Consider the following 54,333-nt stretch of genomic DNA (forward strand, 5'->3'; position numbering starts at 1 on the left):
TCCGGCCCCCGCGCCGTGGGCCCCCCCCCCGGGGGTTTTTTTTTACAACCCCCCGGCGGCGGCCCCCGGGCCCGGGGGGGGGGGGGGGGGGGGGGGCCCCGGGGGCCCCCCCCCCCCCCCCCGACGCGCCCCTCCCGACCCGCTCACGGGCCGGGAGGGAGCCGACCTCAGGAGGTCAGCGAGGTCTTGCGGGTGGAGATGATCTGGTCGACCAGGCCGTACTCGACGGCCTCCTCGGCGGTGAGGATCTTGTCGCGCTCGATGTCGTCGCGCACCTGCTCCGCCGACCGGTTGGAGTGCTTGGAGAGCATCTCCTCCAGCTGCTCGCGCATCCGGAAGATCTCCTTGGCCTGGATCTCCAGGTCGGACACCTGGCCGCGGCCGGTCTCGGTGTACGGCTGGTGGATCAGGATGCGGGCGTTCGGCAGCGCCATCCGCTTGCCGGGGGTGCCGGCGGCGAGCAGCACGGCCGCGGCGGAGGCCGCCTGGCCCATGCAGACCGTGGTGATGTCCGGCTTCACGTACTGCATGGTGTCGTAGATGGCCGTCAGGGCCGTGAACGAGCCGCCGGGCGAGTTGATGTACATCTGGATCTCGCGGTCCGGGTCCATCGACTCCAGGCACAGCAGCTGCGCCATGATGTCGTTCGCCGAGACGTCGTCGACCTGCGAGCCGAGGAAGATGATGCGCTCCTCGAACAGCTTGGCGTACGGGTCGTACTCGCGGATGCCCTGCGTGGTGCGCTCGACGAAGCGCGGGACGATGTAGCGGCCCTCGGCGCGCATGTCCTCGACGCGGGCCTGGGCGGCCGACAGGCTGGGGATGTTCATGGGGGTCCTTGTCCTCCGGGGCGTTGGGGCTGTGGTGTCGCGGGCCGGGCCGAGGCTCAGGCAGCGCCCGTGCCGCCGCCACCGGGGACGTCCGCGGCGCTGTGCATGATCGCGTCGATGAGGCCGTACTCCAGGGCCTCCTCCGGGGTGAACCAGCGGTCGCGGTCGGAGTCGGCGGTGATCTGGTCGAAGGACTGGCCGCTGTGGTGCGCGATCAGCTCGGACATCCGCTTCTTGGTGCGGAGCAGCTGCTCGGCCTGGATGCGGATGTCGGTGGCGGAGCCGCCGAGGCCGGCGGAGGGCTGGTGCATCAGGATGGTCGAGTTGGGCAGCGAGAAGCGCTTGCCCGGGGCGCCCGCGGTCAGCAGGAACTGGCCCATCGAGGCCGCCATGCCCATCGCGATGGTGACGACGTCGTTCTTGATGTACTGCATGGTGTCGTAGATCGCCATGCCGGCCGAGATCGAGCCGCCCGGGGAGTTGATGTAGAGGAAGATGTCCTTGTCCGGGTCCGCGGCCAGCAGCAGCAGCTGCGCGGTGATCTTGTTGGCGATGTCGTCGTCGACCGCCTGGCCGAGGAAGATGATCCGCTCGTTGAGCAGCCGGTTGTAGACCTGGTCGCCAAGGCCGCCGAGCACGTCACCAGCGGCGGCGTGCGGCGCCATCGGGCCAGGCATCTGCATCTGCGGGAACGTCACTTAGCCACCTGCTCAGTCGGTTTGGACGGTCGCTCCACGGCCGTCACGGTGTCGCACAGCTTCCGGGTATCACGTCGTGATTGTTGCTGTCCAAGGACCCTAACGCGCAGGCCGGGCCGCAGAATCCCTCACGCAGAACTGTTCGCTGTGAGCGCAGGGTCGTGGCGGCCGCGGGGTGGGACGACAGCGGGCCCGGACACCGTACGGCGTCCGGGCCCGCTGCAGCCTGGAGGGGCTACCGGGGCGCTCAGGCCTCGGTCTTCTCCTCGGCGGCGGTCTCCTCGGCGGCGGCCTCGACGGCCTCGGCCGACTCGTCCTCGTCGTCGAAGTTGATCTCGTTGCCCTCGGTGTCGACGACCTTGGCGGCCTCGACCACGGTGGCCAGCGCCTTGCCGCGGGCGACCTCGCCGACCAGCAGCGGAACCTGGCCGCCCTGGACGACCTGCTGGGCGAACTGGTCCGGGGTGAGGCCCGAGCCGGCGGCGCGGCGGATGAGGTGCTCGGTCAGCTCCTCCTGGTTAACACCCAGCTCCTCGTTGGCGACGATCTGGTCCAGGACGAACTGGGTCTTGATGCCCTTCTTCGCCTGCTCCTCGATCTCCGCGTCCCACTCCTCGCGGGTCTTGCCCTGGGTCTCCAGGAAGGCGTCGAGGGTGAGGCCCATCGGCTGGAGCTGGTGGTGCTCCACGTTGTGCTTGCGGGTCTCGACCTCGTCCTTGAGGAGCTTCTCGGGGTACTCGATCTCAACCAGGGCGAGCAGCGCGTCCAGGACCTTCTCCTGGGCCTGGGTGGCCTGGTCGTACTCCTTCATGCGCTCGAGGCGCTTGCGGGAGTCGGCGCGCAGGTCCTCCAGGGTGTCGAACTCGCTGGCCAGCTGGGCGAACTCGTCGTCCAGCTCGGGCAGCTCCTTCTCCTGGACGGCGGTGACGGTGACGGTGACCTCGGAGGTCTTGCCCGCCTGGGTGCCACCCTTGAGCTCGGTCTCGAAGGTCTTCTCGTCGCCGGCCGACAGGCCGATGACGGCCTCGTCGATGCCGTCGATCAGGCGGCCCGAGCCGATCTCGTAGCTGACGCCGTTGGCGGTGCCGTCCTCCGGCACCTCGCCGTCGACCTTGGCGACGAGGTCCACGACCACGATGTCGTCGGCCGTGGCGGCGCGCTCGACGTCCTTGACCGAGGAGAAGCGCTCGCGCAGCTGCTCCAGCGACTTCTCGATGTCCTCGTCGGAGACGGCGATCGGGTCGACGGTCACCTCGATGGAGGAGAACTCCGGCAGGGTGATCTCCGGACGGACGTCCACCTCGGCGGTGAACTTGAGGTCACCGCCATCGGCGATCGTCTCGACACCCTCGATGTTGGTGATGTCGGGCTGGCCGAGGACCTCGATCTTGCCCTCGTCGACGGCCTGCGTGTAGAAGCGCGGCAGGGCGTCGTTGACGGCCTCCTCCAGCACGGCACCACGGCCGAAGCGCTGGTCGATGACCCGGTTCGGGATCTTGCCCTTGCGGAAGCCCGGGACCGAGACCTGCTGGTTGATCTTCTTGTACGCCGCGTCGAGGCTGGGCTTGAGCTCCTCGAAGGGCACCTCGACGGTGAGTCGAACCCGGGTCGGGTTCAGAGTCTCGACGGCGCTCTTCACGGTTAGGTCTCCTATGGGCTTGCGGTCAGGTTGTCTCCGCCCGTCCCCGTCACCCGGCCGGAGCCGGAAGGGGTCGGACGAGACGGGCGATGGGCGGTTGGAGCTGCATCTCCCGTGGGGTGGACGGTGAGCTTGACTCCTCGCCCTCGTGCGGTTGACCTGGGTGGACGCCACAGGGACTACCGCCAGCGCCCCATCCTACCGGTACCACGAAAGGCGGACGCCAGACGCCACCGTACCGTCGTCGTGCAGCTCCGATACAGAACAGGGCCCCGCCCCGGTGGGCGAGACCCTGCCGCACTGTCGGGGTGACCGGATTCGAACCGACGGCCTTCCGCTCCCAAAGCGGACGCGCTACCAAACTGCGCCACACCCCGTGGTGCCGAGAGGAAGCGTACACGCCGGGCCTGCACGGCTCGCCGAGTTGTTCAGCTTGTTCCGCACGGGCGCGACGCGCCCGAACCGCGCGGGCGCGCAGGGGAGGCGTGCGCGATGGGGTGTGCACTCGGGCGCCCGGACCAGGTAGGCTGTCCCCCGAACTTCCGGCCGGTGACGGCTGGGAGCGTCGTGCGGGCGTAGCTCAATGGTAGAGCCCTAGTCTTCCAAACTAGTCACGCGAGTTCGATTCTCGTCGCCCGCTCTCCGGTCCGGCCCCGGTGTGCCCAGCACACCGGGGCCGTCGGCGTTTCCGGGCCGGGCGGGCGCCCGAAGCCCGGATCGCGTTCAGAGCCCGAGCCGGGCGGCCCGGGCGGCGGCCCGGTCCAGCAGCTGGTGGACGTCGCCCTCCCGGGTGGTGGGGCGGTCGTTGTACTCGTCCGGGGAACGCGCCGGGCGGCCGGTGGCGTGCAGCACCTCCATCAGCTGGACCCGGGCGGTGCGCACGGTGACCGGGGTGCCGTAGCCGTGCGCCAGGACGGCGGCCTGCGCGCCCAGCAGGCAGACCCGGCCGGCCTCGTCCCACATCGCGCCCTGGAGCCAGCCATGCGCCCCGATGTAGCGGGAGGCGAGCCTGAGGTGGTCGGCCGCGCTGACCGGGACGGGGCGGGCGGGCCGGCCCAGCGCCCGGTCGAGCAGGGTGGCCCTGGGCTCGGGGTGGCCGGCCTGCCAGGGCCGCGGGGTGCTGCCGTACGGGCAGACGTACGGCACCGGGGTGCGCGCGGGGGCGGGCAGCGAGGCGAGGTAGGCCTCGATCTCGGCGACCAGCCCGGAGCCCGCGGGGCCGGACGGCGCCGGCCCGGGGGCGAGGAGGACGGGTGGCGGCGGGGCGGTGGTGCGGGGCATGCGGGTCCTCCGGGCGGACGGCCTTCAGGTTCCGCTGCCCAAAGTGGGGCATACAGGAAATTTCCGCGACCGGAGGACCGCGGGGTCCGCGCGGTTTCCCGGTGGGCGGTCGGGCCGATAGCCTCGGCGCGTTCGAGCGCAGTTCGAGCGCGACCCCAACCGCCGCGCTCCCCGAGGTGGAGGAGTCCCGGTGCATCCGCAGGAGCGACTGGCCGTCATTCAGCGCTGTGTGGTCCGGGAGATGGCGCGACTGGGCCAGGTGTTCCGCCCGGACGGCGAAGTGGTCCGCGGCCCCGGCACCACGGCGGTGGCGGTCCGCGAGCACCCCGGGGACGACGGCGCCGGGCACGTGGACCTCGGCTTCGTGCTGCACCTGGGCCGGGCGGACGCCCCGGTGGTGTGGGACTGCGCGGCCGGCCTCGGCCAGACCGAGGAGGAGAAGCTCGCCAACGCGGTGAAGATGTGGGCGACCACCACCGCCTCGGTGCTGGTCGGGTTCGCGGACGGCCGCGGGGGGCACGCCGACCGTCCGGACCTGCCCGGACTCCCGGGCTGGCGCGCGGTGCAGGGGCCGGCCGCGGTGTTCGGCTTCGGCAACGAGCACCTGGCGGGCTGGCTGGCCGAGCACCGGGTGCTGCCCGCGCTGGCGCCCGCGCTGCGCGCGGAGTTGACCGGCCCGGGGCCGGTGGGCGTCAAGCTCTTCCTGGGCGGGAAGGCGGGGGACGACGTCGCCGAGGTCCGGGTGGGCGGCGAGGTGTCGGAGGCGGCGTCGGCGGCACTGCGCGCGCTGGACTGGCCGCGGGGTGAACGGCTGTGCTGGGCGCGGCTGTTCGTCCTGCTGGCGGCCGAGCCCACAGCAGCGGGGCAGCACACGTCGGCGGGTGCCCTGACACCCGCACCGATGCGTGTCCCGGCCCCGGCGGCGGCACGCCCCCGGGGACTGTTCGCTCGCTGGCGGGAAGCCAGACGGGCCGGCCGGTGACGGTGGCTCGCCCGATCGCCTCCGGGCGTGCCGACGCCGGTGGTCGGCCCGGCCGGATCAGCCGCCGGTGATGCCGGAGATGCTGTGCGCCAGGTTGGCCAGCAGCGAGTTGATGGAGCCCGCGACCGTGGTCTCGTGCAGCATGAAGCCGAACAGGGCGGCGACGATCGCGTGCGGGATCTTCATCTGCTTGTTGCGGATGAAGATGATGCACAGGATCGCGAACAGGACCAGTGCGGAGACGGAGAGTGCCACCCGGACTCACTTCCTCGTTTTCATAGCGGGGTGCCACCGCCCGGCGGCACCTGCGAAAGCCGGACCCCGGCCTGTCCGACGGTCCCGAGGCGGAATCGCGGACCGTCCGGCACGCCGCCGGCGAGGGAGCCCACAGTCGACCGCTGTCTGTCGTGCCGCACGTGACGCCCCCCATCCCCCGAATCCTGAACAGTCCCGCCCGGACTCAGTGTGGTCGACCGTGCCGATTGCGTAAAGGTCTGAAAGTCAGTCCAACGCCGATATCCTGCGGCGCGAGACGACTTTCCGCCGACCGGGACGATAGCGGAGCCATCCTGACGAATCGTCGGCGGGGCCGGGCTGAGCGGCCGGAAAACGGTCTGGGGCGGGTAGCGGAAGCCACTGGTCCGGTCAGTCGACGGGCCGTCCGATTTGGCTGAAGATCAGCTGCCAGGCTTGACAGCGGCGGGCGCCCTCGGCATGTGCCCCGGGACGGGTGTCAGTCCCGCCAGAGCAGCAGCACGGCGCGGTCGTCGTTGATGTCCCGGGCGACCGTCTCGATCAGCGCGGCCGCGGCGCCGGTGCCCGTGCCGGGTCCGCCGCCGGGCACCAGCCGGTCCGCCTCCCCCATCAGCCGGTCCATGCCCTCCGTGAGGTCCCGGCCCGGCGCCTCGACCATGCCGTCGGTGCACAGCATCAGCACGTCGCCGCGGTTCAGCCGGCCGCGCACGCCGTCGAACTTGGCGCCGTCGTAGATCCCGAGCAGCGGGCCCTCGGCCTGCTTGACCTCCCAGCGGCCCTCCCCGGCCAGCCGCTGCATGCCCGGCAGGTGCCCGGCCGAGAGCAGTTCGTACTCGCCGGTGTCCAGGTCCAGCACCAGGTGGACGGCGGTGGCGAAACCCTCCTCCCAGGACTGGCGCAGCAGGTAGCCGTTGGCGGCGGGCAGGAAGTCGTGCGCGGGCAGCGAACCGACCAGGCCGCCGAAGGCGCCGGAGAGCAGCAGCGCCCGGGAGCCGGCGTCCATGCCCTTGCCGGAGACGTCCGCGAGGACCACCTCCAGCAGCCGCTGGCCGGGGCCGGTGCGCGCGGCGACCACGAAGTCCCCGGAGAAGGACTGGCCGCCGGCCGGGCGCAGCGCCATGTCCGCGTGCCAGCCGTCCGGCAGCTCGGGCACCCGGCTCTGCACCCGCAGCCGCTCGCGCAGGTCGAACAGCATGGTGGAGCCGCCCCACCAGGGCACGCCGACCCGGGCCCGGAACTGGGCGAGCAGCAGGCCGCCCACCCCGGCGGCGCCGACCACCAGGGCCGCGCCCGGGGTCACGCCGTAGAGGTAGGCCTCGGGGTTGTCGCTGGCGACCCGCTGGCCGGTGTGGATCACGGACTCGGAGGAGAGGCCGAGCGCGGCCAGCGCGTAGAGCACGACCAGGCTGCCGGGGCGCAGCAGCAGGGCGCCGGCCAGGATCGGCAGGACCAGGGAGGTGGGCGGGGCCCAGTCGGGCATCCAGATGTTGAGCAGGATCAGCAGCGGCACGAGCAGGGCGAGCGCGCAGAGCACCGGCCAGTCGGCGGCGCCGCCGCGGAAGTAGTCCACACCGGCCGTGCGCAGCCTTCGGCGGACCCGGCGGACCCTCTTGCGCAACCGGGCCGTCACGGACTCGGACGCCGGGGCGGCGCCGGGCCTCGTCGCAGTCGTCTGGGGCGGTGTGCCCGGCGCTCTGCCAGCCATGGGGTCCGACCCTATCCACGGGCACCGCCCGGCGTCGACGGGCCGGGGGCGGGCACGGGTGCCGGAGCGCGGGGCGCCCAGTGGGTTTCGGCCGATCGGCGGGGTTGCGGGCGCGTCGTCAGGAGGCGTACGCGGGTTGGGCGTACGAACCGCGCGGGCGGCGCGTGCGCCCCGCGTGCGGGGGTGCCGGCGAGCGGTGGCCTGTGGCCGATCCCACAGGCGGTGCGGGGTCGTCCCGGGCGCGTCCCGCGGCTTCCGGAGCCCCCGTCCCGCGGTTTCCGGTGCCCGTCCCGCGGTTTCCGGGGCGGCCGGAGACGGCGGCGGCCGGTCGCACGGGAGCGTGCGGCCGGCCGTCCGGGGAGGGTGGGTGGTGGGATCAGCCCTGGGGGTGGTGGGCCGGGATCGGCGGGAGCTCGCCGGTGGTCTCGTACTCGCTCAGCATCTCGATCCGGCGGGTGTGCCGGGGCTCGCCGCTGTACGGGGTCTTGAGGAAGACCTCGACGAACTCGGTGGCCTCCTCCAGGGTGTGCATGCGGCCGCCGATGGAGATCACGTTGGCGTTGTTGTGCTGACGGCCGAGCTCGGCGGTCTGCACGCTCCAGGCCAGCGCGGCCCGGACGCCCTTGACCTTGTTGGCGGCGATCGCCTCGCCGTTGCCCGAGCCGCCGATCACGATGCCCAGGGCGTCCTCGTCGGCGGCGGTGCGCTCGGCGGCACGCAGGCAGAACGGCGGGTAGTCGTCCTCGGCGTCGTAGATGTGCGGCCCGCAGTCGACCGGCTCGTGGCCGGCCCCCTTGAGCCACTCCACGAGGTGGTTCTTCAGTTCGTATCCGGCATGGTCGGAGCCCAGGTACACGCGCATGCCATGAGTGTGGCATGCGCGTGCGCCCGGGCCCGACAACGGGTGCGCCGACCGGGGTGGCCGGTGGGGCCGGCCGGTGGAGCCGCCCGGTGGGTCGGCGCCGGCCGGGCGGGTCAGCGCCGGCCGACCAGCTTCCAGGCCAGCGGCAGGGCACCGGCGGCGAGGGCGGCCTTGAGGGCGTCGCCGACCAGGTACGGGTAGAGGCCGAGCTCGGCGGCCCGGGCGAGCGACACGTGCAGCGACAGGGCGAGGTACGGGACGCCGACCGCGTAGATGGCGAGGCTGCCGAGGACCATGGTGACGGCGGTGTTGACCGGGGTGCGGTCGGCGCCGCGGCGGGCCAGCGCGCCGGTCAGGGCGGCGGCCAGGACGAAGCCGAGCACGTAGCCGAAGGAGGCCATCGCCCAGCCGGAGGTGCCCTCGGCGAACCAGGGCAGGCCCGCCATGCCGGCCAGCATGTACAGCACGAGCGAGGCGACGCCGCGGCGGGCGCCGAGCGCGGTGCCGACCAGCAGGGCGGCGAAGGTCTGGCCGGTGACCGGCACCGGCGAGCCGGGGACGTTCACCGACAGCTGGGCGGCCACGCCGGTCAGCGCGGCGCCGCCGGCCACCAGGGCCAGGTCGCGGGCCTGGGCGCCGAGCCGGGTGGAGGCGGCGGGCAGCAGGTCGGCGAGGACGGCGCGGCGCGGTATCGGGGTGGTGGCAGTGGCCATCGGGGCTCCTCCGTGAGGTCCAGGTGAGTGAACACCTGTGAACCTACGCGGTGATCCACTGCGCGAACGGCACGGTTTCGGACAAACCCGGGCCGTCGGGTGTTGTCGGAACCGGTCCCGGACGACTCCTGGTCACAACATGATCACGTTAGGTTTCGACGTGGTCCGCATCGTGAGCCCGAAGCGATCATCTTTGGCATGGACAGGGGCGCCCCCGGATATTGGACAGCTCATGTCGCATACCGCACAGTCTGGAACCGCCTCTATGGCCCCCACCCCCGCCCCTACGGCGACCGGGACCCCCGCCGGTCCCCGCCCGGCCGCCGACCCGGCGTCGGGTGGCCAGCAGCTCACCCACGGGCTGAAGCAGCGCCACCTGTCCATGATCGCCCTCGGCGGCGTGATCGGCGCCGGCCTCTTCGTCGGCTCCGGCGCCGGCATCGCGGCCGCCGGCCCGGCGATCATCCTGGCGTTCGTGCTCTCCGGCCTCCTGGTCATGCTGATCATGAGAATGCTCGGTGAGATGTCCGCCGCCCGTCCGGCCTCCGGATCGTTCTCGGTGCACGCCGAGAAGGAGATCGGCCCCTGGGCCGGGATCACGGCCGGCTGGATGTACTGGGTGATGCTCTGCTGCGGCGTGGCCGCCGAGGCCACCGCCGCCGGGAAGATCGTCAACGGCTGGATACCCGGCGTCTCCGCCTGGGTCTGGGTCGCCCTGTTCATGGTCTTCTTCTGCGCCAGCAACCTCACCGCGGTGAAGAACTTCGGCGAGTTCGAGTTCTGGTTCGCCGCGATCAAGGTCGCCGCCATCGTCACCTTCCTGGTCCTCGGCGGGCTCGGCATCGCCGGCGTGATCGGCCCCGGCGCCCCCGGCACCGCGAACCTCACCGGCCACGGCGGCTTCCTGCCCAACGGCATCGACGGGCTGATCATCGGCCTGCTCGCCTCGGTCTTCGCGTACGGCGGTCTGGAGACCGTCACCATCGCCGCCGCCGAGTCCGACGACCCCAAGAAGAACGTCGCCAACGCCGTGCGCACCGCGGTGTGGCGGATCGGGATCTTCTACATCGGCTCGATGGCCCTGGTCGTCACCCTGGTCTCCTGGAAGGACCCGAAGGTCGTCACCGACGGCCCGTACGTCACCGTGCTGAGCCACCTCGGGGTGCCCGCCGCCGGGACGATCATGCAGGTGGTGGTGCTGGTCGCGCTGCTGTCCGCGATGAACGCCAACATCTACGGCGCGTCCCGGATGGCGTACTCGCTGGTCGGCCGCGGCCAGGGCCCCAAGGCGCTGGCCAAGGTCAGCGGCGGGGTGCCGCGCAGAGCCGTGCTGGTCTCCTGCCTGTTCGGCTTCGGCGCCGTGCTGGCCGCCAAGTTCTGGCCGGACACCGTGTTCACCTGGCTGATGAACACCACCGGTGTGGCGATCCTGGTGGTCTGGCTGTTCATCTGCGTGGTCCAGCTGCGGATGCGCCGCCGGCTGCAGCGCGAGGCGCCCGAGCTGCTCACCGTGAAGATGTGGGGCTACCCGTACCTGACCTGGGTCGCGATGGCCGCGGTGGTCGGCATCCTCGCCCTGATGACCACCACCGAGGGCAACCGCGACCAGCTGTACGCGGCCGGCGTGCTGGTCGCCGGACTCACCGTCGCCGGGCTGCTCAAGCAGCGCCGGGACGCCGCCGCCCTGCGCTGACCCACCCGGACGCGCGGACGGCGAGGGCCCGGTACCGATGGGTACCGGGCCCTGCCGCGTTCCACGCCGCGCTCACGCGTTCCGCGCGGTGCTCATGCGTTCCGCGCCGTGCTCACTCGAAGGAGGGGCCGGCCGTCCGGCTGCGCTTGATCTCGTAGAAGCCCGGGGTGGAGGCCACCAGCAGGGTGCCGTCCCACAGCCGGGCCGCGGCCTCGCCCTTCGGGGCGGGGGTGACCACCGGGCCGAAGAAGGCCACCCGCTCGCCGTCCACGCCCTCGACCGCGATCACCGGGGTGCCGACGTCCTCGCCGACCAGGCCGATGCCCTCCTTGTGCGAGGCGCGCAGGGCCTCGTCGTACGCGTCCGTGTCGGCCGCGTCGGCCAGCTCGACCGGCAGGCCCGCTGCCACCAGGGCGGCCTCGACGGTCTCCCGGTTCTGCGGCAGGCCCTGGTTGTGGAAGCGCAGGCCCAGCTCGGTGTAGAGCCGGCCGAGGACCTCCGGCCCGTGCTGCTGCTCGGCGGCGATGCAGACCCGCACCGCGCCCCAGGCGTTGTCCAGCAGCTCCCGGTAGCTCTCCGGGAGGTCCCGGTGCTCGTTGAGCACCGACAGGCTCATCACGTGCCAGTGCACGTCGACCGGACGCAGCTGCTGGACCTCGGTCAGCCAGCGGGAGGTCATCCACGCCCACGGGCAGGCCGGGTCGAACCAGAAGTCGGCGGTCTTGCGCTCAGCGGCAGTCGTCACTGCGTGTCGTCCTTCGTGAGGTGGTCCGAGGCAGGGAGGAGTTCCGTCCCCGGAACGCCAACACCCGCCCGGCGCCGGTGATTCCGGTGCGAACGCGGCGGCCTGTGCAATGGTACTGACGGCGCGGAGCGTGAAAGGATGGCCCCGCGCGCGGAGCACACCCCGCGCCGAGACCGCACCACCCACAGGCGCACCACCGTGCGAGCCGGACAAAGGAGTACCGCCGTGCCGGGCAAGAACCTCAGCCGCGACGAGGCGCAGCAGCGGGCCAGCATCCTGGCCGTGGACGGCTACCAGGTCCGGCTGGACGTGACCTCGGCCCCGGACCAGGCGGCCGGCACCTTCCGGTCCACCACCACCGTCACCTTCCGCTGCTCCCAGCCCGGTGCGGACACCTTCCTCGACCTGCTCGCCCCCGCCGTCCGCTCGGTCACCCTCAACGGCCGCGCCCTCGACCCGGCCACCGCCTACGACGGCGCCCGGGTGCACGTCGGCGGCCTGGCCGCCGAGAACGTGCTGACCGTCGAGGCGGACTGCGCCTACAGCCGCACCGGCGAGGGCCTGCACCGCTTCGTCGACCCGGTGGACGGCGAGACCTACCTCTACACCCACTACGAGCCGGCCGACGCCCGCCGGGTGTTCGCGAACTTCGAGCAGCCCGACCTGAAGGCCCCGTTCACCTTCACCGTGACCGCCCCCGCGGCCTGGGACGTGTGGTCCAACGCCCCGCACGAGAACGTCACCGCCGAAGGCGACGCCCGCACCTGGGAGTTCACGCCGACCAAGCCGATCTCCACCTACCTCACCGCCGTCGTCGCCGGCCCGTACCACGTCGCCCGCGACCACTACCGCCGCGAGCTGGCCGACGGCACCGCGCTGGAGATCCCGCTCTCCGCGATGTGCCGCAAGTCGCTGGCCCCGTACTTCGACGCGGACGAGATCCTCGGCGTCACCAAGCTCGGACTCGACTTCTTCCACGAGGAGTTCGACTACCCGTACCCCTTCGGCAAGTACGACCAGGCCTTCGTCCCCGAGTACAACATCGGCGCGATGGAGAACCCCGGCTGCGTCACCTTCCGCGAGGAGTTCATCTTCCGCTCGAAGGTCACCGACGCCGCGTACGAGGGCCGGGCCAACGTCATCCTGCACGAGATGGCGCACATGTGGTTCGGCGACCTGGTCACCATGCGCTGGTGGGACGACCTGTGGCTGAAGGAGTCCTTCGCCGACTTCATGGGCTCCTACGGCCTGATCGGCGCCCGCACCCGCTACTCCTCGGCCTGGGTCACCTTCGCCAACCAGCGCAAGGCCTGGGCCTACCGGCAGGACCAGTTCCCCACCACCCACCCGATCACCGCGGACATCCGGGACCTCGAGGACGCCAAGCTCAACTTCGACGGCATCACCTACGCCAAGGGCGCCTCCGTCCTCAAGCAGCTGGTGGCGTACGTCGGTTCGGAGGCCTTCTTCGAGGGCGCCCGCCGCTACTTCAAGCGCCACGCCTTCGGCAACACCGAGCTGGGCGACCTGCTGGAGGTGCTGGAGGAGACCAGCGGCCGCGACCTCAAGGCCTGGGCCGCCGCCTGGCTCCAGACCTCCGGGGTCAACGCGCTCACCCCGCAGGTCACCACCGACGCCGAGGGCCGGATCACCGAGCTGGCCGTGCTCCAGGACGGCGCTGCGGACGATTCCGCGACTCCGTCGCGTGGCCTGCGCCCGCACCGGATCGCGGTCGGCCTGTACGACCGGGACGCCGACGGCGCCCTGGTGCGCACCGGCCGGATCGAGCTGGACGTCACCGGCGCCCGGACCGTCGTCGCCGAGGCCGTCGGGCTGGCCCGCCCGGCGCTGGTGCTGCTCAACGACGACGACCTGACCTACTGCAAGATCCGCTTCGACGAGGAGTCGCTGGAGGGCCTGCGCACCGGCCTCGGCGACATCCGCGACGAGCTGGCCCGCGCGCTGACCTGGTCCGCGGTGTGGAACCTCACCCGGGACGGCCTGATGCCGGCCCGCGACTACGTCGCCCTGGTACTGCGGTTCGCCGGCCAGGAGGGCAACATCGGCGTGCTCCAGTCGCTGCACGCCCAGGCCAAGACCGCCGTCGACCTGTACGCCGACCCGGCCTGGCGCGGCGAGGGCGGCCGGCTGCTCGCCGACGGCGCCCTGCGCGAGCTGCGCGACGCCGTCCCCGGCAGCGACCACCAGCTGGCCTGGGCCCGCTTCCTCGCCCAGACCGCGGGCGGCGCCGAGCACCTCGGCCTGGTCCGCGGCCTGCTGTCCGGCAGCGCCCGGATCGACGGCCTGGAGGTCGACCAGGACCTGCGCTGGTCGCTGTGGCTGGCGCTGGCCGCGTCCGGCCAGGCCACCGACGAGGAGCTGGCCGCCGAGCTGGCCGCCGACAACACCGCGAGCGGCAAGCGGCACCACACCCAGTGCCTGGCCGCCCGGCCCACCGCGGAGGCCAAGGCCGCCGCCTGGTCGGCCGTGATCGACTCGGACGAGCTGCCGAGCGCCCTGGTCGAGGCCAACACCGCCGGCTTCTCGATCCCCTCCCAGCGCGACCTGAGCGCCCTCTACGCGGCGCCGTACTTCAAGCTGCTGGAGCGGATCTGGGCCGAGCGGAGCATCGAGATCGCGATGCGGATCGTCGGCGGCTTCTTCCCGATCGCCCAGACCGACGAGCAGACCCTGGCCGAGGCCGACGCCTGGCTGGCCGGGCACCCGCAGGCCGCGCCGGCGCTGCGCCGCCTGGTGCTGGAGCGCCGGGACGACCTGGCCCGCGCGCTGCGGGCGCAGGCCTGCGACCGGGTCTGACGGGCAGCGCGCACCGCGACGGCCGCGGGCCGCGCCGGCCGTACGCCGCCGTGACCGGGCCGCCATGACCGGGCCGCCGTGAAAGAGGGCCCCGGCCGCTCCCTGGATTCAGGGAGCGGCCGGGGCCCTCTGCCGTGGGAGGCCGGTCAGTCGCGGCGCAGGCCGCGGTCCAGCGCGGCGATCGCGCTGCCCTGGGCGTCGTCGCCGTCCAGCGACCAGACCATCACCCCCGCCAGGTCGTTCCAGCGCGTGTACCGCGCCTTCTGGGTGAGCACCTCGGCGGTGTCGTAGCTGTAGAAGGTGGTGCCGTCGTACTTCCAGGACGCGCCGTGGTCGCGGTCCAGGTGGACCTTGCCCGGCAGCTCGTTGATCTCCCGGTAGGAGCGGTCGGGCGCGGACGCGGTGGCGCTCTGGAAGAGGCCGCCGCGCTTGCCGGGGGCGACGCCGGTCCAGCCGTGGCCGTACAGCGGGGCGCCGAGGACGAGCTGCTCGGAGGGCATCCCGCGCTCCTGGTAGTGGGTCACGGCGGTGTCGGCGCTGCGCTGCCGGGGGTCCGGGTCGGTCGGGTCGGAGTACAGGTTGGCCTGGTGGTTGGCCGGGCCCTTGCCCTCCCAGGGGCCGTGCAGGTCGTAGGTCATCACGTTCAGCCAGTCCATCGACTCGCTCAGCTGCGGCAGTTCGAGCCGGTCGGCGACGGTCTCGTTGGCGGCCACGGCGGCGGTCAGCAGGTAGTGCTTGCCCTTCCTGCCGCTCAGCGCGTCCAGCTGGTCGCGGAACTCCCGCATCAGCAGGGTGAAGTTGTGCCCGTCCTCGGGGCGGACCACGTTGCCCGCGTCCCCGCCGCCGCCCGGGTACTCCCAGTCGATGTCGATGCCGTCGAAGACGCCCGCGGCCGCGCCCCGGCCGCCCTCCGGTGAGTCGGCCAGGACCGGCAGGTCGCCCTTGAGGTAGAGGTCGATGCAGGAGGAGACGAACTTCCTGCGGGACTCGTCGGTGGCGGCCGCGTCGGAGAAGTACTTGGACCAGGTCCAGCCGCCCAGCGAGATGACCGTGCGCAGCTGGGGGTTCTTCGCCTTGAGCTTGCGCAGCTGGTTGAAGTGGCCCTTCAGCGGCTGGCCCGGGGCGTCGGCCACGCCGTCCACCGACTCGGCGGCGGAGAAGGAGCGCTGGTAGTCGTCGCGGGCGTCGCCCTGGCCGGGCTCGTTGCTCTCGAAGCAGGTGCCGTCGGCGGAGACGTTGCCGAAGGCGTAGTTGATGACGGTGAGCCTGGCCGCCTGGCCGGACTCCTGGACCCGCTTGGCGGAGCTGTCGGCGCCCCACTGGGTGAAGTAGCCGACCCGCTGGCCCTTCAGCTTCGGGCCGTGCCGTCCGTCGGCGGCGTTGGCGGTGGCGGGGGCGGCGAGCAGCGCGGCGACGGTGGCGGCGGCGAGCAGGGCTGAGGCGCGAGTGGGCATACCGGACCTGTTCTCTGAAGCGACGTCAAATGGTCTGGACCAGATGGCACAGAGGTTTAGTCCATCCGCCGTTCACCGCACAAGGGGTCGGCGGCAACCGGCGCGGTATGCAAAAGCCCGGCGCAGTATGCAAAAAGGAGAGGGGCCGGACCGCGAAGTGCGGTCCGGCCCCTCTCAGGCCTGTGCCGGGACTCAGCCGATCAGCGAGCGCAGCACGTACTGCAGGATGCCGCCGTTGCGGTAGTAGTCCGCCTCACCGGGGGTGTCGATGCGGACGACCGCGTCGAACTCCTTGTCACCGGCCTTGACCTTGACGGTCTTCGGGGTGCGGCCCTCGTTGAGCTCGGTCACGCCGGTGATGGAGAAGGTCTCCTCGCCGGTCAGGCCGAGGGACTCGGCGTTCTCGCCCTCCGGGAACTGCAGCGGCAGGACGCCCATGCCGATCAGGTTCGAGCGGTGGATGCGCTCGTACGACTCGGCGATGACGGCCTTGACGCCCAGCAGCGCGGTGCCCTTGGCGGCCCAGTCGCGGGACGAGCCGGAGCCGTACTCCTTGCCGGCCAGGACGACCAGCGGGATGCCGGCGGCCTGGTAGTTCTGCGAGGCGTCGTAGATGAACGACACCGGCGCGTCGGCCTGGGTGAAGTCGCGGGTGTAGCCACCCTCGGTGCCCGGCGCGATCTGGTTGCGCAGGCGGATGTTGGCGAAGGTGCCGCGGATCATCACCTCGTGGTTGCCACGACGGGAACCGTAGGAGTTGAAGTCGCGCTTCTCGACACCGTTGGCGGTCAGGTACTGCGCCGCCGGGGTGCCCGGCTTGATGTTGCCGGCCGGGGAGATGTGGTCGGTGGTGACCGAGTCGCCCAGCTTGGCCAGGACGCGGGCGCCGGCGATGTCGGTCACCGGGCTCGGGGTCTTGGCCATGCCCTCGAAGTACGGGGGCTTGCGGACGTAGGTGGACTCGGCGTCCCACTCGAAGGTGTTGCCGGTCGGGACCGGGAGCGACTGCCAGCGGTGGTCACCGGCGAAGACGTCCTGGTAGCCCTTGTCGAACATGGCCTCGTCGATGGAGCCGGCGACGACGTCGGCGACCTCCTGCTCCGACGGCCAGATGTCGGCGAGGAAGACGTCGTTGCCGTCGGCGTCCTGGCCCAGGGCGTCCTTGGTGATGTCGACGTTCATGTTGCCGGCGAGGGCGTAGGCGACCACCAGCGGCGGGGAGGCCAGGTAGTTCATCTTGACGTCGGGGTTGATCCGGCCCTCGAAGTTGCGGTTGCCGGAGAGCACCGAGACGACCGCGAGGTCGGACTCGTTGACGGCGGCCGAGACCTCCTCGGGCAGCGGGCCCGAGTTGCCGATGCAGGTGACGCAGCCGTAGCCGACCAGGTTGAAGCCCAGCTTCTCCATGTACGGGAGCAGGCCGGCCTTCTCGTAGTAGTCCATGACGACCTTGGAGCCGGGCGCCAGGGTGGTCTTGACCCAGGGCTTGACGTGCAGGCCCTTCTCCACGGCCTTCTTCGCCAGCAGGGCGGCGCCCAGCATGACGGAGGGGTTGGAGGTGTTGGTGCAGGAGGTGATCGAGGCGATCACGACCGCGCCGTTGTCGATCTCGTAGGACGAGCCGTCGGGGGCGGTGACGGCGGTCGGCTTCGAGGCCTCGGCGGAGTAGGTCGGCAGCGCCTCGGCGAACTTCTCGGCGGCCTCGGCCAGGATCACGCGGTCCTGCGGGCGCTTCGGGCCGGAGATCGACGGGACGACGGTGGAGACGTCCAGCTCCAGGTACTCGGAGTAGACCGGCTCGTGCGACGGGTTGTGCCAGAGACCCTGCTCCTTGGCGTACGCCTCGACCAGGGCGAGCTGCTGCGCGTCACGGCCGGTGAGCTTCAGGTAGTTGATGGTCTCGGCGTCGATCGGGAAGATCGCGCAGGTCGAGCCGAACTCCGGCGACATGTTGCCGATGGTGGCGCGGTTGGCCAGCGGGATGGAGCCGATGCCGTCGCCGTAGAACTCGACGAACTTGCCGACCACACCGTGCTTGCGCAGCATCTCGGTGATGGTGAGCACCAGGTCGGTGGCGGTGGTGCCGGCCGGCAGCTCGCCGGTCAGCTTGAAGCCGACGACGCGCGGGATCAGCATGGAGACCGGCTGGCCGAGCATGGCGGCCTCGGCCTCGATGCCGCCGACGCCCCAGCCCAGCACGCCCAGGCCGTTGACCATGGTGGTGTGCGAGTCGGTGCCGACGCAGGTGTCCGGGTAGGCCTGGCCACCACGGACCATGACGGTGCGGGCCAGGTGCTCGATGTTCACCTGGTGGACGATGCCGGTGCCCGGCGGGACGACCTTGAACTCGTCGAAGGCGGTCTGGCCCCAGCGCAGGAACTGGTAGCGCTCCTTGTTGCGGCCGTACTCGATCTCGACGTTCTGGGTGAACGCGTCCTTGGTGCCGAACTTGTCGGCGATGACCGAGTGGTCGATGACCAACTCGGCCGGGGCCAGCGGGTTGATCTTCGCCGGGTCGCCGCCCAGCTCCTTGACGGCCTCGCGCATGGTGGCGAGGTCGACCACGCACGGCACACCGGTGAAGTCCTGCATGATCACGCGGGCCGGGGTGAACTGGATCTCCTGGCTCGGCTGGGCGTTCTCGTCCCAGTTGCCGAGGGCGCGGATGTGGTCGGCGGTGATGTTCGCGCCGTCCTCCGTGCGGAGCAGGTTCTCCAGCAGCACCTTGAGGCTGTACGGCAGCCGCTCGGAACCCTCGACGGCGGAGAGCTTGAAGATCTCGTACGACTCGTCGCCCACCTGCAGCGAGCTGCGGGCGTCGAAGCTGTTCGCGGACACGACTGACTCCTTCTGGGTGCTTCGTGCGATATCCGGCCGTCACGCGGTGGTAAGGTCAGCCTTACTTAGGCTCACCTTGCCCGCATCGCCGGCGAGCGCCTCTCGGCAAGTATCTTGATGTCGAGATATATCCTAAGGGGCAGTTATCTCGATGTCGAGATAAACCATAGTGCATGCCGTGACTCACCGGTCGTCCGGGCCGCGCCGCTTGCGCTCCAGCCTGATCAGCCAGACCGCACCCGCCACGACAGCGGCCGCCATCAGCAGCACCACCACAAGCTCACCACCGGATCCGCCGGTCGGCGAGGGGGCGATGTCGGCCAGCAGGGTCGTCGTCACTCTTCTTCCTCCGTTCGCGCCCGGTTCGCTCCCAGGCCCAGAACCAGCATCAACAGCACCGGGAACTCCAGATACGCGTGGTAACTCGCCAACGCCGCGTACACCGACCGGCCCTGGGCGTAATCCACGGCGAACAACAGGGCCAGCAGCACACCCGCGCCCGCGCCCAGCCCCCAGGCCCGCACCCCGCGCAGCCCCGGCACCCGGGCGTCGAAACGCTCCGCCGCCTCCGGCGCGTAGCGGGGCAGGAACCAGACCCAGACCACGTAGTGCATCGTCTGCAGGAACGCGAACACCGCCAGGAAACGCAGCCCCACCTGCGGCGTCAGCCAGCCGGGCGGGGTGTAGGCGGCGGCCAGCCGGTCCGTCCAACCGCCCGGGCGCCGCGCCAACAGGCCGTCCAGCAGACCGCTCAGCAACAGCGCCGGAACCAGCAGCACCCAGGCCGACTGCAGCGTCAGGAACGCCGCACGGCCCCGCGCCAGCCGGCGCGACCACTCGGCCAGGAACAGCAGCGGCACCACGTTGTGCAGGTGCGCCAGCACCACGAAGTGGTACGCGGGGAAGGCCAGCGAGACCGCCCCCGCCGCCACCAACAGCACCGCGCCCACCACCGACAGCCGCCGGCGTCCGCGCAACCCGTACCGGCAGGCCGCCGCCAGCAGGCCGTACGCGAGCAGGATCTCCGCCGACTGGGCGACCCGGGAGGGCGGCAGCAGGCGGCACAGCACGATGCCGGTCACCAGGACCAGCAGCAGCCGCAGCAGCGGGCCGGCCAGGACCGCGGCGAAACGGCCGGCCACGTAGCGCAGCTCCAGCACGTTGTGCAGCAGGCCGAAGGCGGCCAGGCCCAGCACCGCCAGGCCGGTCGGCGCCCGCAGGGCCAGCGCCAGGGCGAGGACGGCCGACAGGGCGAAGCCCGCGAACGGCGCGGCGCCCAGCCGGGCGGCCGGGCCGGGCGCGGGCCAGGCGGTGGCCGCGGGGGCGGGTGCCGTCGTGGGTGAGGTCATGGGGGCGGGTGCCGTCGTGGGTGCGCCCGCGCTCGTCGTCGCCATGTCCCCCCTTTCCATGGCACGATCCCCGCCGTGCGCTACCCGGTGGCCCTCGCCCTCACCCTGCTGACCGAGACGCCCGTCTACACCGCCGCCCTGGTACGGGTGGGGCGGGTCCGCCCCGGCCGGGCGGCCGCGGCCGCCGTCCTGGTCAACCTGGTGACGCACCCACTGCTCTGGTGGCCCCTGCGGCACTGGACCGACGGACCGGCGGCAGCGTACTGGACGGGCTTCGCGCTCGGCGAGGGGGCGGTCTGCGCGATCGAGGCGCTGCTGCTGTGCCCGCTCGCCGGGCTGCGCCCGCGCGACCCGCTGCCCTGGCTCGCCGCCGGCACCGCCAACGCCGCCTCCCTGCTGGCCGGGCTGCTGATCGGGTCCTGAGCACCGCCCTCCCCCGGCCGCAACCCGGCCCCCCGGGCTCGGGCGTCCGACCATGCGCAGCGGGCGGAGCCCGCCACGAGGGGCGCGACCGGGAACATCCCGTCCGCCCTGGGCGCCCCGAGCCCGGCTCCGCCGGATGAGGGCCGCCCCGGTACCGTGGCCGGTGAGTTGACGTGCGGGAACGGGCAGGGGCCGACTGATGATCGTGGTGGACGCATCCGCGCTGGTACTGGCACTCGCCGACCAGGGCCCGCGCGGGGTCAGGGCCCGCGCGGAACTCGCCTCCGGCGGCGAGTGGGTGGCGCCCGAGCACGTCGTCGTCGAGGTGATGCAGTCGCTGCGCGGGCTCTACCTGGCCAAGGAGCTGACCGCCGAGCGGGTCGCCGAACTCACCGAGGAGCTCGCGGCGGTGACGATCCGCAAGATCGAGGTGGCGCCGCTGCTCGGCCGGATCTGGGAACTCAAGGACAACCTGACCCCGGACGACGCCGCGTACGTCGCGGTCGCCGAGCGGTACGGGGTACCGCTGGTCACCGCCGACCTGCGACTGATGCGGGCCAGCGGGCCGCGCTGCGAGATCCGGGGGATCCGGCGGGACGCGGACTGAGGGCGTCGCCGGCGCGGGGAGGACCGGGGGTGTCCTGGGAGCCCCGGCCGCGTTAGCAGGGCGACCGTCGCCCCGCCCCCGGAAGGCCCCGTCCCGATGACCGCTCCGCTCGCCGCCGCCCTGCTGCCGCTGGCCCTGCTCGCCCCCGCCACCTCGCCGGTCTCCGTCACCGAGGCCGCCTTCGACCCGGCCACCGCCTTCGTCCCGCCCACCGCGATCAGCTACGCGAGCGACCTGGTGCCGTACGGCTCGCACGCCCGGATCGTCACCGACCGCTCGCTGCCCGGGCGGACGGTGCTCACCCTGACGGTCTCGGGGCTCGCCCCCGACCACGAGTTCCCGGCGCACCTCCACACCGGCGACTGCGGGGTCGACCCGGCCTCCTCCGGCCCGCACTACCAGAACGTGGTCGACCCGGTGCAGCCGTCCACCGACCCGGCGTACGCCAACGAGGGCAACGAGCTGCGGCTGGCGCTGCGGACCGACCGGCAGGGCGTGGGCAGCGCCGCCACCGCGGTGGCCTGGCAGCTGCGGCCGGGCGAGGCGCGCTCGCTGGTGTTGCACGCGGGCACCCCGGCCGGCCGGCACGCGGCGGGTGACCGGGTGGCCTGCGTCAGGCTGGACGGCTGAGGCCGGCGCCGCCGCGGGGAGCCGCCCGCGGCCCGGGGAGCCGTTCGGGCCAGGAGTCGTTCGGGCCCAGGAGCCGTTCGGATCGGAAGGGTCCTCGCCCCTCACCCCTCGGTCAGGAATCGGGAGTCAGGAGCCGAGGGTGGCGACCAGCACCGCCTTGATGGTGTGCAGCCGGTTCTCGGCCTGGTCGAACACGACGGAGTGCGCCGACTCGAACAGTTCGTCGGTGCACTCCAGCTCGCTCATGCCGGTCGCCTCGTGCATCTGCCGCCCGACCACCGTGCCGAGGTCGTGGAAGGCGGGCAGGCAGTGCAGGAACTTCACGTCCGGGTTGCCGGTGGCCCGGACGGTGTCCATGGAGACCTGGTACGGCTTGAGCAACTCGATCCGCTCGGCCCAGACCTCCTTGGGCTCGCCCATCGAGACCCAGACGTCGGTGTAGAGGAAGTCGGCGCCGGCCACGCCCTCGGCCACGTCCTCGGTGAGGGTGATCCGGGCCCCGGTCGTCTCGGCCAGGTCCCGCGCCGACTTCTGCACCTCCTCGGTCGGCCAGAGCGCGCGCGGGGCGACGATCCGGATGTCCATGCCGAGCATGGCGCCGGTGACCAGCAGCGAGTTGCCCATGTTGGAACGGGCGTCGCCGAGGTAGGCGAGGGCGACCTCGGGGAGCGGCTTGGGCGTGTGCTCGGTGACGGTGAGCACGTCGGCCAGCATCTGGGTGGGGTGCCACTCGTCGGTCAGGCCGTTCCAGACCGGGACGCCGGCGTACTCGGCCAGTTCCTCGACGATCTCCTGGCCGTGGCCGCGGTACTCGATGCCGTCGAACATCCGGCCGAGCACCCGGGCGGTGTCCCTGATGGACTCCTTGTGGCCGATCTGGGAGCCCGTGGGGTCCAGGTAGGTGGTGGTGGCGCCCTGATCGTGGGCGGCGACCTCGAAGGCGCAGCGGGTGCGGGTGGAGGTCTTCTCGAAGATCAGCGCGATGTTCCTGCCGCGCAGTCTGGGCTGCTCGGTGCCCGCGTACTTCGCCGCCTTGAGCGTGGCGGCGAGGTCCACCAGGAAGCGGAACTCCTGGGGCGTGAAGTCGAGCTCCTTGAGGAAGTGCCTGTTCCGGAGGTTGAAGGCCATGCCGGGCTCCTGGGGTGACGGGACTGGAGGAAGCGGCAAGTCTATACGATACTCGGAATTTCTATACAGAGGCGGGGCCGGGACGGTCCCACAGGAGGGGGTTCCGGGGAAGCCCACGGGGAGCCCGCGGGGAGCCCGCGAAGGGCTCCCCGCCTTCCGGCACCGCGCTCACAGTCGCGGATCGACCGGCTCCGACTCCAGCGCGAGCACCGCGAAGACCGGCTCGTGCACCCGCCACAGCGGCTCCCCCGCCGCCAGCCGGTCCAGCGCCTCCAGGCCCAGCGCGTACTCGCGCAGCGCCAGCGAGCGCTTGTGGCCCAGCGCGCGCAGGCGCAGCCGGTCGAGGTGCTCGGTGTAGTCCGGGCCGTAGATGATCCGCAGGTACTCCCGGCCGCGCACCTTCACCCCGGGCTGCACCAGGCCGCCCGGCCGTCCCTCGCCGCGCACCGTGCAGACCAGCGAGGCCAGCGGCTTGACCACCATGCCCTCGCCACCCGCCGCGGTCAGCTCCTCCCACCAGGCGGTGGCGGCGGCCATCGAGGCCTCGTCCTCGGTGTCCACCAGGATCCGGCGGGTACGGTGCAGCACCGGCTCCTTCCGGTGCTCCGGGTGCTGCGGGTCCTGCGGGTGCCGAGGGTCCTGCGGGTGTTCCGTGCCGTCGGCGGCGCCGGTCGCGTCGGCGGCCACCAGGCGATCGATCCAGGCCAGGTGCTCGTCGTGCGGGCGCACCGCCAGGTTCACCCCCTCGGCCGCGAGCAGCTGGAACGGTGCGAGCCGGATGCCCGACAGGCCCTCCGTCGGCCAGCAGTAACGCCGGTACGCCTCGGTGAACGCCTGCGCGTCGGCCGCGCGCTGCCGCTGGCGGGCGGTCAGGTGGGCCAGGTCCAGGCCGCGCCCGGCCGCCCGCTCCAGCGCGGACAGCACCTCCGGCAGGACGGCGCCCGCCGCCGCGCCGACCGCCGCGTACTGGCGGCGCAGCAGTTCCACCGCCTTCAGCGACCAGGGCATCAGCTCGGCGTCCTGCAGCAGCCAGTCGGTGGCCAGCTCCTCGAACAGCCCGGCGCGCTCGGCGGCCTCCCGGACCCGGCCGAGCACGGCGCCGGTCAGCTCCTCGTCGACGAGGAAGGCGCGGCCGGTCCGGGTCCAGATCGCACCGGGGCCGGCCACACCGAAACGGCGCTCCAGCGCGGCCTCCTCCCGGGCGACCAGCAGCACCGCGCGCGAGCCCATGTGCTTCTCCTCGCAGACCAGGTGCCGCACGCCGTCGGCCCGGTAGCCGAGGAAGGCCTCCTCCGGGTGCTCCAGGTAGCCGTCCCGTCGGGAGGTGGCGCTCGGTGCCATGGTCGGCGGCAGGTAGGCGAGCAGCCGCGGGTCCAGCGCGAAGCGGCTCATCACCTCCAGCGCCGCGGCCGCGTTCTCCTCCCGGACGGCCACCCGCCCGTGCAGCCCGGTCTCGACGATCCGGCGCCCGGCCACGTCGGCGAGGTCCAGCGGACGGCCCTCGCGGGCGCCCGGCGCGTCGGTGACCAGCGGACGCGCCGGGGCGTACCACTCGCGCTCCGCCTCGACGCTCACCAGCTCGCGCTCCGGGTAGCGCAGCGCGGTCAGGCTGCCGCCGAAGACGCAGCCGGTGTCCAGGCAGACGGTGTTGTTGACGAAGCTCGCGGCCGGCACCGGGGTGTGGCCGTAGACCACCAGCGCCCGGCCCCGGTACTCCTCCGCCCACGGGTAGCGCACCGGCAGGCCGTACTCGTCGGTCTCGCCGGTGGTGTCCCCGTACAGCGCGTGCGAGCGGACCCGGCCGGAGTTGCGACCGTGGTACCTCTCCGGCAGACCGGCGTGGCAGACCACCAGGGCACCGCCGTCCAGCAGGTAGTGGCTGACCAGGCCGCGCATGAACGCGCGGACCTCGGCCCGGAACTCCTCGCTCTCCCCCGCCAGCTGGTCCAGCGACTCCTGGAGGCCGTAGGCGACGTTGACCTTCTTGCCGTCCATCGCCCGGCCCAGCTTGTTCTCGTGGTTGCCCGGCACGCAGAGCGCGTGGCCGGCCGCCACCATGCCCATCACCAGGCGCAGCACGCCCGGGGTGTCGGGGCCGCGGTCGACCAGGTCGCCGACGAAGACGGCGGTGCGGCCCGCGGGGTGCGCGGCGTCCACCGGGCGGCCCTCGGCGTCCCGGGTGAGCGTGTAGCCGAGCCGGGTCAGCAGGGTCTCCAGCTCGGAGCGGCAGCCGTGGATGTCGCCGACGAGGTCGAACGGGCCGGTGAGGTGACGCAGGTCGTTGTAGCGCTTCTCCAGCACGATCTCGGCGGCCGCGACCTCGGCCTCGCCGCGCAGGACGTGCACCTTGCGGAAGCCCTCGCGCTCCAGGCCTCGGAGGGAGCGGCGCAGTTCCCGGTGCTGGCGGGGGATCACATGGGCCGGCAGCTGACGGTCCGGGCGGGAGCGGTTGCGCTCGGCGCACACCCCCGGTGGGACGTCCAGGACGATCGCGATCGGCAGCACGTCGTGCTCGCGGGCGATCGCGACCAGCTGCCGGCGGGCCTCGGGCTGCACGTTGGTGGCGTCCACGACGGTCAGCCGGCCGGCCGCCAGGCGCTTGCCGACGATGTAGTGCAGAACGTCGAAGGCCTCGGCGGAGGCGGACTGGTCGTTCTCGTCGTCGGCGACCAGACCCCGGCAGAAGTCGGAGGAGACCACCTGGGTGGGCAGGAAGTGGCGGCGGGCGAAGGTGGACTTGCCCGCGCCACTGGTGCCGATCAGGACGACGAGGGAGACGTCGGTGACGGGGAGGCGGCGGGGGGTGGCGCTCTCCGCGCGGTCCTGGTCCCGGCTCTCGCCGGGGGTGTCGGGGGTGTCGGTCGTGTCATCGGTCATCGGGGCTCGCCTCCTTCGGGCGTCGTGGTCGGGGTGGGCGTGGTGGGTGCCGTGGTCGTGGCGGTCGGAGCGGACGTGGTGGGCATGGTGGTCGCGGTGGTCGTGGTGGTCGGAGCGGACGTGGTGAACAGGGCCAGCTGGGTCGGGGCGCCGACCTCCTCGTCCTGTGGACCGACCGGGCGCAGCTCCACGGTGTAGCCGTACGCGGCGGCGACCTTCCCGGTCCAGGCGCGGAACTCGGCCCGGGACCACTCGAAGCGGTGGTCGGCGTGCCGGACGGCGCCCGCCGGCAGGCTGTCCCAGCGGACGTTGTACTCGGCGTTCGGCGTGGTGACCACGACCGTCCTCGGCCGGGCGGCGCCGAACACCGCGTACTCCAGCGCGGGCAGCCGCGGCAGGTCCAGGTGCTCGATCACCTCGCACAGCACCGCCGCGTCGAAGCCCTTGAGCCGGACGTCGGTGTAGGTGAGCGCTCCCTGCACCAGCGACAACCGGGCCGCCTGACGCTCCGACAACCGCTCCAGGCCCAGCTTACGACTCGCCACCCGCAGTGCCCTGGTGGAGACGTCCACGCCGAGGATCCCGGTGAACCGGGCGTCCTTGAGCAGCTCGCCGATCAACTCGCCCTGGCCGCAGCCGAGATCGGCGACGCGGGCGGCGCCGGTCTCGCGCAGCGCGGTGAGGATCGCGGCGCGGCGCTGCTCGGCGAGCGAGGGCTGCCTGGGCTCCGGCTGTTCCCGCACCTCCTCCTCGGGCCGGTCGTCGACCGCGTTGTCGATCTCCTCGACCTCGCGGTCGTCGGCCTCCGCCAGCCGGGCCAGCTCCAGTCGCTCCATCGCGGCCCTGGTCAGCGACCAGCGCCGGGCCAGGTAGCGGCGGGTGATCAGGGCGCGCTCCGGGTGGGCCGCCAGCCAGCCCTGGCCGGCCGCGAGCAGCTTGTCCACCTCGTCCGGGGCGACCCAGTAGTGCTTGGCGCCGTCCAGCACCGGCAGCAGCACGTACAGCTGCTGGAGCGCGTCGGCGAGCCGGACCGCGTCGGAGGAGAGCGCGATCCGCACGTGGCGGGACTCGCCCCACTCGGGGAAGGACTCGTCCAGCGCGATCGCCGTCGCCTCGACCCGCCAGCCCAGCGGCTCGAACAGCCGGGCCACCAGGGCCGGGCCGCCGGCCTCGCCCGCGCCGTTCGCGGGCACGGCGGGCAGCTCGATCCGCAGCGGGCGCACCCGCGCCGGCAGTTCGGGGCGGGCCGGGCAGGCGCCCTTCATGGCGGACCGGAACACCGTCCGCAGCGCCACCGCGAGCAGCGAGGACGCGGCGTACGGGCGGTCGTTGACGTACTGGGAGAGCGCGAAGTCGGGCGAGCCGCCGCGCCCCCTGCCGTCGCCCCGGCCCTTGCGGACCAGCGCGATCGGGTCGATGTCCAGCAGCAGTGCCGCCGTGCAGAGCTCGTCCCCCGCCTCGGGGTAGAAGACGTGGGCCTCGCCGTGCGACGTGGTGAATTGCTGGACCTTGCCGGGGTGCTTGTGCAGCAGGAACCCGAGGTCCGTGGCCGGGGCCTCGGCGCTGCCGGTGGTGGAGATCGACATGAACACCCGCTGAAGTATTGCCCAGCACCGGAGCGCCGAGCACCGGGTTTTCCCGCCCCGCGGGCCGCCGACCAGCGCGTCCGCCGGGCGCGTCCGCCCGGTGGGCGTGTTCGGCACCGGGGCCCCGCATTGGTTAACGTGCACGGTGTGACTGCTGAATCCACCTCGCTCGAATCCACCTCCGCGGCGACCGGCGCCGTGGCCGCCGGCCTGGCCACCATCGCCGCCGACGGCACCGTCCTCGACACCTGGTTCCCCGCTCCCGCGCTGGCCGCCGAGCCCGGCCCGGCCGGCACCGTCCGGCTGACCGCCGAGCAGGCCGAGGCCGAGCTCGGTGCCGGCGCGGCCGAGGCGCTGCGCGCCGACGCGCGCCGCGGCGTCGAGGTGGTCGCCGTGCGCACCACCATCGCCTCGCTGGACGAGAAGCCGCTCGACACGCACGACGTGTACCTGCGCCTGCACCTGCTCAGCCACCGGCTGGTCAAGCCGCACGGCCAGAACCTGGACGGCATCTTCGGCCTGCTGGCCAACGTCGCCTGGACCAGCGTCGGCCCCGTCCCGGTGGACAAGGTCGAGCAGGCCCGCCTGGCCGTGCGCGCCCAGGGCGGCCAGCTGGCCGTGTACGGGATCGACAAGTTCCCGCGGATGACCGACTACGTCGCCCCGACCGGTGTGCGCATCGCCCACGCCGACCGCGTCCGGCTCGGCGCGCACCTGGCCGCCGGCACCACCGTGATGCACGAGGGCTTCGTCAACTTCAACGCCGGCACGCTGGGCACGTCCATGGTCGAGGGCCGGATCAGCGCGGGCGTCGTCGTCGGCGACCACAGCGACATCGGCGGCGGCGCCTCGATCATGGGCACCCTGTCCGGTGGCGGCAAGCAGGTCGTCTCGGTCGGCGAGCGCTGCCTGCTCGGCGCCAACGCGGGCATCGGCATCTCGCTCGGCAGCGACTGCGTGGTCGAGGCCGGCCTGTACGTGACCGCCGGCACCCGGGTCACCACCCCGGACGGCACGGTGGCCAAGGCCGTCGAGCTGTCCGGCCAGGACAACCTGCTGTTCCGCCGCAACTCGCAGAGCGGCGCGGTCGAGGTCATCGCCCGCTCCGGCTCCTGGGGCGGTCTGAACGCCGACCTGCACGCCCACAACTGACCTACGGGCAGGGGCTGTCGGGGTCCGGCGCCGGGTGGCGCCGGACCCCGCGCGCTTCCGGGGGGCCGCGCGCTTCCCGGGAACCGCTCCTTCCCCGGGTTCGGCCGCGACCGGGGCGGCTCGTGGTCCGGGTGCGGCTCGGGCACCGCTGCGAGTGGACCTGCCCGCGCGGGCGTCAGGGCTTGCGGTGGCGCCCCGGCGCCTTCCTCGGCCGCCGGGCCTGACGCCCGGGCCGCGGTGCTCCCGCGCCCTCGATCCCGTACAGGATCCGTTGGGCGGTGGCGTAGTCCTCGGCCACCGTCTCCGGCAACCACTGGTAGCCGTCCCAGCGTACGATCAGCCTCGGTTCACCCGGCGTCACATGGGCACCCCGCTGTCGCCCGCCCGTGAGCCGTACGGCCCGCAACTGCCCGACCGGCCGTAGCCGTTGCGCCCGCCTGGCCGCCCACGACGCCAGTGGTTCCTCCTCGTCCATCGCCCCAGTCTGGCCTCCCGCCGCCGTCACCCGACACCCGCGTCACCCGACCGGGCGAGGCGCGTTTCAACCCCTCCGCTCCCTTCTTCCACACCCCGCTCCCTCCGCCGCCCGCCGCCGTCTTCTCACGTGCTCCTGAGGACCACCAGCCGTTGCGTCGCCCTGGTCATCGCGACGTAGCGGTCGACGGCTCCCTCGACGCCCCCGCCGAACGCCTCCGGGTCGACCAGGACGACCAGGTCGAACTCGAGCCCCTTGGACAGCTCCGGGGTCAGCGACCGGACCCGCGGCCGCGCCTCGAAGCCGGGGGCGCCGATCACACAGGCGATCCCCTCGGTGTGCTCGGCGAGCCAGCCGTCCAGGACGGCGTCCAGCTCCGCCGCCGACCCGTGCGCGACGGGGATGCCGCTGCTGCGGACGGAGGTCGGCACGTTGGCGTCGGGCAGCGCGGCCCGGATCGCGGGCTCGGCTTCGGCCATGACCTCTTCCGGCGTCCGGTAGTTGATGCTCAGCGAGGCCACCGTGCTCCGGTCGAGCCCGATCCGCTCCAGCCGCTCCCGCCAGGACTCCGTGAAACCGTGCCTGGCCTGTGCCCGGTCCCCGACGATGGTGAAGCTCCGGGACGGGCAGCGCAGCAGCAGCATCTGCCACTCCGCGTCGGTCAGCTCCTGGGCCTCGTCCACCACGATGTGCGCGAACGGCCCGGCGAGCGGTTCCGGGTCGGCGACGGGCAGGGCCGTCTCGTCGACCAGGGTGTCCTGGAGGTCGCGCCCGCGCAGCATCGCCACCGCGCCCTCACCGTCGTCGTCGGCCTGCAGGAGGTCGCCGATGACGTCGGCCATCCGTTCGCGCTCGGCGGCGGCCGCGGCCTCCCGCCGGCGCCGCCGCAGGTCCGCCTCCGGATCGCCGAGCCGCTGCCGGGCCGCGTCCAGCAGCGGCAGGTCGGAGACCGTCCAGGCCTGGGGCGCGTCCTTGCGCTGGAGCCTGCGGACCTCTTCGGGCGCCAGCCAGGGCGCGCACATCCGCAGGTAGGCGGGCACCGACCAGAGGTCGCCGACCAGGTCGGCCGCGTCGAGCAGCGGCCAGGCCCGGTTGAGCGTCTCGACCAGCTCGCGGTCCTGCCGCAGCGACCGGCGGAACAGCTCCGGTGAGACGCCCTCGTCCTCGTCCAGCTTGTCCATCAGGATCGTGGCCAGCTCCTCCCAGATCTGCTCGCGGGCCTCGTTGTGCGGGGTGCCCGGGTCCGGTGCGTCGAACGCGTCGGACCAGTCCTCGGCGCTCAGCCAGAGGTCGGCCCAGTGGGTGGTGACCTCCATGCCCTCGGTCGGCGGCTCCTCGTAGAACCGGACGGCCTTCTCGATCGCCTTCACCATGTCGACCGAGGACTTCAGGCGGGCCACCCCGGCGTCCCGCTCGGCCCCGGCCTTCGCCCCCTCGGCGACGAGGTCCCGCACGGTGCAGGTGCGCACCCCCTCCTCGCCGAGGCTGGGCAGGACGTCGGCGACGTAGGCCAGGTAGGGCTGGTGCGGGCCGACGAACAGCACGCCGCCGCGCCGGTGGCCGAGCCTGGGGTCGGAGTAGAGCAGGTACGCGGAGCGGTGCAGCGCGACGACCGTCTTCCCGGTGCCGGGGCCGCCGTCCACCACCAGGGCGCCCCGGGACCCGGCCCGGATGACGGCGTCCTGGTCCGCCTGGATGGTGGCCAGCACGTCCCGCATCCGGGCCGACCGGTTGCCGCCCAGGCTGGCGATGAACGCGGACTGGTCGTCCAGCGCGGCGTGCCCCTCCAGGGCCTCGGCGGTGAACACCTCGTCCCAGTAGTCGCCGATCCGGCCGCCCGTCCAGCGGTACCGGCGCCGGCTCGCCAGACCCATCGGGTCGGCGTGGGTGGCCGCGAAGAACGGCTCGGCGGCGGGCGAGCGCCAGTCGACCAGCAGTCGGCGCCCCTCACTGTCGGTGAGGCCGAGCCGCCCGATGAACACCGGCTCCGGGTCGTCCGCGAGGACGACCCGTCCCAGGCACAGGTCCAGCCCGAAGCGGCGCAGGGCACGCAGCCGACCGGTCAGCCTGTGCACCTCGATGTCCCGGTCCATCGCCTCCCGCCCGAGGCCGCCCGGCGCGCGGCGGAGCGCGTCGAGGCGGTCGGACAGCTCGGCGATCGACTGCTCCAGGCTCTCCGCGATGGCCGCGAAGTGCCGCTCGTCCTCGCCGATCAGCTCGGGATCGGCCTTGGCGGCGAGGCGGGCGGGAAGGTCGAACGCGCTGGTGGTCCGGCTGTTCATGGCATCAGCTCCGATCTGAGGCCTGCGATTGTGCGCCACCACGGGGGCCTTGCCGCAAGACCCCCCATGCGCTATACGTTGAGAGTGGCAAGGGGTGGGTTCTCCCCCGAGCCGTCTCCACCTCACCTCCGGTCTCCTCTCCGGGCGTGTCCGCCGACGCCCCGCTCCACGCGGCCGACCACCACCCGGCTCCGCGTCACCGGCCGCCGTCCCGCTCCGTGCCCCGAGCCGCTCCGCGCCTAGCCGAGGCAGCGCCGCGACGGCAACCCCGCCTCACCCGGGAGGCTTACCGCGCGCCGGAGTTGGACCGCATCGGGTGGTGTCCGGGTGACGACACCCGGAGCGGTTCGTTGGGTGCAACGGCGGGGTGGGTGCCCCGGTGGCGGGCAACTGCCGCCTCCCGCCGTGCGGCCGAGCCACCGTCGGCCGCTCCACGCCGCACCACCGATCCGAAGAGGTCCCGTGATGTCCGAACCATCTGCCACGCCGCAGTTCCCGAGCAGCCCGACGGGCTCGGCCGACGGCACCTCGGCCGGACCCACCACCCCCAAGAGCCTGCTGGAGCAGATGCAGGAACTGCTCGCCTCCGTCACCGCGGACCTCGACGAACTCCAGGGCTCCGTCCCCGGGAGCGGCGACTCCACCGCCTATCCGACCGGCACGGACACCTCCGAGGCCTCGGACGCCTCGGGCTCCCGGTAGCCCGCCGACCGTTCCTCCTCGGCCGGCCCGCCCGCCCCGGGTGGGCCACTGCCGGGGGGCGAGCCGCGGCCACTCGCCGCGCCGCCGCCCCGCGGACCGGCCTCGCCCGGCGGGCCGAGCCGGACCACCAGTAACGGCGCCCCGCCACCGGCCCGCTCCCGTTCCCGTTCCGCCCCGCCGAGCACCGCGGGCTGCGCCTCTCCGCCCCGGACCGCCGCCTCGCGCAGCCGCGCGGTGAGGTCCTTGCACTCCGACACCGCGTCCACGCCGTCGATGCACGTCCAGTAGAGGCTCTCGGTGTCCGCCCCGCAGGCCAGCACCACCAGCGTCTCGCCGACCTCCTGGAGCAGCCCGTCGAGCGCTCCGAGAGCGGGCTCCAAGTCCCCGAGGTCGGTGGGCCGCGCGGCCCGGCCGCCGCTCACCAGGGCGGCGCGGACCACGGAGCGGTCCAGGCAGACCGCCGCGTGCGCCCCGGCCTCGGACAGCTGCTGCCCCAGCCCGGTGAGCTCCTCGTCCTCCGACTCCGCCAACCTGGCGCCCACCGCCTCGGTGAGCAGCGCGGCCTGCCGCGCCTCGGCCAGGACGTCCGGTACGTGCCTGGCCTCGGCCAGGGCGTGCCGGGCCGTCTTGATCAGTCGCAGCGCCTCCATGGCCACCGCTCCCCTCGCTCGCTGTCGCCGTCGCCCCGGCCGCCGGGAGGGCGGTCCGTGTGGTGACGGCTGGTCACGGCGAAAGCGTGCGAGGAAGAGCGCGAGCGCGCATCCACGTTGTCAGAAGCTGTGGACAAGTGGGGGGTTGTGGATGACTCCCGTCCCTCACAAGGGTTGGTCGCCCACCTCCGAGTTGACGCCGGCCACATTTTCACCTGGTTCGGCCGCGTCCACCGGCACCGGGAAGCGGAGCTCGTTCCGCTCGATCTTGGCCGCCAGGGCCTCCAGCGGATCCACCCCGACCGCCGTGCAGAACTGCAGCAGGTAGGCCAACACGTCCGCGACCTCGTCGTGCACCCGGTGCGCGCGCTCCGGGTCGGACATCACCGACGCCGCCTGCTCGGGCGTCAGCCACTGGAAGATCTCCAGCAGCTCCCCCGCCTCCACGCTCAGCGCCGCCGCCAGGTTCTTCGGGGTGTGGAAGGGCTCCCACCGCCGGGCCGCCGCGAATTCCACCAACCGCTGCCGCAGGGCCGCCACGGTGGGCTCCGCCGGCCCCGTCACTCGTTCGCTCACCCCTCCAGGTCTACCGCATCGCGGCCCGCCGCCCCAGCGCCCGTCGTGGACGCCCCACCGCCCACCGGGGATCCGGCCGCCCCCGCCTGCTCCGCCGACCGCTCACCCGACGGCTCGTCCGACCGGTCCTCATCCGCTGCCGCGCCCCCTGCCGGCACCCCGTCGAACGGGTCCGCCGTCTCCCCGGCCGCCTCCCCTCGTCCGCCCTGGACCGGCACCCGCGCCGTCTCCGGCCGCAGCACCGTGAACCCGGAGTCCGGATCCCGCCGGCACTCGACCAGCACCATCCCGCCCCCGGGCGCGCCGCCCAGCACCTCCCGCGCCGCCGCCGGCTCCTGCAGGGCCGCGACCACCCGCAGCTGGCTGCGGTCCGCCATGTCCCGCGCCAGCCGCAGCAGCGTGGCGGTCTGCTCGCCGGAGAGCCCCGCTCCCAGGTCCTCGGCCAGCACGGTGAGCTGCCGGTGCGCCCAGGGCACCTCGGCGGCCACGTCGAGGTCGAGCACCCCGGCCCCGGTCAGCAGCACCGCGGCGAAGGCGAGGTGGCGCAGCATGCCGTCGGAGGCCTGGTCCGCGCCGGTGCGCCCGAGGACGCCCTCGTCGAAGACGGCGAGGACCCGCCGTACGCCCGCGCTCTCGCGCTCGGCGAGGGTGAGCCCGAGCAGCGGGTGCGGTGCGGCGGACTGCACGGCGCGCAGCAGTTGCCCGTACCGGCGCGGGCACTCGTTGCTCAGCCGGGCGACGACGGCGGAGATGTTGGCGGCGTTGCTGCGCAGCCGGGCCTGCGGGTCGGCCCGCGCCCAGCCGCGCATCAGCGCGGGGACGGGGTGCAGCGGGAAGACCTCGCGCAGGGCGGTGAGCAGGTCCTCGGTGGCGGCGAGGACGAGGCACTCCCCGGCCGACGAGCCCGCGACCCGCAGCGGCAGCTGGGCGGTGATCATCGTGCCGCTGGGGAACGGCGCGCGGATGTCGCCCTGGCGGGTGTCGTTGTGCCAGCAGACGTTGACCCGCCGATTGCGGACGTCCTGTTCGCCGGTGTCCATCAGGGTCCGGCCGTCGAGGGTGAGCGACTCCCGGGCGATCCGGACCGGGCCGTCGGTGCGGACGACCACGTCGAGCCGGATCAGGCCGTGCGGCGAGCGGACGGTGCAGCCGAGGATGATCGCGTCCCGTCCGTGCGGGACGCACCCGTCCAGGCCGCCCCGGACGGGTGCGGCGAGCGGGCCGGTGCGTTCGGGCAGCCCGTCCAGCGAGTCGGCGATCTCCTCGCCGAGGGCGAGCCGGGACAGCACGGCCAGCGCGTCGAGCGCGTTGGACTTGCCGACCCCGGCGGGCCCGTGCAGCACCGTGAGGGGCGCGAGCGGCAGCACCGCGCGCCGGTAGGACTTGAACGAGGTGAGCCGGAGCTCCTCGACGGTGGGGCGCGGCACGGGCGGCCGGTCGGGCCCCGGGGCGCCCGGTCGGAGCTGGGACGGCCTTGCGGACCTGGTGGCGTCGCGGTTCACCCGTCGGACGTTAGCCGCAGGCCGAGCGGCAGAAACGTGCCTGCGCGGCAGATTCATCCCAACGTGGCGCTCGACGGCGGTGCGCGGCCGGCGTCGCACGCGGGGCGGCCCACATCGATGCGGAGCGCCGGCACGCGGCCCACGTCGGTGGTCAGCGCCGGCACGCGGCCCGCGTCGGTGCTCAGCGCCGGCACGCGGCCCACGTCGGTGGTCAGCGCCGGCACGCGGCCCACGTCGGTGGTCAGCGCCGGTACGCGGCCACCGTCACCGAGGCCGTCACCTCGACCGGCTCCGGCAGCTCCGCGAGCGCGGCGTCGAGCCGCTCCGGGTCGGTGTGCCAGGCGCTCGGCCCCATGCCGACGACGGTGCGCACGTCCTGCGGGCCCAGCCGCAGGGTGAACTCGACCTCCTGCCGCCCCGCGGGCTCCAGGTGCGGCCCGAGCTTCTCGTCGATCCGCCGCTGCTTCTCCTCGTCCACCGACAGCAGCCCCAGCGCGTCGACGAGTTCGCGCAGGTGGCGGGCGGTCGGCGAGACCAGCAGCAGGGTGCCGCCGGGGCGCAGCACCCGGCGGATCTCGGGCCCGTTGCGCGGGGCGAAGACGTTGAGCATCAGCTCGGCCGAGGCGTCCCGCAGCGGCAGCGGACGCCAGGCGTCGCACACCACGGCGCCGATCCGGGGGTGCGCCTTGGCGGCGCGGCGCAGCGCGAACTTGGAGATGTCGAGGGCCGCGCCGACGGTGCCGGGCAGGGCGTCCAGGACGTGTGCCAGGTAGTGGCCGGTGCCGGCGCCGAGGTCGGCGACCAGGCCGTCGGACTCGCCGGCGACCACGGCGGAGGCGGTCTGCGCCAGCGCCTCGGCGATCGGCCGGTAGTGCCCGGCGGCGAGGAAGTCCGCGCGGGCCGCGACCATCTCGGCGGTGTCGCCGGTGCCGGTGTGGGCGTCGCCGGCGAGGAGGCTGACGTAGCCCTGCTTGGCGAGGTCGAAGCTGTGCCCGGCCGGGCAGCGCAGGCTGCGGTCGTGCCGGGTGAGGGCCTGCGCGCAGTGCGGGCAGGCCAGGTAGCGCTCGATGTCCTGGAGCAAGGTTCCGTCTTCTCTCGCCGTACGCCTCGGCCGGTCGGGGCGCCAGCCAGCCTAACGACCTCGGCGGCCCGGCGCCCCGGGCCGCCGACCCGCCCCCGGCGAAGGGCCCCACCGCGCAGAGGGCCCCACCCCAGCCCCGGCCCCGCGCCCTACCGCACACCCCTCCCGAGCCCGAGCCCGAGCCCGGCGAGCGCCCGCCCCCGCTCCTCCCCCACCCGCAGCGCGAGCGCCACGAGCGCCTCCGGCGCGCCGGGCCGGCCGCGGACCCCGGGGAAGGCGTTGACGTCCACGATGACCGGCTCCGCGGGCCCGTCGAGCAGGTCCACCCCGTACACGTCGAGCCCGAACACCTCGCCGACGCGCAGCGCGAGCGCGGCCCGCGCGGCGGACGGCTCCCACTCCTCCGCCCGCCCCGACTTCCCCGTGCCGGTGGCGAGTTCGGACTGCCGCCGGGCCGCGAACACCTGCCCGTCGACCACCCACAGCTTCTGGTCCCAGCCCGTCCCCGGGACGAACGGCTGGGTGACGACCGGCTCGTCGGGCCAGCGCTCGGCGAGTTCGCGCAGCCGGGCGGGCCCATCCACCCGGGCGACCAGGTCGTGCCGCCTGCTGTGCCGGCTCTTGACCACGAACGGGTAGGCCGGATCGGCGAGTTCGCCCAGCCGTCCGACCGCTTCGGTGGCCGCGAAGGGCAGTCCGGCGGCGCGGGCGAGGTCGGCCATCCGCACCCGGTCCTGGCACAGCCCGGTGGCCGCCGCCGAGTTGACCACCGGCGCGCCCCGCCGCTCCAACTCCCCCGCGAGCGCCAGCGCCTGCGGCGTACGGGCCTTGAGCAGGTAGACGTCCGCCGACCCGGTCACGGACCCGGCGGGCGGGACGACCCCGACCTCGTGCCCCTGCCGCACCAGCAGCTCGGCCGCGGCCGCCAGCACCGGGTGCCCCGGGTCGCCGGTGATCAGCCCGACCTTCATCGCAACTCCCCCTCACCAAAGCCGAGTTGCCCGTACGGGTCGCCGCCGGCGGGCACCAGTTCGGCGGGCCCGCCGGGCACCGACACGGCCGTCCCGCTGCGCGCGAGCCGCAGCACCGCCCGGGCGACCCTGGCCACCGCGTCCGGCACCTGCCGGAAGCTCGGGAAGTCGTTGACGTCCACCACCACCGGCCCGTCCGGCCCCAGCAGCACGTCCACCCCGTACAGGTCCAGCCCGAACACCTCGCCGACCTGCGCCACGATCCGCGCGACGCTCCCCGGCAGCGGCACCTGCCGCTCGCGCACGCCCTGCCCGGGGTGCAGCGGGGAGGAACGTTCCGTCGCGAAGAGCTCGCCGTCGACGCAGTACACCTTGAGGTCGGTCCCGGAGTTGGGCACGTACGGCTGCGCGATCAGCAGCCCCTCCCCCGCCAGCTCGGGCCCGACCTCCAGCAGCTGGTCGGGGCCGCGCACCAGCCGGACGGCGCGCCCGGAGCTGCCGTCGGCGGGTTTGACCACCAGCGGGTACTCGGCGGCCGGGATCTCCGCCAGCCGCTCCCAGCGCGCGGCCGCGTACGTCACCGGGACGGGCAGGCCGCGGCTACGGCCGATGACCGCGGCGAGCGCCTTGTCCCTGACCCCGCGGATCGAACGCACGTCGTTCACCGTAGTGAGGCCGACGGCGGCGGCCGACTCCAGCAGGGTCAGCCCGGGTCCGCCGGAGACGGTCTTGAGCACCCAGGCGTCGTGACTGCCGGCCCGGACCTCCTCGGAGATCGCCAGCAGCGAGTCCCCGGGGCGCAGCACGTCCACCCGGTGCCCCCACGCCGTGAGTTGGCGCGCCACGTCGAGCGGCATGCCGTCGTGCCGGTAGTGTTCCTCCACCAGAAAGCAGAGCCTCATCGGCCTGTCTTCCCCCTTGCCTCGCCTAGTGCAGACGTCCGCCGTCCCCCTCGGCAGAGCTGTAAAGGCTTCAGCATGCACGTCGTGTCCGCACAAGATCGCTGCGAGCGGGTAAGCGTTCGGCAACAATCGGCCCGGAACGACGACAGCGAACCCCCGGGTCGACGGCGCGGACCCCGGGTCGACGGCGTGGGCCCCGCGCCCCCGACAGGAGCAGACCGCGCGACCCCGACAAATCGGTGGCACCGCACCGCCGCCCCTGCTTGGATGCACGCCGTGACCTCTGCCGATCATGCCCCCGACAGCCCCCTGCTCGACGAGATCGAGCGCTACTACGACGCCGTTCCGCGCGGCGCCGCCCGCACCGAGGACTTCGGACCGCTGACCCTGTTCGTCCGCGAGGATGCCGGCTGGCCGTACTACGCCCGCCCGACCCTCGACCACACCGGCCCGGCCGCCACCGCCGAGGACGTCCGTCGGGTACTGGAACGGCAGCGGGAGCTGGGCGTGCCGGAGGCCTTCGAGTGGGTGGCCGAGCAGACCCCCGGGCTGCGCGCGGCGGTCGAGGCGGCGGGCCTGACGGTGCACGAGCACCCGCTGCTGGTGCTGGGCCCGCAGGACGAAGCGGCCCCGGTGCCCGAGCTGCCGGAGCGGGTGGAGGTCCGGGTGCTGACGCCGGACGCGCCGGAGCTGGCGGCCGCCATCGCCGTCCCGCACCTGGCCTTCGACGATCCGGGCACCGCCATCGGCCCGGCCGGTGCGGACGAACTCGCCGAGTCCGCGGTGAAGTTGACGGCCGACGGCACGGCGGAGCGGATCGCCGGGCGGATCGCCGCCGGTGCCACCGTGCTGGCCGCGGCCGTCGAGGACGGTACGGCTCTGTGCGCGGGCCAGCACAACCCGGTGGGCCCGGTCACCGAGGTGGCCGGGGTGGGCACGCTCCCGTCCGCACGCCGGCGCGGGCTGGGCCTGGCGGTCACCGCGGCCCTGGTCGCCCACGCCCGGGCGAACGGGGTGCGGACGGTGTTCCTGTCCGCCGCCGACGAGGACGTCGCCCGGATCTACCGCCGGATCGGCTTCCGCGCCTTCGCGACCGCCCTGATAGCGGAGCCCACCGCCCAGCAGGAACCCACCGACGGGCAGTAGCCGGCGGCAACCGGCCGACCGGCGGGCTCCGGCCGGAGCCCGCCGCGTAGCAGCACCCCCGGGAGCCCCCGCCGGGGACGGGGACGGCGCCGGTCAGTCGTCGTCCTCGTCCTCCTCGTCCGCTCCGGCGACCCCCTCCCCCTCCGCCTCGTCGACCACCCAGGCCGCCAGCCGCTCGGCCACGCCCGACACCCCGAGCCGCCCCTCGCGGATGGCCCGGGAGAGGCTGCGTACCTCGCGGGCGGTGGTGGCGACGGTGCAGCCGCTGGCGACCAGGTAGGCGTAGGCGACGGCGGTCGCGAAGAGTTCGTTGGTCTTCTCCAGGGCGGGCACCCGGATCAGCTGGTGCATCAGCGCCGCGGCGCGGTCCGGTGGTTCGGGGTAGACCGCGATGTCGAATATCTCGGCCTGGTGGCGGGTGACGGCCGCGAGCAGTGAACCGTAGTCGGTGACCTGTGGGTCACCGGGGGTGTACTGCTCGGCGGTCATGAGCAACCACGAGAGGTCGACCTCCAGCTTCAACGGCGCACGTCCTGGAGGTCGCCCGGCTCCGCGAACTCGGCGAGGAAGGCCGACTCGTACTCCTTCATGAACTGCGCGGCCGCGTCCACGAAGGCCCGCCCGGACTCGCCCATGTCCTGTTGGACCAGGCGCTCGATGTACTGGTTCATGGAGATCCCCTGCTGCTCCGCCCGTTCCCGGGCCATCTCGGCGGTCGTGGCGTCGACCCGCACGTTCAGCTGCTTCTTACCCATGCCGTTCAAGCTAGCGCTCAAGTGCTAGCACAACAAGGGCGCACGCACACCGCCCGCACACCTGTGGCACGCCCCCGCGCAACCTCGCCGTCACCGGAACGCGGGAAACCGGGGAACACCGGAGCGTCGGAGTACCAGGACACCGGAACGCCGGACGGCCGGGCCCGCGGCTGCTGCCACGGACCCGGCCCGCGCCCGGAGGACGGCGCACGGCGGACGGCGGATCAGAACTGGGTGCTGACGGTCACCCCGCTGAAGTCGGTGTTCGCGTAGAGGCTCACGTACCGGTAGCCCGCCGTCGGGTTGGTCACCGTGATGCTCTGGGTGGTGCCCGGGTTGGTGGACGAGGCGGTGTACGCGCTCGGCGAGGCCCAGGTGCTCTCGTTGTAGTACAGGGAGGCGGTGCCGGTGCCCCCGGAGGCGGTGATCTTCAGGGTGCTGGTGCCGGCCGGCAGGTAGACGTACAGGTAGTCCAGGTTGCCGGCGGTGGCGGAGAGGTTGGCGCGCGAGCAGTTCTTGCCGAGCGCGTCGGTGCGCGGGTCGGTGCAGGCCGGCGGGGTGGTGGGGCCGCCGCCTCCGCCGGTGGTCACGGTGACGGAGGCGGGGGTGCTGGCGGTCCTGCCGGTGTCGTCGGTGACGGTCAGCGCGACGGTGTAGGTGCCGGCGGCCACGTAGGTGTGGGTCGGGTTCTGCTGGTCGGAGGAGCCGCCGTCGCCGAAGGTCCAGTGCCAGGCGGTGATCCGGCCGGACCCGGTCTGGACCGACTTGTCGGTCAGGGTGACGGTCGGGCCGCTCACGGTCTGGCCGAACAGCGCGGTCGGGCCGGCCGCGTAGCAGGCGCCGCCGGCGCAGGCGTCGAGCCAGGCGTCGAAGTCGGCGTCGTAGCCGGTGCCGATGCCGTTGTAGACCGCGTAGCCGCCCTGGTAGTCGCCGGTGCGGAAGTGCCCGAGCATGGCGTCGACGTCCGCCGGATGCTTCTCGAACATGTACCGGACCGCCAGGTAGCCCCACGGGTAGGTGCGCACGGTGTCCGAGTTGCCGTACGTGCTCTGGAAGAGCGTGCTCAGCTTGTACGTGTGCTTGGCGGCCTCGGCCATCGCCTGGGTGTCGGTGGTGCCGCGGTAGGCGTAGGACTCGTACTCGGCGACGCCCTCGATCCACCAGATGTCCGGGACGGAGATCTCGGTGGAGAAGTTGCCCTTGAGGTCGTAGATGTTGTCCAGGTAGTGCGTGTACTCGTGGTTGAGGTTCCACACGTTGGCGGTGAAGCCGTCGTTCCAGGACTTCTGGTACATCACGCACACGGCCCGGTTGTTCGGGTCGGTCGGGTCCATGACGGTCTGTCCGCCGTTGTCGGTGGAGTTGTTGAAGATCGCCCAGGAGTAGGTCAGGTAGTCGGCCTGGTTGGCGAAGACCGCGAGGGTCAGCTCCTTGTCGTACTGGCCGGGGATCGGGCCGCTGTCCTTGACCAGCTTGTGGAAGAAGGTGTCCTCGCCGCGCAGGCTGGCGCAGACCGCGGACAGGTCGGCGGGCGAGAGCGCCTCGGTCTGGATGGTGCGGTTGTCGCAGACCAACTGGTTCGGCAGCACCGCGGCGGTCAGCTTGGCCGGCAGGTCGCAGGTGCCGTAGTAGGAGCACTGGCCGGGGTCGAAGCTGTTGGCCTGGTAGGCGGTGTGGACGTACAGCGGGCCGGTGGCGCCGGTGATCTGCGCGCCGTCGAGGACGGCCTTGACCTTGCCCTTGACCGCGGCCTCGACCGTCGGGCCGTCGCCGGCCATCCGGCCGAGGTCGTTGCCCGCGTTGACGTCCAGGTAGGCGTTGGCCGTGCCGAGCAGGTCCTTGTGGTTCAGCGCGAAGTCGCCCAGGGTGGCGCCGATGCTCGGGTCGGCGCCGACCGCGCTGACGAAGTCGGGGTTCCAGTTGCCCCGCCACAGCGGCGCGGAGAGCACCGCGTTGACCGCCTTGAGCATCTTCGGGAAGGCGTTGTACGAGTTGTCGTACGCCGTCAGGACCTGCTTGTAGACGCCCAGGTAGCTGCCCTGGAGGTTGGCGCTGTCGGTGAGCACCAGCACCTCGTTGAGCACGGTGCCGTTGGCGTCGCTGACGTCGGTGCGGTGGGCACTGGCGAAGAAGGCGTCGAGGGCGGCCTTGGAGGCGCCGGTCAGCGCCGCGTCGTACGGGCCCACCGCGCCCGCGTTGTACGACTGCACGTACCAGCCGGCCCGCTGGAAGAGCACCAGCTGCAGGATGCCGGTCGAGTTGTCGCCGGTGTAGCCGCCCGCCGCGGCCTGGAAGGCGTTGGCGACGGTGAGCATCTTCGACTCCTTGAAGATGCTGCCCGCGTCCGCGCCGGTGACGTTGAACAGGGTGTTGACGCAGTCCGGGGTCGAGGCCTCCAGGAAGGAGACCAGGTCGGCCCCACTGCGGCTGCCGAAGTCGGCCGGGGTGCAGCTCTGCCCGGCGGCGGCCGCACCGGCGGCACCGCGGGCGGCGAGGGCCGCCTTGGCCTGCGCGGCGGTCTTCGGATCGGCCGGGCGCGGCGCGGTCTGCACGGCGGTACCGGCCGGCTGGCCCATCACGGCCTGGCCGAGCAGGGCCGGGGGCAGCGGCTTGGCGACGGGGGCGGGTTCCTCGGCCGCGCGGGCCTGCTCGGCCGGGTCGACCGTGAGGAAGGCGCCGAGCGGCTTCGGCAGGACGGAGCCCGGGTCGGCCGCAGGGGTCGCCGGCCGGGCGGCCGCACCGGAGGGGGCGGAGGCAGCGGAAGCGGCGGAGGCGGCGGAGGCGGCGGAGGCGGTGGCCGGCAGCAGCGTGGCGGCGGCGCAGCAGCCGGCGACGAGGCCGGCCAGCAGGGTGGGGAGGGGTATCCGTGGGCGCACTGGTGGGTCCTTCTCCTGTGGGGGAGGCGCTGGGAGGACTGCCGAGACGGTGGGGGAACGCGTCATGATCCTGCCAGCGACGGAAGGTCAGAACAATGTCACAGGTCATATGACATTGCCTGGCCCTGCCATAACACTCCGGCCCTGACCCCGCCCCGCTACGGCCGGTACGTCCGCGCCGCCCACGCCTGGAAGCCCGGCGCGGCCGCGACCAGGTCCCGGTACGCCGCGACCGCCGCCCCGAACAGCGCCTCCACGACCTCCCCGTCCACCCCGGCCGGCCGCCAGACCAGCAGCTGCCGGACCCAGATCGGCGTCCCGGCGAGCGGTTTGACCAGCACCTCGGCGAGCGGCCGGGTGGTGGCCCGGACGACGGAGACGCCGAGCCCGGCGGCGACCATCTCCTGGAGCTCCAGCCGGCCGCCGAGGAACTCGTGGACGCTCGCCGGGGTGAACCCCGCCGCGGCGCAGGCCCCGTGGAACACGCCGTGCCAGCCGGCCCCGTCGTCGGGGGCCAGGAGCCACTCCTCCTCCGCGAGGTCCGCCAGGGCCACCTCGGCGTGGTGCCGCAGCCGGTGGCCGACCGGCAGCGCGACGAAGACGGGCTCGGTGACGATGCCGCGGTGCGCGACGGACGGCGAGCGGCCCAGCTCCCGGCCCGGGTAGTCCACGGCCACCGCGGCGTCCGCCTCGCCCAGCTCCAGCAACTCGACGGCGTCCGAGGGGCGGTGGACCGACGTCACGGTGAAGCGCTGCCCGGGCCGCTGGTGCCGGGCCCTGGCGAGCAGCCCGGGCAGGATCGGCTCGCTGGCCGCCGCCAGCCGCAACTCGCGCGGGGCGGGCCCGGCCTGGGCCTCCGGTCGGCGCCCCAGACTGTCGGCGCGGGCGAGCAGCTCCCGGGCGGCGGCCAGCACCTCCACCCCGAAGCCGGTCGGCGCGACCCCGGCGGCGGTGCGGTCGAACAGCGAGGCGCCCAGGTGGCGCTCGATCCGGCGCAGCTGGGTGCTGGTCGCCGGCTGCGAGGCGCCGAGCAGGGCGGCGGCCCGCCCGACGCTCCCGGTGTCGGCGATGGCGCACAGCACCCGCAGGTGCCGAAGCTCCAACTCCATGACGCTCCCCCTCACACACCGGCCGGCCCCGGCCGGTGGCGTGGGGTGGCTGCCACCACGGGCGGTGCAACAGCACACATCACATGTCAGTGGCTCACCTTCACCCCGGCGAATTGCCTCGTCAAGCCCCCTCCCGGGGTCGAACGGCCGTACCCGCGCCATCTTTTACCAGCGCATTGCCGGCACCTGACCTTCCGCCCCGGCCCGGGCCCGTCCGCGGCCGCCGTGCCCCACCGGGAGGTGCGGGACTTGAAGACTCCCGCACCGTCCGGGACGCTGAAATCCCCCCCGCGTTCCCCCGAGCGGGCGCCGACCGGTGCGGAGGCCGACCGATGACAGCCATGTTCGACCAGGAGCTGCGCGAGCAGCTCGCACAGGCCCGCCGCGACCTCGCCGCGGCCCGGGCAGAAGGGGACGCCGACGGCGTCCAGGCGTACGAGGGCCGGGTCGCCTCGCTCCTGCGGCTCGCCGCCCAGCACGGCATCGACCTCCCGCACAGCGCCGACGAGGAGGAGCACAACGAGTAGCCCCCGAACGCGGCCGCGCCCCGAGCCGGACCGCTCCGCTCCGTACGAGCCGGAGGCGGTCACCCCGAACGGGTGACCGCCTCCTGCCGTGCGTGCCCGGGGGCCCGGGATCACTCCCCGGCCGGCTCCAGGATCGCCACGCACTCGAAGTGGTGCGTCATCGGGAACAGGTCGAAGGCCCGCAGCGAGACCGGCCGGTAGCCGCCCTCGCGGAAGAACTTCAGGTCCCGGGCGAGCGCCGCCGGGTCGCAGGCCACGTACGCGATCCGGCGTGCCTCCAGGCCGACGAGGTGGGCGACGGTCTCACGGCCGGCGCCGGCGCGCGGCGGGTCCAGCACGATCAGGTCGGTGGCGGTGATGCCGGTGCGCGGCAGCAGCGTCTCGACCCGGTCGCACTCGATCCGCACGTTGTCCAGCGCGGCCAGGTTGTGCCGGGCGTCGACCACGGCCTGCTTGGCGGACTCGATGCCGAGCACCGCGCCGTCCTCGCCGACCCGGTCGGCCAGCGCGCCCGCGAACAGGCCGACGCCGCAGTACAGGTCGAGCGCGTTCTCGCCCCACTGCGGGTCCAGGCCGTCCAGCACGGCGTCGACCAGGGTGTCCGGCGCCTCCGGGTGGATCTGCCAGAAGCCGCCGTTGCTGACCCGCCAGGTCCGCCCGGCCGCCCGCTCGCGAACGAAGGAGCGCCCGTGCACCTTGTGCAGGTCGCCCTGCGCGTCCACCCGGGCGATCGACACCGGCTTGTCCAGCTCGACCAGCGGCAGCTGGGCGCCGTCCCGCGGGGTCAGCACCACCTGACGGTCCGAGGAGCCGCTCGCCGCGATCGCCTCGACGCCCGCCACGCCCGGCCAGTCCCGGGACTCGATGCCCAGCTCGGTGACGCCCTCGGCCGCGATCAGGCAGCGGTCGATCACCTGCACCTCGTGCGAGCGGTGCTTGCGCAGACCGACCTTCCCGGTCTCCGCGTCCACCGCGTACTGCACCCGGGTGCGCCAGGCCGGCACCTGCCCGGCCGGCAGCTTGCCGCCGACCGGCTCGACGCTGCCGTCCCAGCCCGCCTCGGCCGGGGTGAGCCCGGCCAGCTTGGCCAGCTGCTCGGTCAGCACCGCCGCCTTGAGCTTGCGCTGCCCACCCGGGGTGACGTGCTGCCAGTCGCAGCCGCCGCACTTGCCCGGACCGGCGAACGGGCAGGGCGCCTCGATCCGGTCCTTGGAGGGCTCCAGCACCTCCACCGCGTCGGCCCGCAGGAAGCGCGAGGTGGTCGTCCCGTCGGTCACCAGCGCGACGACCTTCTCACCGGGCAGCGCGTGCCGTACGAACAGCACCCGCCCCTCGTGCCGGGCCACGCAGTGCCCGCCGCCGTGCGCGACCGGGCCGACCTCGACCTCGTAGCGCTGCCCGGCCAGCGGCTCCCCGGAGGGCGCCTCGGGCCGCGACGGCCGCGCGGCGGCGGTGCGCAGCGCCTTGGGCGGCCGCACCGCCTGCTTGCGCGGCGCCTTCCGGCCGGCCCCGGCGGCGCCCTTCGGCGCGTCCTGGCCGGCGTCCTTGCCCGCGCCCTTCGGCGCGCCCTTCGGCGCACCCTTCGACGCACCCTTCGGCGCGCCCTTCGACGCGCCCTTGCCGGAGCCCTTGCCCGCGGCGCCCTTGCCCGCGCCCTTCTCGGCGGCCGGCCCGGCGGGCCCGCGGTCCTCCGGCTCGCCCGGGACGATCGGCGCGGTGCGCGCGGTGAGGCCGTCGCGGTCGGTGGCCTCCGGACGGGCCGGCCGGCCCCAGCGCGGCCGGGAGACCTGCCCGGGCTGGGAGCCGCCCCGGCGGGCGCCCTTGCCGGAGGAGCCCGAGGAGCGGGGCGGAGTGTTGCGGGTCACTGGGAGGAGTCCTTGCTGCGCTCGGAGGTGTCACCGGCGTTCGCACCGGTGGAGACGGAATCCTTCGACTCTACGGCCTTCGGCGCCCGCGGCTCGCCACGGCGGACGGCGCCCGGCGCCGACCAGGCCTTCTGCGGCTTGCGCCGCTCCGAGGACTCCAACTGCCACGGTACCGAGGTGACCATCACGCCGGGCTTGAACAGCAGCCGGCCCTTGAGCCGCAGCGCGCTCTGGTTGTGCAGCAGGTGCTCGTACCAGTGGCCGACCACGTACTCCGGGATGTAGACCGAGACGACGTCCCGCGGGCTGCTGCGCCGCAGGTTCTTCACGTAGTCCAGGACCGGCCCGGTGATCTCGCGGTACGGCGAGTCCAGCACCTTGAGCGGCACCTCGATGCCGCGCTCGTCCCACTCCCGGCGCAGCGCCGCCGTGTCCGCCGGGTCGACGTTGACCGTGACGGCCTCCAGCGTGTGGGCCCGGGCCAGCCGGGCGTACGCGAGGGCGCGCAGCGCCGGCTTGTGCAGCTTGGAGACCAGCACGATGGCGTGCACCCGGGTGGGCAGCACCACGTCGTCCGGCTCCTCGGCGGCGGTCAGCTCGTCGGAGACCCGGTCGTAGTGGCGCCGGATGCCCTTCATCATCACGAACAGCACGGCCATCGCGGCGATCGCGATCCAGGCGTGGCCGATCTTGGTGACCAGGACGACGATCAGCACGGCCATCGTCATCACCAGGCCGAAGGCGTTGATCGCCCGGCTGCGCTGCATGTGGCGGCGCTTGGCCGGGTCGGTCTCGGTGCGCAGCAGCCGGGTCCAGTGCCGGATCATGCCGGACTGGCTCATGTTGAAGGCGACGAAGACGCCGACGATGTAGAGCTGGATCAGCCGGGTCGGGTCGGCGTCGAAGGCGAGGATCAGCAGGATCGCCGCGATCGCCAGCAGGATGATGCCGTTGGAGAAGGCCAGCCGGTCGCCGCGGGTGTGCAGCTGGCGCGGCAGGTACCGGTCCTGGGCGAGGATCGAGCCGAGCACCGGGAAGCCGTTGAAGGCGGTGTTGGCGGCCAGCACCAGGATCAGGCCGGTGACGGCGGCGACGAAGTAGAAGCCGGGCGTGAAGTTGTTGAACACGGCCTCGCTGATCTGCGCCAGCGCCGTCTTCTGGTGGTAGTCCGGCGAGGCTCCGACGAGCTGCTCGGTCGGGTTCTCGGCCATCTGGACACCGGTCAGCCGGGCCAGCCAGATGATGCCCATGAACATCACGACGGCGATGCTCGCCATCATCAGCAGCGTGGTGGCCGCGTTCTTGCTCTTCGGCTTGCGGAAGGCCGGCACGCCGTTGGAGATCGCCTCCACACCGGTGAGCGCGGCACAGCCGGAGGAGAAGGACTTCAGCAGCAGGAACACCATCGCGAAGCCGGCCAGCGAGTCGTTGCCGGGGATGGCGGCCAGGTGGAACGTGGAGCTCTCGGCGGGCATGTCCTGGCCGAGCGCGAAGTGCCGGAACACCCCGTAGCCGACCATCCCGATCACGCCGACCATGAAGGCGTAGGTGGGAACGGCGAAGGCGCTGCCGGACTCGCGCACACCGCGCAGGTTCATGCCCATCAGCAGCACGACCACGACCACCGACAGGACGGTCTCGTGGCCGCGCAGCGCGGGCACCGCGGAGACGACGTTGGCGACGCCCGAGGTGGTCGACACGGCCACGGTGAGCACGTAGTCGACCATCAGCGCGCTGGCGACCACCAGGCCGGCAGCCGGCCCGTGGTTGACGGTCGCGACCTCGTAGTCGCCGCCACCGCTGGGGTAGGCATGCACGTTCTGCCGGTAGGAGGCGACCACGGCGAGCATCACGATCGCCACGACGACGCCGATCTGCCAGGAGAAGTGGATCGCCGAGGCGCCCGCGATGGAGAGGGTGAGCAGGATCTCCTCGGGGGCGTACGCGACCGAGGAGAGCGCGTCCGAGGCGAACACGGGCAGCGCGAGCCGCTTGGGGAGAAGCGTCTCGCCCAGCTTGTCGCTGCGTAGGGCGCGCCCGATCAGGATGCGTTTCGGAAGGTCAGTCGGCATAGGCACGTTAAGGAATCGTAGGGGCTCCCCGGTCAAGGCTCCGCCGTTTGTCCCCCCCTTCGTCGCGACTGCGTTCGGTGGACCGGCTAGCGTGTCGGATACGAGTCGGCGGGCAACACTCTGGTTGTCGAGCGTTGTCGGGCCGGCGCCCCCACGATGAACCTCGTCCCGGACGACCGGGCGGGAAACGGAGCTGAACGGTGTTTGCGCAGGTCAAGACCCCTTCGGGACGGGTGAGGTAAGCGCCGGTGCACATCGTGATCATGGGCTGCGGCCGCGTGGGCTCCGCCCTCGCCAGAGCACTGGAGAAACAGGGCCACTCGGTGGCCGTGGTCGACCAGGACCCGACCGCATTCCGTCGACTGGGCGCCGGATTCAACGGGCGCCGGGTCACCGGTGTCGGCTTCGACCAGGACACCCTGCGCGAGGCGGGCATCGAGGAGGCCGGTGCCTTCGCCGCGGTCTCCAGCGGTGACAACTCCAACATCATCGCCGCGCGGGTGGCCCGGGAGAACTTCGGCGTCGAGAACGTCGCCGCCCGGATCTACGACCCCCGCCGCGCCGAGGTGTACCAGCGCCTGGGCATCCCCACCGTGGCGACGGTCCGCTGGACCGCCGACCAGATGCTGCGCCGACTGCTGCCCAGCGGCGCCGAGCCGCTGTGGCAGGACCCGAGCGGTGGCGTGCAGCTCGCCGAGGTCGCGTACGACCCGCGCTGGATCGGCCACCGGATCAGCAAGCTGGAGGAGGCCTCCGGCGCCCGGGTGGCGTTCGTCACCCGGCTCGGCGAGGGAGTGCTCCCCTCGCCCCAGATGGTGGTGCAGGAGGGCGACCTGGTGCACGTGATGCTGCGCCGGACCGACCTGACGGCCGTCGAGGCCGCGTTCGCGCAGGGGCCGAAGGAGGAGGGTCACTGATGCGGGTCGCCATTGCCGGGGCCGGTGCCGTGGGCCGCTCGATCGCGGGCGAGCTGCTGGAGAACGGCCACGAGGTCCTGCTGATAGACAAGAACCCCAACTCCATCTCGGTGGAGCGGGTCCCGATGGCGGAGTGGCTGCTGGCCGACGCCTGCGAGATCACCTCGCTGGACGAGGCCGCGCTCCAGCGCTGCCACGTGGTCATCGCCGCGACCGGTGACGACAAGGTCAACCTGGTCGTCTCGCTGCTCGCCAAGACCGAGTACGCGGTGCCCCGGGTGGTCGCCCGGGTGAACAACCCCAAGAACGAGTGGCTCTTCAACGAGTCCTGGGGCGTGGACGTGGCCGTCTCCACCCCGCGCCTGATGTCCGCCCTGGTCGAGGAGGCGGTCAGCGTCGGCGACCTCGTCCGCCTGATGCGCTTCAGCCAGGGCAACGCCAACCTGGTCGAGCTGACCCTCGCCTCCGACACCGAACTCGTCGGCACCCGCGTCGGCGACGTGGCCTGGCCGCAGGACACCGCGCTGGTGACCATCATCCGCGAGGGCCGGGTGCTGGTGCCGGGCAAGGACGACACCCTGGAGGGCGGCGACGAGCTGCTCTTCGTCGCCGCGCAGGAGCGCGAGGAGGAGCTGGAGCAGCTGCTCTCGGCCACCTCGGGCGCCCAGTAGCGCCGCCTTCGCAGCGCGGAAGGGCCCGCACCCCTCGCCGGGGTGCGGGCCCTTCCGCTGTTGCCGGGGTCCGGTCCGGGCCGGTCCGGCCGGGAGCGGCTACTTCGCCGGCTCCTCCTCCTCGTCGTCCAGCTGCGCCTTGATCGGCGGCGGCGCCTTCAGCAGGATCTGCCAGGTCACGTACATCGCCAACAGCAGCGGCGGGATGCCGAGGGCGACCTTCAGCCAGCCCAGCAGGTTGACGTTGTGGGTGAAGTACAGCGGGAAGAGGATCACCGGCTTGAGGCCCATGATCAGCACCCAGGCCCAGGTCGCCTTGGTGTAGGCGGCCAGGCGGCCCGGGTTCTCCTTGCGCCAGGTGAACATCTCACCGGTGATCGGGCCGAGCATCACCCCGATCATCGGCCAGCGGGCCAGGGCGGAGGCCGCCAGGGCGACGCAGTAGCCGACGTTCCAGAGCAGGCCGGGCAGGTAGAAGTCCTCGGCCTTGCCGCTCTTCATCGAGATCCAGGCACCGAGGGCGACGCCGAACACCCCGCTGAAGGCGTGCTGGATGGTCTGCCGCTTCGCCAGCCGGGCCACCACGAACAGGGCGCTCAGGCCCAGCGCGGCCCAGGCCGAGGTGCTGACCTGGTGGGTCAGGTTGTACGTGACGATGAAGACCAGGCCTGGCAGCGTCATGTCGATCATGCCGCGCACGCCGCCGAAGGCCTTGAGCACGGTGTCGGCGGCCTCCTTGGAGGCGGCCTTGCGGGCGGCCTCCGCGTCCGCGGGGTCGACAGGCAGGTCGAGCTGGGCGGCGGCCTCGCCGCCTGGCTGGTTGCTCACGCTCATTCGCTCCCGTGTCCGACCGGACGCAGCTCATAGCGGGGGTTGAACAGCACACGGCGCCCGCGTGCGTGGCTGATCCGGCCGCTGGCGATCAGCCGGCGGCCGGGCTCTATCCCGGCGATCGAGCGACGACCGAGCCAGACCACGTCCAACGCCTCGGTGCCGTCGAAGAGTTCGGCCTCCAGCGCGGGCACCCCCGCCCGGGGCCGGAGCGTCACCGTGCGCAACGTGCCCGCCACGGTGACCAACTGGCGGTCCCCGCAGCCGGCGATCGGTGTGCAGCCGGACTCCGCGGCGCTCTCCTGGCGCAGCTCCTCGGCGTCCAGCTCCTCGGCCGACGAGGTCAGCCGGCTGAGCATGCGGCGGAACCGCCCCTGCGGCTGGCCGCTGCTGTTGTCACCACTCATGTCGGAAGGGTACCGGGTTCGGGCCCCCTGGCGGCAGGTCGTTCAGCCGCCAGGGGCACCCGCGGTCAGCTCTCGAACCGGTATCCCATGCCCGGTTCGGTGATGAAGTGGCGCGGGTGCGAGGGGTCGCGCTCCAGCTTGCGACGCAGCTGGGCGAGGTAGACCCGCAGGTAGTTGGTCTCGGTGCGGTAGGCCGGGCCCCACACCTCCTGCAGCAGCTGGGTCTGGCTGACCAGCCGCCCGGCGTTGCGGACGAGGACCTCCAGCAGGTGCCACTCGGTCGGGGTGAGGCGTACGTCGGCACCGTCCCGGTTGACCTTCTTGGCCGCGAGGTCGACGGTGAAGGACTCGGTGACGACCAGCGAGTCGGCCTCCCCGGCCACCGGCTCGGCCCGCCGCACGGCGGCCCGCATCCGGGCCAGCAGCTCGTCCATGCCGAACGGCTTGGTGACGTAGTCGTCGGCGCCGGCGTCCAGCGCCTCGACCTTCTCGTCCGAGGCGTGCCGGGCCGACAGCACGATGATCGGCACCCGGGTCCAGCCGCGCAGACCGCGGATCACCTCGACCCCGTCCATGTCGGGCAGGCCCAGGTCGAGGACGACCACGTCCGGATGGCGGGCCGCGGCCAGCTCCAGGGCGCTCGCGCCGTCATGGGCCGCGTCCACCTCGTACTTGCGGGCCTTGAGGTTGATCACCAGCGCGCGGACGATCTGCGGTTCGTCGTCCACGACGAGGACCCGGGTCATTTACGGGCTCCGCCTTTCAGGCTGTCTGACTTACGGACTGTGGGACTGGCTCTACGACTTTCGATGCGGCGTGCGCCCCTCGGGAGGGGTGACGGACCCGGCCGGCGCGCCGCCGGGTTCTCAGGTGACCAGCTCCGGGAGCGGCTCGCCACCCTCGCCGTCCGGCTCCCCCGTTCCCGGCGGCCGTTCGACCACGGGCAGGCTGACCACCATGGTGAGCCCGCCCCCAGGGGTGTCCTCGGCGGTGACGGTACCGTCCATCGCCTCGACGAAGCCACGCGCCACCGCGAGCCCGAGGCCCACCCCGGCGCCGCGCGGCGCGTCCCCGTACCGCTGGAACGGCGCGAAGATCTTCTCCTTGGCGTCCTCGGGTACGCCCGGGCCGCGGTCCACGATCCGCAGCTCCACCCTGGCCGGCTGCCCCGGCTGCCGCAGCTCGTCGGCCTTGACCAGCACCCGCACACCGTCCGGGCTGTACTTGACCGCGTTCTCCACCAGGTTGGCCAGCGAGCGCTCCAGCAGCCCGCCGTCGGCCCGGACCATCGGCAGCGTCTCCGGCACCTCCAGCCGGACGGACTCCAGCGGCACCCCGCCGAGCGCGAACGGCACCACCTCGTCCAGGTCGGTCTCCTGGATCAGCGGGGTGACCGTCCCGGTCTGCAGGCGGCTCATGTCGAGCAGGTTGTTGATCAGGTGGTCCAGCCGGTCGGCCCCGGCCTCGATGCCGGCCAGCAGCTCGGCCTCGTCCTCCGGGTCCCAGTCGACGTCGGCCGAACGCAGCGAGCTCACCGAGGCCTTGATCCCCGCCAGCGGGGTGCGCAGGTCGTGCGAGACGGCGGCCAGCAGAGCGGTCCTGATCCGGTTGCCCTCGGCCTCCCGGCGGGCCTCGGCGGCCTCCCGGGACAGCCGGCGGCGCTCCAGCACCACGGCGGCCTGCGCGGCGAACGCCCCCAGCAGGCGCCGGTCCGCCCCGGGCAGGACCCGGCCGCGCAGCACCAGCGCCAGGCTGTCGCCGACCGGGACGTCCACGTCGGCCTCCTCCGGCCGCTCCGGCGGGCGCGGTCCCGCGGTGGCCACCGGCGCCCAGGCCGCGAGCGGATCGGACCGCTCCAGCAGCGCGGCGCTCTCCTGCCCGAACGTCTCCCGGACCTGCTCCATCAGCGCGGTCAGCACCCCGTCGCCGTTCGGCGCACCGCGCAGCACCGTGCCGGCCAGCGCGCTGAGCGTCTGCGCCTCGGTCTGGCTGCGGGCCGCCTGCTGGGTGCGCCGCGCCGCGAGGTCCACCACCGACGCCACCGATATGCCCACGATGGTGAATATCGCCACCGCCATGATGTTCTGCGGTTCGTTGATGGTGAAGGTGTGCAGCGGCGGGGTGAAGTAGTAGTTCAGCACCGACGAGGCGACCAGCGCCGAGCCGATCGCCGGCAGCAGCCCGCCGACCAACGCCGCGCACACCGTCAGCGACAGGAACAGCAGCATGTCGGTGGAGAGCCCCAGCCCACCGATCCCGGTCAGCACGATCGCCAGCACCGGCGGGCCGACCAGCCCGATCAGCCAGCCGGCGACGGTGCGGGTACGGCCCAGGTCGGTGATCCGGCGGACCGGAATCCTGCCGCGCCCGTGCCCGGCGTGTTCGTGGGTGACCATGTGGACGTCGATGTCGCCGGCCTCCCTGGTCACCGTGGTGCCGACGCCCGGTCCGTACAGGTACTGCCAGGCGGGCCGCCGACTGGTGCCCAGCACGATCTGGGTGGCGTTCACGCCCCGGGCGAAGTCCAGCAGCCCGGCGGCCGGGTCGTCGCCGAGGACGGCGTGGAAGGAGCCGCCGAGGCTCTCCACCAACGCGCGCTGCTCGATCAGCGTCTGCGGCGAGCCGGTGCCCACCAGTCCGTCCGAGCGGGAGATGTGCACGGCGAGCAACTCGCCGCCGGACACCCTGGCGGCGATCCGGGCCGCCCGACGGATCAGCGTCGCCCCCTCCGGCCCGCCGGTCAGGCCCACCACGATCCGCTCCCGGGCCTGCCAGGTGCCCTCGATGCCCTGCTCGGCCCGGTACTTCTGGAGGTACTCGTCCACCCGGTCCGCGGTCCACAGCAGCGCCAGCTCGCGCAGCGCGGTCAGGTTGCCCGGGCGGAAGTAGTTGGCGAGGGCCGCGTCGATCTTCTCCGGCGCGTACACGTTGCCGTGTGCCAGCCGGCGCCGCAGCGCCTGCGGGGACATGTCCACCAGCTCGATCTGGTCCGCCCGCCGGACCACCTCGTCCGGGACGGTCTCGCGCTGACGCACCCCGGTGATGCCCTCGACGGCGTCGCCGAGAGACTCCAGGTGCTGCACGTTGACCGTGGAGACCACGTCGATCCCGGCCGCCAGCAGCTCCTCGACGTCCTGCCAGCGCTTCTCGTTGCGGCAGCCGGGGACGTTGGTGTGGGCCAGCTCGTCCACCAGGGCCACCTGCGGGCGGCGGGCGAGCACGGCGTCCAGGTCCATCTCGGAGAACCGCGCGCCGCGGTGCACCACCTGCTGCCGCAGCACGACCTCCAGCCCGGCGACCATGTCCGCGGTCCGCCGGCGCCCGTGGTCCTCCACGAACGCGACCACGACGTCCGTGCCACGCTCCTGCCGCCGGTGCGCCTCGGCGAGCATGGCGTACGTCTTGCCGACCCCGGGGGCCGCCCCGAGGTAGATGCGCAGCCTGCCTCGTCCCATGAGCACCATTCTTGATCCGACGCTGCCCGGGTGACACCCCCGGACACCTGTTCCCCTCGCCTTCGAGACTACGGCGTGCGACGCGATTTTCCGCTGATCAGTGCGCTGATCAGGCGGTTTTAGCGGCATATTGACGGTGGACCAGCCACTCGGCGGGGGTCGTTCGGGAGGGGCGGGGAGGTGGCGGAGACATCCGTGACGGGCCCGGAAACGCGAATAACCCCCATCCGGAATCCGGATGGGGGTTATTCAGAAGAATTGTTCGGCGGCGTCCTACTCTCCCACAGGGTCCCCCCT

The 54,333-nt window shown here is 73.1% G+C and carries 47 protein-coding genes and 2 tRNA genes; 13 read left to right on the plus strand and 36 right to left on the minus strand.

The window, feature by feature from the left end:
• Nucleotides 1-167 precede the first annotated feature (167 nt).
• From ACGF13_RS39095 to ACGF13_RS39110, 4 genes are all read right to left on the minus strand, one after another.
• On the minus strand, nucleotides 168-830 hold the full coding sequence (locus ACGF13_RS39095; RefSeq protein ID WP_392884317.1) for an ATP-dependent Clp protease proteolytic subunit: 663 nt from the start codon (nucleotides 828-830) through the stop codon (nucleotides 168-170).
• Nucleotides 831-886: 56 nt separating this feature from the next.
• A complete protein-coding gene (locus tag ACGF13_RS39100) occupies nucleotides 887-1,507 on the minus strand; it encodes an ATP-dependent Clp protease proteolytic subunit (RefSeq protein WP_392884367.1) in 621 nt (206 codons plus the stop codon).
• Nucleotides 1,508-1,775: 268 nt separating this feature from the next.
• Nucleotides 1,776-3,167 carry a trigger factor gene (gene tig / locus ACGF13_RS39105; protein ID WP_392884318.1) on the minus strand — a complete coding sequence of 464 codons (1,392 nt, stop codon included), beginning with the start codon at nucleotides 3,165-3,167 and terminating at the stop codon, nucleotides 1,776-1,778.
• Nucleotides 3,168-3,470: 303 nt separating this feature from the next.
• Nucleotides 3,471-3,544: transfer RNA gene (locus ACGF13_RS39110), tRNA-Pro, on the minus strand.
• 192 nt (nucleotides 3,545-3,736) lie between these two features.
• Between ACGF13_RS39110 and ACGF13_RS39115 the strand changes: the two genes are divergently transcribed.
• Nucleotides 3,737-3,807, plus strand: a tRNA-Gly gene (locus ACGF13_RS39115).
• Nucleotides 3,808-3,890: 83 nt separating this feature from the next.
• Here the strand turns inward: ACGF13_RS39115 and ACGF13_RS39120 are convergent.
• On the minus strand, nucleotides 3,891-4,448 hold the full coding sequence (locus ACGF13_RS39120) for a hypothetical protein (RefSeq protein ID WP_392884319.1): 558 nt from the start codon (nucleotides 4,446-4,448) through the stop codon (nucleotides 3,891-3,893).
• 190 nt (nucleotides 4,449-4,638) lie between these two features.
• On the opposite strand from ACGF13_RS39120, the gene ACGF13_RS39125 reads away from it, so the two are divergent.
• A complete protein-coding gene (locus ACGF13_RS39125) occupies nucleotides 4,639-5,430 on the plus strand; it encodes a DUF6348 family protein (protein ID WP_392884320.1) in 792 nt (263 codons plus the stop codon).
• A gap of 57 nt (nucleotides 5,431-5,487) precedes the next feature.
• Here ACGF13_RS39125 and ACGF13_RS39130 read toward each other — a convergent pair whose 3' ends face one another.
• The 4 genes from ACGF13_RS39130 to ACGF13_RS39145 form a co-directional block, all read right to left on the minus strand.
• Nucleotides 5,488-5,685: a hypothetical protein gene (locus ACGF13_RS39130; protein ID WP_359914825.1), complete on the minus strand. Its 198-nt coding sequence runs from the start codon at nucleotides 5,683-5,685 to the stop codon at nucleotides 5,488-5,490.
• A gap of 478 nt (nucleotides 5,686-6,163) precedes the next feature.
• On the minus strand, nucleotides 6,164-7,390 hold the full coding sequence (locus tag ACGF13_RS39135) for a PP2C family protein-serine/threonine phosphatase (RefSeq protein WP_392884321.1): 1,227 nt from the start codon (nucleotides 7,388-7,390) through the stop codon (nucleotides 6,164-6,166).
• A 376-nt stretch (nucleotides 7,391-7,766) separates the two neighbouring features.
• Nucleotides 7,767-8,252: a ribose-5-phosphate isomerase gene (locus ACGF13_RS39140; RefSeq protein ID WP_392884322.1), complete on the minus strand. Its 486-nt coding sequence runs from the start codon at nucleotides 8,250-8,252 to the stop codon at nucleotides 7,767-7,769.
• A 113-nt stretch (nucleotides 8,253-8,365) separates the two neighbouring features.
• The gene (locus ACGF13_RS39145) at nucleotides 8,366-8,965 is read right to left on the minus strand and encodes a biotin transporter BioY (RefSeq protein ID WP_392884324.1); all 600 of its coding nucleotides are present in this window, start codon (nucleotides 8,963-8,965) and stop codon (nucleotides 8,366-8,368) included.
• 265 nt (nucleotides 8,966-9,230) lie between these two features.
• Here ACGF13_RS39145 and ACGF13_RS39150 point away from each other — a divergent pair, with 265 nt between their 5' ends.
• On the plus strand, nucleotides 9,231-10,658 hold the full coding sequence (locus tag ACGF13_RS39150) for an amino acid permease (RefSeq protein ID WP_392884325.1): 1,428 nt from the start codon (nucleotides 9,231-9,233) through the stop codon (nucleotides 10,656-10,658).
• Nucleotides 10,659-10,770: 112 nt separating this feature from the next.
• On the opposite strand, the gene ACGF13_RS39155 is transcribed toward ACGF13_RS39150, so the two are convergent.
• On the minus strand, nucleotides 10,771-11,403 hold the full coding sequence (locus tag ACGF13_RS39155; RefSeq protein WP_392884326.1) for a DsbA family protein: 633 nt from the start codon (nucleotides 11,401-11,403) through the stop codon (nucleotides 10,771-10,773).
• 225 nt (nucleotides 11,404-11,628) lie between these two features.
• Here ACGF13_RS39155 and pepN point away from each other — a divergent pair, with 225 nt between their 5' ends.
• Nucleotides 11,629-14,220 carry an aminopeptidase N gene (gene pepN / locus ACGF13_RS39160; RefSeq protein ID WP_392884328.1) on the plus strand — a complete coding sequence of 864 codons (2,592 nt, stop codon included), beginning with the start codon at nucleotides 11,629-11,631 and terminating at the stop codon, nucleotides 14,218-14,220.
• A gap of 146 nt (nucleotides 14,221-14,366) precedes the next feature.
• Here pepN and ACGF13_RS39165 read toward each other — a convergent pair whose 3' ends face one another.
• The 4 genes from ACGF13_RS39165 to ACGF13_RS39180 all read right to left on the minus strand — a co-directional run bounded on the left by ACGF13_RS39165 (nucleotide 14,367) and on the right by ACGF13_RS39180 (nucleotide 19,906).
• Complete coding sequence (locus ACGF13_RS39165) at nucleotides 14,367-15,674, minus strand: glycoside hydrolase family 18 protein (protein ID WP_392884330.1); 1,308 nt, start codon at nucleotides 15,672-15,674, stop codon at nucleotides 14,367-14,369.
• A gap of 192 nt (nucleotides 15,675-15,866) precedes the next feature.
• A complete protein-coding gene (gene acnA / locus ACGF13_RS39170; RefSeq protein WP_392884331.1) occupies nucleotides 15,867-18,512 on the minus strand; it encodes an aconitate hydratase AcnA in 2,646 nt (881 codons plus the stop codon).
• Between the two features lie 183 nt (nucleotides 18,513-18,695).
• Nucleotides 18,696-18,851 carry a hypothetical protein gene (locus ACGF13_RS39175; protein ID WP_392884332.1) on the minus strand — a complete coding sequence of 52 codons (156 nt, stop codon included), beginning with the start codon at nucleotides 18,849-18,851 and terminating at the stop codon, nucleotides 18,696-18,698.
• Nucleotides 18,848-19,906, minus strand: coding sequence for a hypothetical protein (locus tag ACGF13_RS39180; RefSeq protein ID WP_392884334.1), 1,059 nt, complete (start codon nucleotides 19,904-19,906; stop codon nucleotides 18,848-18,850). The genes ACGF13_RS39175 and ACGF13_RS39180 overlap by 4 nt, the downstream gene beginning before the upstream one ends.
• Before the next feature lie 30 nt (nucleotides 19,907-19,936).
• Here ACGF13_RS39180 and ACGF13_RS39185 point away from each other — a divergent pair, with 30 nt between their 5' ends.
• The 3 genes from ACGF13_RS39185 (at nucleotide 19,937) to ACGF13_RS39195 (ending at nucleotide 21,521) form a co-directional block, all read left to right on the plus strand.
• Nucleotides 19,937-20,284, plus strand: a complete 348-nt coding sequence (locus tag ACGF13_RS39185; protein ID WP_392884335.1) for a hypothetical protein — start codon at nucleotides 19,937-19,939, stop codon at nucleotides 20,282-20,284.
• Between the two features lie 199 nt (nucleotides 20,285-20,483).
• Nucleotides 20,484-20,891 carry a type II toxin-antitoxin system VapC family toxin gene (locus tag ACGF13_RS39190; RefSeq protein WP_392884336.1) on the plus strand — a complete coding sequence of 136 codons (408 nt, stop codon included), beginning with the start codon at nucleotides 20,484-20,486 and terminating at the stop codon, nucleotides 20,889-20,891.
• A gap of 96 nt (nucleotides 20,892-20,987) precedes the next feature.
• A complete protein-coding gene (locus ACGF13_RS39195) occupies nucleotides 20,988-21,521 on the plus strand; it encodes a superoxide dismutase family protein (RefSeq protein ID WP_392884337.1) in 534 nt (177 codons plus the stop codon).
• A gap of 126 nt (nucleotides 21,522-21,647) precedes the next feature.
• Here the strand turns inward: ACGF13_RS39195 and argF are convergent, their stop codons facing one another.
• From argF to ACGF13_RS39210, 3 genes are all read right to left on the minus strand, one after another.
• Nucleotides 21,648-22,649: an ornithine carbamoyltransferase gene (gene argF / locus ACGF13_RS39200; RefSeq protein ID WP_392884338.1), complete on the minus strand. Its 1,002-nt coding sequence runs from the start codon at nucleotides 22,647-22,649 to the stop codon at nucleotides 21,648-21,650.
• A gap of 168 nt (nucleotides 22,650-22,817) precedes the next feature.
• Nucleotides 22,818-25,526 (minus strand): polynucleotide kinase-phosphatase, encoded by a 2,709-nt coding sequence (locus ACGF13_RS39205; RefSeq protein ID WP_392884339.1) that lies wholly within the window; start codon nucleotides 25,524-25,526, stop codon nucleotides 22,818-22,820.
• The gene (locus ACGF13_RS39210; protein ID WP_392884340.1) at nucleotides 25,523-27,118 is read right to left on the minus strand and encodes a 3' terminal RNA ribose 2'-O-methyltransferase Hen1; all 1,596 of its coding nucleotides are present in this window, start codon (nucleotides 27,116-27,118) and stop codon (nucleotides 25,523-25,525) included. The genes ACGF13_RS39205 and ACGF13_RS39210 overlap by 4 nt, the downstream gene beginning before the upstream one ends.
• 141 nt (nucleotides 27,119-27,259) lie before the next feature.
• Here ACGF13_RS39210 and dapD point away from each other — a divergent pair, with 141 nt between their 5' ends.
• A complete protein-coding gene (dapD, locus tag ACGF13_RS39215) occupies nucleotides 27,260-28,264 on the plus strand; it encodes a 2,3,4,5-tetrahydropyridine-2,6-dicarboxylate N-succinyltransferase (RefSeq protein ID WP_392884341.1) in 1,005 nt (334 codons plus the stop codon).
• Nucleotides 28,265-28,439: 175 nt separating this feature from the next.
• Here the strand turns inward: dapD and ACGF13_RS39220 are convergent, their stop codons facing one another.
• Entirely contained in the window at nucleotides 28,440-28,739 is a 300-nt protein-coding gene (locus ACGF13_RS39220) for a DUF6087 family protein (protein WP_392884343.1), read from the minus strand.
• A gap of 125 nt (nucleotides 28,740-28,864) precedes the next feature.
• Nucleotides 28,865-31,021 carry an RNA polymerase recycling motor ATPase HelR gene (helR, locus tag ACGF13_RS39225; RefSeq protein WP_392884344.1) on the minus strand — a complete coding sequence of 719 codons (2,157 nt, stop codon included), beginning with the start codon at nucleotides 31,019-31,021 and terminating at the stop codon, nucleotides 28,865-28,867.
• Between the two features lie 465 nt (nucleotides 31,022-31,486).
• On the opposite strand from helR, the gene ACGF13_RS39230 reads away from it, so the two are divergent.
• Nucleotides 31,487-31,723 (plus strand): hypothetical protein, encoded by a 237-nt coding sequence (locus ACGF13_RS39230; RefSeq protein ID WP_392884345.1) that lies wholly within the window; start codon nucleotides 31,487-31,489, stop codon nucleotides 31,721-31,723.
• Here the strand turns inward: ACGF13_RS39230 and ACGF13_RS39235 are convergent.
• The 7 genes from ACGF13_RS39235 to ACGF13_RS39265 all read right to left on the minus strand — a co-directional run bounded on the left by ACGF13_RS39235 (nucleotide 31,669) and on the right by ACGF13_RS39265 (nucleotide 37,405).
• Nucleotides 31,669-32,373, minus strand: coding sequence for a DUF6099 family protein (locus ACGF13_RS39235; RefSeq protein WP_392884346.1), 705 nt, complete (start codon nucleotides 32,371-32,373; stop codon nucleotides 31,669-31,671). The genes ACGF13_RS39230 and ACGF13_RS39235 overlap by 55 nt on opposite strands.
• 165 nt (nucleotides 32,374-32,538) lie before the next feature.
• Nucleotides 32,539-32,937 carry a nucleotide pyrophosphohydrolase gene (locus ACGF13_RS39240; protein WP_392884368.1) on the minus strand — a complete coding sequence of 133 codons (399 nt, stop codon included), beginning with the start codon at nucleotides 32,935-32,937 and terminating at the stop codon, nucleotides 32,539-32,541.
• Nucleotides 32,938-32,945: 8 nt separating this feature from the next.
• A complete protein-coding gene (locus ACGF13_RS39245; RefSeq protein WP_392884347.1) occupies nucleotides 32,946-34,376 on the minus strand; it encodes an AAA family ATPase in 1,431 nt (476 codons plus the stop codon).
• A 128-nt stretch (nucleotides 34,377-34,504) separates the two neighbouring features.
• On the minus strand, nucleotides 34,505-34,675 hold the full coding sequence (locus ACGF13_RS39250) for a hypothetical protein (protein ID WP_392884349.1): 171 nt from the start codon (nucleotides 34,673-34,675) through the stop codon (nucleotides 34,505-34,507).
• A gap of 17 nt (nucleotides 34,676-34,692) precedes the next feature.
• Complete coding sequence (locus ACGF13_RS39255; protein WP_392884351.1) at nucleotides 34,693-35,532, minus strand: putative RNA methyltransferase; 840 nt, start codon at nucleotides 35,530-35,532, stop codon at nucleotides 34,693-34,695.
• Between the two features lie 149 nt (nucleotides 35,533-35,681).
• Nucleotides 35,682-36,503, minus strand: coding sequence for a RimK family alpha-L-glutamate ligase (locus ACGF13_RS39260; protein WP_392884352.1), 822 nt, complete (start codon nucleotides 36,501-36,503; stop codon nucleotides 35,682-35,684).
• On the minus strand, nucleotides 36,500-37,405 hold the full coding sequence (locus ACGF13_RS39265; protein ID WP_392884354.1) for a RimK family alpha-L-glutamate ligase: 906 nt from the start codon (nucleotides 37,403-37,405) through the stop codon (nucleotides 36,500-36,502). Before ACGF13_RS39265 ends, ACGF13_RS39260 begins: the two co-directional genes overlap by 4 nt.
• Before the next feature lie 267 nt (nucleotides 37,406-37,672).
• Between ACGF13_RS39265 and ACGF13_RS39270 the strand changes: the two genes are divergently transcribed.
• The gene (locus ACGF13_RS39270) at nucleotides 37,673-38,551 is read left to right on the plus strand and encodes a GNAT family N-acetyltransferase (RefSeq protein ID WP_392884356.1); all 879 of its coding nucleotides are present in this window, start codon (nucleotides 37,673-37,675) and stop codon (nucleotides 38,549-38,551) included.
• Nucleotides 38,552-38,644: 93 nt separating this feature from the next.
• Here the strand turns inward: ACGF13_RS39270 and ACGF13_RS39275 are convergent, their stop codons facing one another.
• The 4 genes from ACGF13_RS39275 to ACGF13_RS39290 all read right to left on the minus strand — a co-directional run bounded on the left by ACGF13_RS39275 (nucleotide 38,645) and on the right by ACGF13_RS39290 (nucleotide 43,291).
• Nucleotides 38,645-39,040: a fic family toxin-antitoxin system, toxin component gene (locus ACGF13_RS39275; protein ID WP_392884370.1), complete on the minus strand. Its 396-nt coding sequence runs from the start codon at nucleotides 39,038-39,040 to the stop codon at nucleotides 38,645-38,647.
• A 29-nt stretch (nucleotides 39,041-39,069) separates the two neighbouring features.
• Nucleotides 39,070-39,306 carry a toxin-antitoxin system HicB family antitoxin gene (locus ACGF13_RS39280; RefSeq protein WP_355260484.1) on the minus strand — a complete coding sequence of 79 codons (237 nt, stop codon included), beginning with the start codon at nucleotides 39,304-39,306 and terminating at the stop codon, nucleotides 39,070-39,072.
• 224 nt (nucleotides 39,307-39,530) lie between these two features.
• Nucleotides 39,531-42,182: a collagenase gene (locus ACGF13_RS39285; RefSeq protein ID WP_392884358.1), complete on the minus strand. Its 2,652-nt coding sequence runs from the start codon at nucleotides 42,180-42,182 to the stop codon at nucleotides 39,531-39,533.
• A gap of 158 nt (nucleotides 42,183-42,340) precedes the next feature.
• Complete coding sequence (locus ACGF13_RS39290; protein ID WP_392884359.1) at nucleotides 42,341-43,291, minus strand: LysR family transcriptional regulator; 951 nt, start codon at nucleotides 43,289-43,291, stop codon at nucleotides 42,341-42,343.
• A gap of 332 nt (nucleotides 43,292-43,623) precedes the next feature.
• On the opposite strand from ACGF13_RS39290, the gene ACGF13_RS39295 reads away from it, so the two are divergent.
• On the plus strand, nucleotides 43,624-43,818 hold the full coding sequence (locus tag ACGF13_RS39295; RefSeq protein ID WP_350505495.1) for a hypothetical protein: 195 nt from the start codon (nucleotides 43,624-43,626) through the stop codon (nucleotides 43,816-43,818).
• A gap of 110 nt (nucleotides 43,819-43,928) precedes the next feature.
• Here the strand turns inward: ACGF13_RS39295 and ACGF13_RS39300 are convergent, their stop codons facing one another.
• Nucleotides 43,929-45,278 (minus strand): class I SAM-dependent RNA methyltransferase, encoded by a 1,350-nt coding sequence (locus ACGF13_RS39300; protein WP_392884372.1) that lies wholly within the window; start codon nucleotides 45,276-45,278, stop codon nucleotides 43,929-43,931.
• 401 nt (nucleotides 45,279-45,679) lie between these two features.
• Nucleotides 45,680-47,755: an APC family permease gene (locus ACGF13_RS39305; protein ID WP_392884373.1), complete on the minus strand. Its 2,076-nt coding sequence runs from the start codon at nucleotides 47,753-47,755 to the stop codon at nucleotides 45,680-45,682.
• A gap of 248 nt (nucleotides 47,756-48,003) precedes the next feature.
• On the opposite strand from ACGF13_RS39305, the gene ACGF13_RS39310 reads away from it, so the two are divergent.
• Nucleotides 48,004-48,672, plus strand: coding sequence for a potassium channel family protein (locus ACGF13_RS39310; RefSeq protein WP_392884361.1), 669 nt, complete (start codon nucleotides 48,004-48,006; stop codon nucleotides 48,670-48,672).
• Entirely contained in the window at nucleotides 48,672-49,343 is a 672-nt protein-coding gene (locus tag ACGF13_RS39315) for a TrkA family potassium uptake protein (protein WP_359829049.1), read from the plus strand. The genes ACGF13_RS39310 and ACGF13_RS39315 overlap by 1 nt, the downstream gene beginning before the upstream one ends.
• Nucleotides 49,344-49,442: 99 nt before the next feature.
• On the opposite strand, the gene ACGF13_RS39320 is transcribed toward ACGF13_RS39315, so the two are convergent.
• From ACGF13_RS39320 to ACGF13_RS39335, 4 genes are all read right to left on the minus strand, one after another.
• Nucleotides 49,443-50,171 (minus strand): DUF3159 domain-containing protein, encoded by a 729-nt coding sequence (locus ACGF13_RS39320; RefSeq protein WP_392884362.1) that lies wholly within the window; start codon nucleotides 50,169-50,171, stop codon nucleotides 49,443-49,445.
• Nucleotides 50,172-50,173: 2 nt separating this feature from the next.
• On the minus strand, nucleotides 50,174-50,581 hold the full coding sequence (locus ACGF13_RS39325) for an OB-fold nucleic acid binding domain-containing protein (protein WP_392884363.1): 408 nt from the start codon (nucleotides 50,579-50,581) through the stop codon (nucleotides 50,174-50,176).
• A gap of 65 nt (nucleotides 50,582-50,646) precedes the next feature.
• Complete coding sequence (locus tag ACGF13_RS39330) at nucleotides 50,647-51,327, minus strand: response regulator (RefSeq protein WP_049657530.1); 681 nt, start codon at nucleotides 51,325-51,327, stop codon at nucleotides 50,647-50,649.
• Between the two features lie 120 nt (nucleotides 51,328-51,447).
• Nucleotides 51,448-54,036, minus strand: a complete 2,589-nt coding sequence (locus tag ACGF13_RS39335) for an ATP-binding protein (RefSeq protein WP_392884365.1) — start codon at nucleotides 54,034-54,036, stop codon at nucleotides 51,448-51,450.
• Nucleotides 54,037-54,333: the final 297 nt, after the last annotated feature.

This window comes from Kitasatospora sp. NPDC048286, assembly GCF_043201735.1.
Lineage (GTDB): Bacteria > Actinomycetota > Actinomycetes > Streptomycetales > Streptomycetaceae > Kitasatospora.

What these genes read in the sequence shown, in the direction of transcription:
- ACGF13_RS39095 (WP_392884317.1), bottom strand. Translation starts at nt 830, where the DNA reads ATGAACATCCCCAGCCTGTCGGCCGCCCAGGCCCGCGTCGAGGACATG.
- ACGF13_RS39190 (WP_392884336.1), top strand. Translation starts at nt 20,484, where the DNA reads ATGATCGTGGTGGACGCATCCGCGCTGGTACTGGCACTCGCCGACCAG.
- ACGF13_RS39325 (WP_392884363.1), bottom strand. Translation starts at nt 50,581, where the DNA reads ATGAGTGGTGACAACAGCAGCGGCCAGCCGCAGGGGCGGTTCCGCCGC.
- ACGF13_RS39295 (WP_350505495.1), top strand. Translation starts at nt 43,624, where the DNA reads ATGACAGCCATGTTCGACCAGGAGCTGCGCGAGCAGCTCGCACAGGCC.
- ACGF13_RS39235 (WP_392884346.1), bottom strand. Translation starts at nt 32,373, where the DNA reads ATGGAGGCGCTGCGACTGATCAAGACGGCCCGGCACGCCCTGGCCGAG.
- ACGF13_RS39180 (WP_392884334.1), bottom strand. Translation starts at nt 19,906, where the DNA reads ATGGCGACGACGAGCGCGGGCGCACCCACGACGGCACCCGCCCCCATG.
- ACGF13_RS39265 (WP_392884354.1), bottom strand. Translation starts at nt 37,405, where the DNA reads ATGAGGCTCTGCTTTCTGGTGGAGGAACACTACCGGCACGACGGCATG.
- argF (WP_392884338.1), bottom strand. Translation starts at nt 22,649, where the DNA reads ATGGCCTTCAACCTCCGGAACAGGCACTTCCTCAAGGAGCTCGACTTC.
- ACGF13_RS39220 (WP_392884343.1), bottom strand. Translation starts at nt 28,739, where the DNA reads ATGGACGAGGAGGAACCACTGGCGTCGTGGGCGGCCAGGCGGGCGCAA.
- ACGF13_RS39270 (WP_392884356.1), top strand. Translation starts at nt 37,673, where the DNA reads ATGCACGCCGTGACCTCTGCCGATCATGCCCCCGACAGCCCCCTGCTC.
- ACGF13_RS39165 (WP_392884330.1), bottom strand. Translation starts at nt 15,674, where the DNA reads ATGCCCACTCGCGCCTCAGCCCTGCTCGCCGCCGCCACCGTCGCCGCG.
- ACGF13_RS39305 (WP_392884373.1), bottom strand. Translation starts at nt 47,755, where the DNA reads ATGCCGACTGACCTTCCGAAACGCATCCTGATCGGGCGCGCCCTACGC.
- ACGF13_RS39335 (WP_392884365.1), bottom strand. Translation starts at nt 54,036, where the DNA reads ATGGGACGAGGCAGGCTGCGCATCTACCTCGGGGCGGCCCCCGGGGTC.
- ACGF13_RS39150 (WP_392884325.1), top strand. Translation starts at nt 9,231, where the DNA reads ATGGCCCCCACCCCCGCCCCTACGGCGACCGGGACCCCCGCCGGTCCC.
- ACGF13_RS39195 (WP_392884337.1), top strand. Translation starts at nt 20,988, where the DNA reads ATGACCGCTCCGCTCGCCGCCGCCCTGCTGCCGCTGGCCCTGCTCGCC.
- ACGF13_RS39135 (WP_392884321.1), bottom strand. Translation starts at nt 7,390, where the DNA reads ATGGCTGGCAGAGCGCCGGGCACACCGCCCCAGACGACTGCGACGAGG.
- ACGF13_RS39315 (WP_359829049.1), top strand. Translation starts at nt 48,672, where the DNA reads ATGCGGGTCGCCATTGCCGGGGCCGGTGCCGTGGGCCGCTCGATCGCG.
- ACGF13_RS39330 (WP_049657530.1), bottom strand. Translation starts at nt 51,327, where the DNA reads ATGACCCGGGTCCTCGTCGTGGACGACGAACCGCAGATCGTCCGCGCG.
- helR (WP_392884344.1), bottom strand. Translation starts at nt 31,021, where the DNA reads ATGAACAGCCGGACCACCAGCGCGTTCGACCTTCCCGCCCGCCTCGCC.
- ACGF13_RS39280 (WP_355260484.1), bottom strand. Translation starts at nt 39,306, where the DNA reads ATGGGTAAGAAGCAGCTGAACGTGCGGGTCGACGCCACGACCGCCGAG.
- ACGF13_RS39100 (WP_392884367.1), bottom strand. Translation starts at nt 1,507, where the DNA reads ATGCCTGGCCCGATGGCGCCGCACGCCGCCGCTGGTGACGTGCTCGGC.
- ACGF13_RS39230 (WP_392884345.1), top strand. Translation starts at nt 31,487, where the DNA reads ATGTCCGAACCATCTGCCACGCCGCAGTTCCCGAGCAGCCCGACGGGC.
- ACGF13_RS39260 (WP_392884352.1), bottom strand. Translation starts at nt 36,503, where the DNA reads ATGAAGGTCGGGCTGATCACCGGCGACCCGGGGCACCCGGTGCTGGCG.
- ACGF13_RS39140 (WP_392884322.1), bottom strand. Translation starts at nt 8,252, where the DNA reads ATGCGCGTGTACCTGGGCTCCGACCATGCCGGATACGAACTGAAGAAC.
- ACGF13_RS39145 (WP_392884324.1), bottom strand. Translation starts at nt 8,965, where the DNA reads ATGGCCACTGCCACCACCCCGATACCGCGCCGCGCCGTCCTCGCCGAC.
- ACGF13_RS39290 (WP_392884359.1), bottom strand. Translation starts at nt 43,291, where the DNA reads ATGGAGTTGGAGCTTCGGCACCTGCGGGTGCTGTGCGCCATCGCCGAC.
- ACGF13_RS39120 (WP_392884319.1), bottom strand. Translation starts at nt 4,448, where the DNA reads ATGCCCCGCACCACCGCCCCGCCGCCACCCGTCCTCCTCGCCCCCGGG.
- ACGF13_RS39205 (WP_392884339.1), bottom strand. Translation starts at nt 25,526, where the DNA reads ATGACCGATGACACGACCGACACCCCCGACACCCCCGGCGAGAGCCGG.
- ACGF13_RS39275 (WP_392884370.1), bottom strand. Translation starts at nt 39,040, where the DNA reads ATGACCGCCGAGCAGTACACCCCCGGTGACCCACAGGTCACCGACTAC.